Consider the following 56,887-nt stretch of genomic DNA (forward strand, 5'->3'; position numbering starts at 1 on the left):
TCCGACCTGGGCGAGCTGTCCGGCGGACGGCTGCGCGTGCTGGGCCGGGCCGACGACGTGATCAACACGGGCGGCGAGAAGGTCGTGGCGGGCGCGACGCTGGCCACCGGGCTCGGCAGCGGCAACCTGCACGGCCTGCTGTGGGCGCTCGGCGCGTTCGCCGGGGAGATCGCCTTCTCGCTGCTGGCCCTCCCGCTGCTGCCCAAGCTGGGTGCGGTACGGGTGAGCGCGTACTCGACCGCGCTGGCCGTGCCCCTGCTGACCGTGATCGGGGTGGTGCGGGAGGGCACGGGCATGCTCCGGGTGCCGACCGTCGCGGAGGCGGCCGGGTTCGCCTACCTGGCCTTCGTGGTCACCGTGGTGGCGTTCTTCCTGTGGTACACGGCGCTTCCGCAGCTCGGTCCGGGGCGGGCCGGGCTGTTCGCGGGCCTCATCCCGGTGGGGGCCATCGCGACCGGCGCGGTGCTGGGCATCGCGACGCCGTCCGGCTACGACCTGCTGGGCGCGGGGCTGGTGGTGTGCGGCATCCTCGTCGGCCTCACCGCCCGCCGCCCCGCGCCGCCCGCTCCCGGGCCCGTCCCCGTGCCGGATCTCGCCGCCGAGCGCACGTGAGCCCGGGCCGGAGGCCGGGCGGGAGCGGGCCTCGCGTGGGCGTACGCTTTGGGAAATCGAAAGGATGGGCATGGCCGAGTTCGACTACACCGATCTTCTCCCGCTGGGCGCCGACGACACCACGTACCGGCTGATCACCTCGGAGGGGGTGCGGAGAGTCGAGGCGGCCGGCCGCACGTTCCTGGAGGTCGACCCCGAGGCGATGCGGCTGCTCACCGAGACGGCCGTGCACGACATCTCCCACTTCCTGCGCTCGTCCCACCTGGCCCAGCTCCGCAAGATCATCGACGACCCGGAGTCCAGCGGCAACGACCGGTTCGTGGCGCTCGACCTGCTGAAGAACGCCTCGATCTCGGCCGGCGGCGTGCTGCCCATGTGCCAGGACACCGGCACCGCGATCGTCATGGGCAAGCGCGGCCGCCACGTGCTGACCGACGGCCGCGACGCCGAGCACGTCGCGCGCGGCGTGTACGACGCCTACACCCGGCTCAACCTGCGCTACTCCCAGATGGCCCCGCTGACCATGTGGGAGGAGAAGAACACGGGCAACAACCTGCCCGCCCAGATCGAGCTCTACGCCGAGGACCCCCACGGCCACCCCGACGAGTACAAGCTGCTGTTCATGGCCAAGGGCGGCGGCTCGGCCAACAAGTCGTTCCTCTACCAGGAGACCAAGGCGGTGCTCAACGAGAAGCGCATGCTGGCCTTCCTGGAGGAGAAGATCCGCTCACTCGGCACCGCGGCCTGCCCGCCGTACCATCTGGCGATCGTCGTCGGCGGCACGTCCGCCGAGTACGCGCTGAAGACGGCCAAGTACGCCAGCGCCCGCTACCTCGACTCGATCCCCACCGAGGGATCGCCGTCCGGGCACGGCTTCCGCGACCTGGAGCTGGAGGCCAAGGTCTTCGAGCTGACCCAGAAGCTCGGCATCGGCGCCCAGTTCGGCGGCAAGTACTTCTGCCACGACGTGCGGGTCATCCGGCTGCCCCGCCACGGCGCCTCCTGCCCGGTCGCCATCGCCGTCTCCTGCTCGGCCGACCGGCAGGCCCTCGCGAAGATCACGCCGGAGGGCGTCTTCCTGGAGCAGCTGGAGACCGACCCGGCCCGCTTCCTGCCGGAGACCACCGACGAGCACCTGTCGGACGACGTCGTCAAGGTGGACCTCAACCGGCCCATGCCGGAGATCCTCGCCCAGCTCACCAAGTACCCGGTCAAGACGCGCCTTTCGCTGACCGGCCCGCTCGTCGTCGCCCGTGACATCGCGCACGCCAAGATCGCCGAGCTGCTCGACGACGGTGGCGAGATGCCGCAGTACCTGAAGGACCACGCCGTCTACTACGCGGGGCCGGCCAAGACGCCCCAGGGCTACGCGTCGGGCTCGTTCGGGCCGACGACGGCGGGGCGGATGGACTCCTACGTGGAGCGCTTCCAGGCGGCCGGGGGCTCGATGGTCATGCTCGCCAAGGGCAACAGGTCGCGCCAGGTGACCGAGGCGTGCCGGCAGCACGGCGGCTTCTACCTGGGCTCCATCGGCGGGCCGGCGGCGCGGCTGGCGCAGGACTGCATCAGGAAGGTGGAGGTCCTGGAGTATCCGGAGCTGGGCATGGAGGCGGTGTGGAAGATCGAGGTGGAGGACTTCCCCGCGTTCATCGTCGTGGACGACAAGGGCGACGACTTCTTCGACGATCGCACGGGGCCGGTGCTGTCGATCGGCCGCCGCTGACCTGAGCCGCGAGGAGGCCCCGCCGGGCACGTCGACCGGCCGGGGCCTTCGGCGTTTCCGGGGTCACCGAAGGCGGCGCGGGGAGGCGGGTCAGGCCAGGACAGCGGCTCGGTGGGGGGCCACGACGCTGCCGTCGGGCAGCAGCAGGCCGGTGTCCTCGAAGAGCACGACGCCGTTGCAGAGCAGGCTCCAGCCCTGGTCGGGGTGGGCCGAGATCACATGGGCCGCCTCACGGTCGGGCGATACCGCGGCGGGGCAGACGGGGAAGTGACTGCAGCACATCGTGCACCTCTCAGATGACGCTCCTGCGATGGGTTTCAGAAGGGCAGCTTGCGCCCCGACGGAGTGCGAAGGTCGAGGGAGGGGCCGGCCGGCTTCCTCGGCCGGGGGTGAACCTGGGTCTGGCGCATCCTCATCACGTCCTTCGGGTGAAGCCGTCATGATCGCTGACTTGGTCGTGCCTCCGACGCGTGCTCCCCATTCTGCCGATCGTGGCGGTCACTTTCCGGATTCTTGGGGAGTCGCCTCGTTAGTAGCTTCACTCTGCACCCACCCCCTTACGACACCCTTACAACCGGCCTACCGCACCCCAGAGTTCCCGGCGCACCCCTTCCCGTGCTGACTGAGCCCCCTTTATCGGCGTAATGCGCTTTTCTCCGGACTTGGGAAGCCACCTCGGAAAGGGCCTCGGAGCTGGGGAAATGCCATTCCGTATCGGGTGCGGAACGGTCGGGAGTCACGGCGTACGGGACCGGGGTCCGCGGCGGGCACGTACACGCGGCGTCGCGCGCATCCCTTGCGGCGCGGCGGCCGGGCCCTCACCATGTGGACGGGCACGACACTTCGCGCGTCCATGGGCGCGCCGAGCAGGCTCGCTGACGGGGCGAGTCAGACGGGTTGACTTGGATTCGCAACATTTTATCGGCCGGGCCTCTACTGGTCGGTTTACACAAATAGGTAAGCTGCCAGGCATGCGTGCGCCCTCCGGTTACCTTCTCGCCGCGCGCTACCGGCTCCTGGAGCCGGTCGGACGCGGCGGCATGGGCACCGTGTGGCGGGCGCACGACGAGCTGCTCGACCGCTACGTCGCGGTCAAGGAGGTACGCCTGCCGGCGGTCCTCGACGAGGAGCTGCGGGCGGAGCTGTGCGCCCGCACCGAGCGCGAGGGCCGGGCCACGGCGATGGTGGCGCACCCGTCGGTCATCACGGTGTTCGACGTCGTGACCGAGGACGACCGGCCGTGGATCGTCATGGAGCTGCTGCAGGCGAGGTCGCTGGAGCAGCTCATCCAGCAGGAGGGACCGCTCCATCCGCGCCGGGCCGCGGAGATCGGCCGGCAGATCCTCGGCGCGCTGCGGGCCGTGCACGCCAAGGGCATCCTGCACCGCGACGTGAAGCCCAGCAACGTGCTCGTCACCGACGACCGGGCCGTGCTCACCGACTTCGGCCTGGCGGCGCTGGAGGGCGACGTCTCGATCACGCAGGCGGGCATCGTGCTGGGCTCGGCGGGCTACATCGCGCCGGAGCGGGTGCTCGGCGCCAAGGCCAGCCCCGCCGGCGACCTGTGGTCGCTCGGCGCGACGCTCTACACCGCCGTCGAGGGCAGGGGCCTGCACGGCCGCCGTACGGCCGCCGCGGCCCTGGCGGCGCTGACCAGCGGCGAGCCCATCCCGATGACCAAGGCGGGCCCGCTCGCGCCCGTGCTGGACGCGCTGCTCCGCATCGACCCGGAGACCCGCCTCGACTCCGTGCGCGCCTCGCTCATGCTGGCGCGCGTGGCGGCGGGCGGCTCGGCAGAGGAGCCATTGGCCTCCCGCAGGCCCGTACGAGCGGCACAGGCGGCGACCGCGGCCTCTTTCCCACGCCGGCCCTCGCATCGCGGGCTGCACAGAGCCGACGCCATGCAGCGGGCCGACATCCTGGCCGCCCCGGTCACGGTGCCCTCGCCCAGGCAGGAGCGCCGGCCCGGCGAAGGCGTCCATCGCCGGCGGGTGGAGCAGCGGCCCGCGACTCCGTCGATCTATGCCCGCGTCATGACGACGGTGATAAAGTTGTGCCTTCCTCGAAGGTTCTGGCCAAGGGAACTTCGCAAGCGAGGCTAAAGCACTTTCCAAGCGAAATAGATATCTTCTTCTCATGCCGGAACACCAGACACGCCTGCTCGCCGAGCGCTACGAGCTCATCTCTCCGCTCGGGCGAGGGACGATGGGGACGGTGTGGCGCGCCAGGGACCGTGCCCTCGGCCGCGAGGTGGCGGTCAAGGAGATCCGGCAGGACTCCGGACTCACCGAGGAGCAGCGGGCCGAGCTGCGCGAGCGCATGGTCCGCGAGGGCCGCATCGCGGCGCGCATCAGCCACCCGGCCGTCGCCGCCATCCACGACGTGCTCATCGAGGACGGCAGCCCGTGGATCATCATGGAGCTGGTCGAGGCCCGCTCCCTGGAGCAGGTGATCGACGAGGAGGGGCCGCTGCCGCCCCGGCTGGTCGCCGAGCTCGGCGTCGACCTGCTCGGCGCGCTGCGGGCCGCGCACGCCCAGGGCATCACGCACCGCGACGTCAAGCCGGGCAACGTGCTCATCACCGAGACCGGTCGCGTGGTGCTGACCGACTTCGGCATCGCCAAGGCCGAGGGCGACCCCAGGCTCACCAAGACCGGCATGGTGATCGGCTCCCCCGGCTACACCGCTCCGGAGCGCGCCAGGGGCGAGTACACCGGTCCCGAGTCCGACATCTGGTCGCTCGGGGCGACGCTGTACTTCGCCGTCGAGGGGCGTCCCGCGTACGAGCGGGCCTCGATCGCGGAGACGCTCGCGGCGCTGCTGAGCGAGAACGCCGACCCGCCCACCCAGGCGGGCCAGCTCGGGCCCGTGCTGACCGGGCTGCTGAACAAGGACCACAGGAAGCGGCTGAGCGCGGCCAAGGCCGAGACCATGCTGCGGATGGTCGCCGACACCCCCACCCACGAGATGCCGGTCATCACCGCCGAGGCCCTGACCGGCCAGGAGGCCTCCGTGCCCGACGCCACCAACCCCGCCAGCGGCTCCAGGACGCCGGGCTCGCCGGCGTCCGGCCCTCAGCGGGGAGCGGGCGCGCGTCCTCAGGCCGGGGGGACGGCCGGGTCCCAGGGCTCGGGCCGCGAGGGGTCAGGTCGTGACGGCTCCGGCACGGTGCCGCGCCCCAAGGCCGGGGCGGCGCCCGGCGCCCAGCAGACCGGTCCCCAGCAGGCCGGGCCTCAGCAGCCCGCCGCCCAGCAGGCCGGTTCCCAGCAGCCCGGCCCGCAACGGCCCGGCGCCCAGGGGGCGGGCCGTGCGGTGCCCGACTCCGAGCGCACGGTCAGCCTGATGCGCCCCAAGACCCCGCTCCCGGGCCGCCCCCAGCAGGGGCCGCCCGCCGACGAGGGGTCCCTCCAGACCCAGCGGATCCAGACGCCCCGGCCCCACAGCGCTCCCCCCGGCCAGCAGGTCTACCCGCCGGCTCCGGGCCAGCAGCCCGCCCGCCCCGTGCCGCAGGGCCGGCCCGGCCAGTACCCCCAGCAGCCGATCTCCGGTCAGGGCCCCTACCAGGGTCCTCCCCCCGGCCCCCAGCAGCCGGGCCCGGCACCCTACGGGCCGCAGGGGATGGCCACGGAGCGGCCCGACTCCAAGGGGCTCGGCACCGACCTGTTCGCCATCGCGGGGCCCGAGGAGCGGCCCGCCGGCAACCGCACGGGCATGCTCGTCCTCATGGCGGTGGCCGCCGCGGCCGCCGTGATGATCGCGATCCTCATCGTGGCCATCCTGTCGAGCTGATCCGGCACCCCCGCGCCCCCGATTGAGACGTCCGGTGTGGGACAGACTGGGGGCATGAGCGAGTTCCGCATCGAAACAGACTCGATGGGCGAGGTGCGCGTGCCCGCCGGAGCCAGGTGGCGCGCGCAGACCCAGCGGGCGGTCGAGAACTTCCCCATCTCCGGACGGCCCCTGGAGCCGTCGCACATCGCCGCGCTCGGCCTCATCAAGGCCGTGGCCGCCGAGGTCAACGCCGAGCTGGGCGTCCTGGACAAGGACCTGGCCGAGGCCATCGCGCAGGCCGCGGCCGACGTCGCCGAGAACGAGCACGACGACCACTTCCCGATCGACGTCTTCCAGACCGGCTCCGGTACCTCGTCCAACATGAACGCCAACGAGGTCGTCGCCCACCTCGCGCAGGAGCGGCTGGGCCGGCCCGTCCACCCCAACGACCACGTGAACGCCTCGCAGTCGTCCAACGACGTCTTCCCCACCTCCATCCACGTGGCGGCGGCGACCGAGGTGACCTACCACCTGATGCCCTCGCTGGAGCACCTGGCGGCGAGCCTGCGGGCCAAGGCCCTCCAGTTCGACCAGGTGGTGAAGTCCGGGCGGACCCACCTGATGGACGCGACGCCGGTGACGCTCGGGCAGGAGTTCGGCGGCTACGCCTCGCAGATCGAGCACGGGCTGGTGCGGGTGAAGTCGGCGCTCGGGCACGTGCTGGAGCTGCCGCTGGGCGGCACGGCCGTGGGCACCGGCATCAACACCCCGCCGGGCTTCGCCGAGAAGGCCATCGCCAAGCTGCGCGAGGCGACCGGCATCCCGTTCCGCGAGGCGCTGGACCACTTCGAGGCGCAGAGCGCGCAGGACTCGATCGTCGAGCTGTCGGGTCAGCTCAAGGTCGTGGCCGTGTCCCTCAACAAGATCGCCAACGACCTGCGCTGGATGGGCTCCGGGCCGCGCGCCGGGCTCGGCGAGATCAACCTGCCCGACCTCCAGCCGGGCTCGTCCATCATGCCGGGCAAGGTCAACCCGGTGATCCCCGAGGCCACGGCCATGGTGGCGGCGCAGGTCATCGGCAACGACGCCGCCATCACGTTCGCGGGCGCCTCGGGGACGTTCGAGCTCAACGTGCAGCTCCCGGTGCTCGCGCGCAACATCCTGGAGTCGATCCGGCTGCTCGCGAACGTGTCGCGGCTGCTCGCCGACCGCTGCGTGGCGGGCATCACGGCCAACGTGGAGCGGCTGCGCGAGTACGCGGAGTCCTCGCCGTCGATCGTCACCCCGCTCAACCGGTACGTCGGCTACGAGGAGGCGGCGCGCATCGCCAAGCAGGCCCTGGCCGAGCGCAAGACCGTCCGGGAGGTGGTCGTCGAGCGCGGCCACGTAGCGTCCGGAAAGATCACCGAGGAGCAGCTCGACGCGGTCCTCGACGTGCTGGCCATGACGAACTCCGGCAAGGACTGACCGGCGCCGCTCAGCCGGTGGCGTGGGCCCAGCGGGCCAGCAGCGCGGCCGCGGCCCCGGACTCGACGGCGTCGGCCGCGCGCTTGCGGGCGGCTCCCAGGGACGGGACGAGGTCGGCGGCGGGCGGGGCCCCTTCGGCGGCCACGAGCGCGGCGGCGGCGTTGAGCAGCACGATGTCGAGCACCGGTCCCGGCTCGCCCGCCAGGACCGCGCGGGCGACCGCGGCGTTGTGCTCGGCGTCGCCGCCGCGCAGGTCCTCCGGACGGGCCCGCGGGATGCCGAGGTCGGCGGGGTCGAACGGGGTCGCGGTGACCTTGCCCCGGCGTACCACCCAGATCGTGGACGGGCCGGTGGTGGTCAGCTCGTCGAGGCCGTCGTCGCCGCGGAAGACGAGCGAGGAGCAGCCGCGCCGGGCGAGCACGCCCGCGATCACCGGCGCCATGCGCGCGTCCGCGACGCCCACGGCCTGCGCGGCGGGCAGCGCCGGGTTGGTGAGCGGGCCGAGGAAGTTGAAGAACGTGGGCACGCCGAGCTGGCGCCGGACGGGCGAGGCGTGTCTCATCGCCGGGTGGAAGGCCCCGGCGAAGCAGAAGGTGATGCCCACCTCCTCGGCGATCCGCACGACCTCGGCCGGCGGCAGCTCGACGCGCACGCCCAGCGCCTCCAGCACGTCGGCCGCGCCCGTGGTCGAGGAGGAGGCCCGGCCGCCGTGCTTGACCACGCGGGCCCCGGCCGCCGCGGTCACGACGGCGGCCATGGTGGAGATGTTGACCGTGCCCGCCCGGTCGCCGCCGGTGCCGACGAGGTCCACCGTCTCGCCCGGCACCCTGATCGCGTACGAGCGGGCCAGCATGCCGTCGGCCAGGCCCGTCACCTCGTCCACGGTCTCGCCCTTGGCGCGCAGGGCCACGGCGAAGCCGGCGATCTGGGCGTCCGTGGCCGCGCCGGACATGATCTGGTCCATCGCCCACGCGGTCTGGTGTGCCCGGAGGGAGGAGCCGTCGAGGAGCGAGCCGAGCAGGGAGGCCCAGGTGATCGTCATGTGAACGCCCTTTCGCTGGTCGAGGTGCTCGACGGGGGGCGTCCCGGACATGCGGGCGGCCGCCTCGTCGAGGCGGCCGGGATGCGTATGCGCGTGCGGGTCCGCCTAGGAGGCGGGCCACCACTGCTGCGCGTACGCGGTCATGGGGCAAACTGTATCAGCCGGGCCGGCCCACATAGGGCGATGGTGATCTGTGTAGCCGGGCCCCATCATGCGGCTGCGGCGCAGCGCTTAGGGTCGGAGGTATGGCGAACGAACTGACCGGTGCGCTGACGGGGCGGACCGCGCTGGTGACCGGGGCGGGCGGCGGCATCGGGGCCGCCTGCGCGCGGCGGCTGGCCGCCGCGGGAGCGCACGTGCTCGTCGTCGACCGCAGGGCGGAGGCGGCCGGGAAGGTGGCCGCCGAGGTGGGCGGCACGGCCGTGGTGGCGGACCTGGGCGATCCGGGGTTCGCCGAGGGGCTGCCCGCCGACGTGGACATCGTGGTCAACAACGCCGGGTTCCAGCACGTGGCGCCCATCGAGGAGTTCCCGCCGGAGGTCTTCGCCACCATGCTGCGCGTCATGGTGGAGGCGCCGTTCCGCATCGCGCGGCGAGTGCTGCCCGGCATGTACGCCCGGGAGTGGGGCCGGTTCGTCAACATCTCGTCGGTCCACGGGCTGCGCGCCTCGCCGTTCAAGTCGGCGTACACGACGGCCAAGCACGCGCTGGAGGGCCTGTCCAAGACGATCGCGCTGGAGGGTGGCCCGCACGGCGTGACCTCGACCTGCGTCTGCCCCGGGTACGTGCGCACGCAGCTCGTGGAGGACCAGATCGCCGACCAGGCCAGGGCCCACGGCATCGACCCGGGTAAGGTCGTCGAGGACGTCATGCTGAGACCCGCGGCGATCAAGCGCCTCATCGAGCCGGAGGAGGTGGCCGAGCTGGTCGCGTACCTGTGCGGCCCGAGCGGCTCGTTCATCACGGGCGTCTCGCTGCCCGTCGACGGCGGCTGGACGGCGCGGTAGCCCCGACGTCATGAACACGCCCGCCACCCACTTCCTGGAGCTGCTCGCCCGTGAGGCGTCGGCCGTGGAGTTCGAGGGGCCGATCATCCAGGCCCGCGCCGAGGGGGCCGACGCGGCGACGATCGAGGAGCTCGAACGCGCCAAGATCGAGGCGCTCAGGGTGCGGGCGCTGCTGAGAAGGCGGGCCAGGCGCGAGGCCGAGCTGTCCGCCCTGTACGACACGGCCGGCGACCTGGCCGCGCTGCGCGACCTGGACGCGGTGCTGGAGGCGATCGTCCACCGGGCCAGGCAGCTCCTGGCCACGGACACGGCGTACATGACCCTGCACGACCCGGAGCGGGGCGACACGTACATGCGGGTCACCGACGGGTCGATCTCGGCGAAGTTCCGCGCGCTGCGGCTGGCCATGGGGGCCGGGCTCGGCGGGCTGGTGGCGCAGTCGGCCACCCCGTACGCCACGGCCGACTACTTCGCCGACGCCAGGTTCCGTCACAAGGACGACATCGACGAGGCCGTCAAGGAAGAGGGCCTGGTCGCGATCCTCGGCGTTCCGCTGCGGCTGGGACAGCGGGTGATCGGCGTGCTGATGGCCGCCGACCGCAGTGCCCGGCCCTTCCACCAGGAGGAGGTGTCGCTGCTGGCGAGCCTGGCGGCGCACGCGGCGGTCGCCATCGACAACGCCCGGCTGCTCCAGGAGACGCGCAACGCGCTGGAGGAGCTGTCCAGCGCCCATCGCACCGCCCGGGCGCACGCCGAGGCCGTGGAGCGGGCCGCGCTCGCGCACGACCGCATGACCTCGCTGGTCCTGCGGGGCGGCGGCATCGAGGACGTGGCGGCCGTGGTGACCGACGTGCTGGGCGGCTCGCTGGCCGTGCTCGACGACCTGGGCAGGCCGATCGCGGGGCCGCTCGACGGGGCCGTGGGCGAGCTGGACGCGGGCGTGTTCGAGGCCGCGCAGGCGTCGCGGGCGCTGGGCCGTACGGTGCGCAGGGGTGACCTGCGGATCGCGTCGGTGGACGTCGGCGGGGAGCCGCTGTGCACGCTGGTCCTGCGCAGCGACGACGCCGACGAGCGGATCCTGGAGCGGGCGGCGCTGGTGTGCGCGCTGCTGCTGCTGTTCCGCCGCAGCGTGGCCGAGGCCGAGGGGCGGGTGCGGGGCGAGCTGCTGGACGACCTGATCTCCCGGCCCGGCACTCCCGGCCTGACGGACCGGGCGCGGCGGCTGGGCGTGGACCTGGGCGCGCCGCACGTGGTCGTGGCCGCCCGGCACGACGGGCAGCGGGAGCGGGCCGCGTTCTGGGCGTCGTCGCACGCCGCGGTGCGTCACGGGCTGGCCGCGGGCCGGGCCGGCGAGGTCGTGCTGCTCCTGCCCGGCGACGACGCGGGCGCGCTCGCTCAGCGCGTCGCCGCCGAGCTGAGCGCCTCGCTGGGCACGCCGGCGACGGCGGGCGCCGCACGGGTGGGCGACAGGGCGGGAGACGTGGCGGGTGACAGGGCGGGCGACAGGGCCGGTGACAGAGCCGGTGACGTGGCCGGGGCCTACCGGGAGGCGCGGCGGTGCGCGGAGGCGCTGATCGCGCTGGGCCGCGCCGGCGACGGCGCGAGCGCCGCCGAGCTGGGCTTCGTCGGCCTGCTCATCGGTGAGGGCCGCGACGTGCACGGCTTCGTCCGCTCGGCGCTCGGCCCCGTCGTCGACTACGACGCCCGCCGGGGCACCGCGCTGACCGGCACGCTGGCCGCCTACTTCGGCACGGGCTGCTCCCCGTCCCGTACGGCCGAGGTCATGCACATCCACGTCAACACCGTCACCCAGCGGCTCGACCGCATCGGCAAGCTCCTCGGCGACGGCTGGTCGGAGCCGGAGCGGGCGCTGGAGATCCAGCTCGCGCTCCGCCTGCACCGCCTCGGCCACACATCGGCGCCGTAGACTGTGGGCTTCGCCCCCATATAAGTGACTCCCGTCACTCCCTAGCGTGACGGCATGGCCACTTCCATCAAAAGGGTCGTCGGCGCCAGCCTGATCGGCACCACCATCGAGTGGTACGACTTCTTCCTGTACGGCTCGGCAGCCGCCCTCGTGTTCAACAAGCTGTTCTTCCCCGAGGCCGATCCGCTGACCGGCACCCTCCTCGCGTTCCTCACCCTCGCCGTCGGATTCGTCGCCCGCCCCCTCGGCGGCCTGATCTTCGGCCACTACGGTGACCGGTTCGGCCGCAAGACCCTCCTGGTGGTCAGCCTGCTCCTGATGGGCGCCGCCACGTTCCTCATCGGCTGCCTGCCCACGTACGCGACCGTCGGCGCCGCGGCGCCGGTGCTGCTCACGGTGCTGCGGCTGGTGCAGGGCTTCGCGCTCGGCGGCGAGTGGGGCGGCGCGGTCCTGATCGTCTCCGAGCACGGCGAGGCGAGCCGGCGCGGCTTCTGGGCTTCGTGGCCGCAGGCGGGCGCGCCCGGCGGCAACCTGCTCGCCACCGGCGTGCTGGCCATCCTCGCCGCCACGCAGTCGGACGCGGCGTTCCTGAGCTGGGGCTGGCGCGTGCCGTTCCTGCTGTCGGGCGTGCTGGTGCTGATCGGGCTGTGGATCAGGCTGTCGATCACCGAGTCCCCGGTGTTCCAGCAGGCCGAGCCGGAGGAGACGGCGCCGATCATCGGCGTGCTGCGCCACCACTGGCGCGACGTGCTCATCGCCATCGGCGCGCGGCTGGCGGAGAACATCTCGTTCTACCTGATCACGGTCTTCGTCATCACCTACGCCAAGAGCACCGGGATCGCCAACTCGACCGTGCTCAACGCCGTGCTGATCGGCTCGGCGATCCACTTCGTCACGATCCCCATGTGGGGAGCCCTGTCGGACCGGCTCGGCCGCCGGCCGCTCTACATCGCCGGCGCCGCCGGGATCGGGCTGTGGATCTTCGCGTTCTTCCCGCTCATCGACACGGGCAACTTCCTGGCGATCACGCTGGCCGTCACCGTGGGCCTGATCTTCCACGGCATGATGTACGGCCCGCAGGCGGCGTTCTTCTCCGAGCTGTTCGGCACCCGGATGAGGTACACCGGGGTGTCGATCGGCGCGCAGCTCTCGGCGATCGTGGCCGGGGCGCTGGCCCCGCTCATCGCGGTCGCCCTGCTCAAGGACTTCGGCAGCTCCCTGCCGATCTCCGTGTACCTCGGCGCGGCGGCGGTGCTCACGCTGATCGCCGTCTTCGCCGCCCGCGAGACCCAGGGCCGCGACCTGGCCGAGAAGGTCCGCGCGTGAGCGCCTCCCCGGAGTTCACGTCCGTGAAGGTCACGACGCCGAGGCTCACCCAGCACGTCGTGACCGTCGAGGGCCGGGCCGGCGAGCCGGTCCTGTTCGTCCACGGCAACGTCTCCTCCTCCGCGTTCTGGCACACGAGCATGGCCGCGCTGCCGGACGGCTTCCGGCCGCTCGCGGTGGACCTGCGCGGCTTCGGCGACACCGACCCGGAGCCCGTGGACGCCACGCGCGGCCTGCGGGACTACTCCGACGATCTGCTGGAGCTGGTGGACGCGCTGGAGCTGCCCGCCGTCCACCTCGTCGGCTGGAGCCTCGGCGGCGGCGTCGTCCTCCAGGCGCTGCGCGACCGGCCCGCCGCCGTCCGGTCGGTCACGCTGGTCAACCCGATCTCCCCCTACGGGTTCGGCGGCACCGAGGGCCCTGACGGCACGCTGACTCATCCCGACGGCGCCGGGTCGGGGGCGGGGGCGGTCAACCAGGAGTTCGTGGCCCGGCTGCGGCGCGGCGACCTGTCGGACGAGGACCCCGCCTCGCCCCGCTCGGTGTTCCGCTCCGCGTACGTGGCGAGCCCGGTGGAGGACGAGGACCGGTACGTCGCCGCCATGCTCACCACCCGGGTCGGCGACGGCCACTACCCGGGCGACGCGGCCACCTCGCCCGCGTGGCCGGGCGTCGCCCCGGGCACCCAGGGGGTGCTCAACGCCGCGGCGCCCACCCGCTTCCGCCTGGACGACCTCCACGAGATCAGCCCGAAGCCGCCCATCCTGTGGATCCGCGGGGCCGACGACGTCATCGTCTCCGACACCTCGCTGTTCGACCTGGCCCACCTCGGCGCCATCGGCGTGGTGCCCGGCTCCCCCGGCACGCCGGCGCAGCCCATGGTCACCCAGACCCGGGCCGTTCTCGGCCGCTACGGCCCGTACCGCGAGGCGGTGCTGGACAAGTGCGGCCACAGCCCCCACCTGGAACGCCCCGACGACTTCCGGCGCCTGCTGGCCCGGCACCTCCAGGAGTCCTGATGCTCGCCCACTACCAGTTGGCCGCCGGGGCCCTCACCCTCGTCGCGAGCCTGCTCAGCCCGGCGTCACCGGCCGCCCCGGCGGCCGGGCGGGCCGGGACGCTCACCGTGCCGGGCGCCGAGCGGACCGTCACGGCCACGCTCGACGACCTCACCACCGCCGGCACCACCCGCACCGGCCACACCGACCCCGCCGACTGGGCCGGCCTGCACTCGGCAGCCACCGTCAACCCCACCGGCGTCCCCGGCGTCCAGATCGACGGCTACTTCCCCGACACCTCCACCACCAACCCCACCCACGGCTGGAACCACGACGCCCAGTTCGTCATCAGGCTCCCCGAGCACTGGAACGGCGGCCTGGTCGTCACCGGCACCCCCGGCAACCGGGAGCAGTACGCCAACGACTTCACGATCTCCGACTGGGTGCTGTCCAAGGGGTACGCCTTCGCGGCCACCGACAAGGGCAACACCGGCCTGGAGTTCCACACCGACGGCCGCCGCCCCGGCGACGCCATCGCCGAGTGGAACGAGCGCGTCACCCAGCTCACGGTCGCCGCCAAGGCCGTCGCCGCCCAGCGGTACGGCAAGCCGCCGCGGCGCACGTACGTGGCGGGCATCTCCAACGGCGGCTACCTGGTCAGGTGGCAGCTGGAGAACCGCGGGTGGCTCTACGACGGCGGCGTCGACTGGGAGGGCACGCTCTGGCGGGTCAAGGGCGACAACCTGCTGAACTTCCTGCCGGCGGCGCTGAAGGCGTACCCGGACGAGGCCGGGGTGCGGGAGGCGGGCTTCGCGGCCGGCTCGGAGTTCCTGTGGCCGTTCCACCGGCAGTACTACTGGGAGCTCACCCAGCAGCTCTACCAGAAGGAGCTGGACCCGGCCTACGACGGCGCCCCGGCCGACTACGACTACGACGCGCGCCGGCCTTACGCGGCGCTCGCCAAGATCGCGCTCACCGGGCGGATCACCAAGCCGCTGATCACGCTGCACGGCACGCTCGACTCGCTGCTGCCCATCGAGCGCGACTCGGACGTGTACGCCCGGATGGTGGGCCCGCACCGGCCCTTCCGCTACCACCGGGTGGAGGGCGGCAACCACCTCGACAGCCTGGTGGACGTCTACCCGGACCGGCTCAGGCCGATGCTGCCGGTCTTCCGCGACGCCTTCGCCGAGCTGGAGGAGTGGACGGGCCGGTAGGGGCTGTCAGTCCTTGAGGTAGCGGTGCCTGCCCGCGCGTGCCAGCCGTACGAGGTGGCGGGCGAAGGGCAGGCGCCGGCCGATCCGGTGCAGGGCCGTGTCGCGGCCGAGCGGCGACCGGCGGGGCGGCGCCACGGCGGCGGTCGGGCGGACCATGACCGCGCCGCGCCGGATCTCCAGCCCGAACCGGAGCCCGATCTCCTCCTCCGCGCCGCGCAGCGACGGCAGCCACCGGCCCGGCCCGAGCACGTCCGGCGGCGCGAACATCCGCCTGACCGGGAGCCTGGCCACGAGCTGGCCGGCGGTGCGCGTCAAGCCCGGCTCGACGAGGGCGGGCGCGCTCACCTCGCGCGTCCTGCGCCCGGTGCCGCGCAGCACCAGCTCCAGCGGCGGTCCCCCGCTCGGCGGCACGTACGGCACCGGCAGCACCACGTACAGGCTGCCCTCCTGCCGCCGGACGGTGACGCCCGGCGAGACCAGGGCGATCGACTCGGCGAACGAGCGCGGCTCGACGGCCAGGCCCAGCTCGCCCTCGTCGGTCCAGCAGGGCACCACCAGGCGCGTCTTCGGCCGCTCGGCGAGCACGCCGAGGCAGTTGAGCGGCCCCTCCGGGCGGCTTACCCGGGCCCTGGCCTGGTGCGCGCCGCCGTACATGCGGACGTGCACCTCCCACTGGCCGGACCTCAGCGGCCGGCCCATGGCGGCCTCGGTGGCGTCCACGCGGGCCTCGCCGACGATGCGCACGCGGGTGTGGCGGCGCCCCTCCTGGACGCGCTCGACCCGGTACGCGACCGGCAGGAAGTGGATGACGCCCGTCTCGGCGTGCCGGACGTAGACCTCGATGCGGGCCCGCTCGACCGCGGAGGTGACGTCGGTGACGCCGTCCGGGAGCAGCGAGGGGTCGACCGAGCGGGGCGGGATCCAGTGCAGCCGGTCGCCGTCGGCGCGGAAGACGGTGAGCCGCCCGTCGCCGCCCAGCACCTCGACGGTCAGCGCGAGCACGAGCACGTGGCCGTCCCAGCGGACCTCGGTCAGGTCGGCGGCCAGCCCGGCGCGGCGGGTGGAGTTGGCCAGCAGGACGAGCTGGTCGAGCCGGCCGGCGCGCAGGAGCGCCGCCACGACGCGCAGGTGCACGGGCAGGTAGCGGTCGAGCCGCTCGGGGAAGCGCTCCAGCACCAGCTCCCTGAGGATGGTGAAGTGCATGCCCCGGTCGATGGAGGAGCCGGCGAACCTGCTGGTGAGGAACGGGCGCAGCGCGGTGGAGCGGAACCAGTAGGCGTACATGCGGTCGCGGTGGCGGCCCTCGCCGATGCAGGAGTCGATGTCGTCCAGCAGCTCGCGCAGCTCCGTCACGATCGTCCGGGGGTCCTCCTCGGGCTCGGGCCACTCGCCGAGGTGGCAGCAGACCTGCTCGGCGAGGATGGCGACGACCTTGGCGTTGAGGTAGGCCCGCACGGAGAACGCCTGCTCGGCGAGCTGGCCGCCCGGCGCGGCGAAGCCGAGGCCGTGCTGCTCCAGGAACGCCCGGCGGTAGAGCTTGTGCGGGGTGAGGAGGGAGAAGAGCCGGTCACGCAGGATGTCGGCGCGGGCCCGGCTCTGCTGGAAGGCGCTCATGGGCGGCCCCGTGTCGCGGGCCAGCCGGCCGACCAGCACGTCGGCGTCCGTCTCCACGGCCCGCTCGTACATGCGTTCCAGCGCCTCGCGCTCCAGCCGGTCGCACTGGGACATCAGGTAGACGTACTCGCCCCTGGCCGCCGCGATGCCGACGTTGCGGCCCCGCATCGGGGAGCCGCTGTGCGGCAGGTGCAGGACGCGGACGTTGCGGCGCACCGCGGCGACCGTGTCGAGCCGCTCGGCGATACCGTCGGCGGACCCGTCATCCACGAAGATCACTTCGTAGTCGTCGGCCGGCAGCGACTGGCCCAGGACGGAGCGCAGGCACGGGTCGGCCGTATCCCCCGGGTTGTGGACATCGACGATCACACTGACCTTCACAGCCATGCGGTCAGCGTGCGCCCACCCTCATGATCTGACCCACAGGCTTGCCGATTGCTGAGGAAAAGGATGACCTGTCAGTACCAACCCGTGGACTGGGAGTGTCCCCACGCGCCGCACGGCGAGCCGTAGCGGCCCTTGATGTAGCCGAGACCCCACTTGATCTGGGTGGCGGCGTTGGTCTGCCAGTCGCCGCCGGCCGAGGCCATCTTGCTGCCGGGCAGGGACTGAGGGATGCCGTACGCGCCGGAGTAGCGGTTCATCGCCCGCTCGTTCCAGCCGCTCTCCTTCTGCCAGAGCCGTTCGAGGCAGCCCCACTGGTCGGCGCCGTAGCCGAACGAGGCGAGCATGGTCCTGGCGACGGCCTTGTTGGTGCCCGGTGAGGGGGTGCTGCCGGGCGGGAAGTTGGTGGGCGGGAAGCCGCCGCCGCCCGGGGCCTTCTTCTTGACCTCGACCCAGTCGAAGCCGGACGGCTTGCCGGCGCGCCCGTCCTTCAGTTTGTCGGCTCGGTAGGCCTGGACGGCGGCCTCCTTGAGCGCGTCGGTCTTGGGGTCGGACCCGCCGAAGTCGCCACTGGCGATGTTGCCCATGTCGGTCAGCGACAAGGGGGTGCGGGGCGCGTCGGCGTTCTGGACGGCGCGGTAGGCGACGAAGCCGCCGCCGCCGACGACGATCACGACCGCCAGGCCGACGCCGAGCACCCGCTTGGGGGTCAGCCTCGAGGAACGGGCCGGTCGGCGTGCCGAGCGGGGGGTTTCGGGAGCGCGACGCTCACTCAACTGCGGTCCTGGGCTCACGAGCAATGAGCTTGCCCTGTCCTGGGGGGTGGTCCGCAACCGAAACGGGACATTCGGCAGGACAACTCTGGTCCCACCAGCCACTTGGCGTGCCGTTTCCCGCACGGTGTGATTTTCGTCACACGTTACCGTGGCTTTCCGGTGAGCAGAGGCGGCCTATAGGCTGACGGGCGTTTTTTGTGGTCGTGTGCGTGACATGTCACAGTTCTATGACGCACGTCAGATGCATCCCATATCTGGACGAATAATGTGCAGGTGGCCGGCATCCTCCTCATCGAAGACGACGCCTCCGTGCGCACAGCCCTGGAGCTGGCACTGACGCGGCAGGGACACTCCGTCACCTCCTACGCCACCGGCGAGGAGGGCCTGGACCACATCCGGTCGCGCCGGCCCGAGATCGCCATCCTCGACGTCATGCTCCCCGGCATCGACGGGGTCGAGGTGTGCCGCCGCATCCGCCGGCTCGACCAGCTCCCCGTGATCCTGCTCACCGCCCGCGGCGACGACCTCGACATCGTGGTCGGTCTGGAGGCCGGGGCCGACGACTACGTGGTCAAGCCCGTCGAGCCGCGCGTGCTCGACGCCCGCATCCGCGCCATCCTGCGCCGCGCCGAGTCGGCGGCCTCGGACCGCATCACGTTCGGCGACCTCGTGATCGACCGGGGCGCGCTGAAGGTCACGCTGGCCGGCAAGGAGATCCACCTGACCCCGACCGAGCTGCGGCTGCTGCTGGAGCTGGTGCGCCACCCCGGCCAGGTGCTCAACCGGCGCTACCTCCTGCGGGAGGTCTGGGACCACACGCACGTCGCCGACTCCCGCCTGGTGGACGCCTGCGTCCAGCGGGTACGCGCGAAGATCGAGCCGAAGCCGGCCGAGCCGGTGTTCATCCACACCGTGCGCGGGTTCGGCTACCGGTTCAGCCCTCCATGATCAGGAACCGTCTCGGACGGCTGATCAGACTGCCCATCGGCCTGCGCGCGCGGCTCGTCATCACCTTCACCCTGGTCGCCGTCACCGCCTCGGTGCTCGTCGCGACCATCGGCTTCGAGCTGGCCAAGACCGCGCTGGTCGAGCGGGCCGAGGACACCGCCGTGGACGTGGTCAGCCGCGAGCTCGACCGCATCACCTTCCCGATCGGCAGACTGCGGCAGGGCGAGGCGTCGCCCACCGCGCAGAACCTGGAGCAGCTCGGCCAGGCGCTCGACGGCCCCGGACGCAGCGTCGTCGTCGAGTACCGCGACCTGATCTACGCCGACGGCCCGCTGACCATGGACGACGTGCCCAACGAGCTGTACGGCCGGGCCAAGCAGAACGTCGTCACCCAGCTCAGGGTGATCGGCAACGAGCTGTGGCTCGTCGTCGGCTCCGAGGTCTACCGGCGCGCCGGCTCCACCGCCGAGCCGACCGGGCTGCGTACCTTCGTCTTCTTCCCGCTGCGTGACGAGCAGAGCCAGCTCGCGGCGCTGCGCGGCAAGCTCACCCAGGGCGGCGCCAGCATCGTCGCGATCGCCCTCGTCGTGGCCCTGCTGTCGGCCCGGCAGGTGCTGCTCCCGGTCCGGCGGCTGAGCGCGGCGGCCCAGGCGCTCGGACAGGGCCGGCTCGACACCCGCCTGCCGGTCCACGGGCAGGACGAGCTGGCCGAGCTGACCTCCCGCTTCAACGACGCGGCGGCGGCGCTGGAGCTGAGCGTGTCGGAGCTGCGGGCGCTGGAGGCCATGTCGCGCCGGTTCGTCGCGGACGTCTCCCACGAGCTGCGCACGCCGCTGACCGCGATGACGGCCGTGGCGGACGTGCTGAACGACGAGGCGGAGCGGCTCCCGGAGGACACGGCACAGGCCGTCCGGCTCGTGCTCAGGGAGATCGAGCGGCTGCGCGAGCTGATCGAGCACCTCATCGAGATCAGCCGGTTCGACGCGGGCACGGCCACGCTCAACCTGGAGCCGGTCAACGTGTCCGACGCCGTCCAGGGCTGCCTGGAGGTGCGCGGCTGGGACGAGGACGTGCAAGTGAGCGTACCGCCGGGCCTGACGGTCAACCTGGACCCGCGCAGGTTCGACATCATCGTGGCCAACCTGGTCGGCAACGCGCTCAAGCACGGCCGGGCGCCGGTGCTGGTGAGCGCCCGGGGCACGGAGAACGGCCTGGAGGTGAAGGTGCGCGACCACGGCAAGGGCATCCCGCCCGAGGCACTGCCCCATGTCTTCGACCGGTTCTTCAAGGCGGGCGCCGGGCGGACCCGCAGCCAGGGCAGCGGCCTCGGCCTGTCCATCGCGCGGGCCAACGCGCAGCTCCACGGCGGCACGATCTCCGTTCGCCCGCAGTCGCCGGGCACGCTCTTCACGGTCTGGCTGCCGCGCGCATGAGGGGCCGCACGGCACGGACGACCCCCGGCCGGGGCCCGCTGCGCCCACGCGGCGCACGGGGCGCCCTGGCGCTCCTCACGGGCGCCCTGCTGGTGCCCGTGTCCGCCTGCGGCATCTCGCCGACCGACGTGCGGGAGGTGGCCGGGCCGCCGACGGTCGCGGTGCCTCCGCCGTCCAAGACCATCTACCTGATCAAGGGCGGCAAGCTGACGCTGGAGCCGGCCGACGTCGAGTCGGACACCGTCGAGAGCCTCCTGACGGCCCTGTTCGCGGCCTCAACGCAGCCGCTCGGCGGCCGTGACACGGCGCTGCGCGGGTTCACCCTGGAAGGCATCGAGGACTCCCTCAACCCGATCCGGCGCGACGAGGTCAAGCTGCCCCGCACCTCGACGCTCACCGTGATCGTCAAGGGCGAGGGCACCCTGTCGCGGCCCGCCAAGGCCCAGATCGTGTGCACGGCCCAGCAGGACGCCGCGTTCGAGCAGGTCAAGATCGTCCACAGGTACGAGAACCGCCCCTCCAAGGTGGAGGGGCGGTTCATCTGCGGCGACCTGAAGTGACCCGCCTGAGGCGACCTAGAGGTTGATGTCCTCCAGCATCTCCGTCACCAGGGCGGCGATCGGCGAGCGCTCCGACCGCGTCAGCGTCACGTGGGCGAACAGCGGGTGGCCCTTGAGCTTCTCCACCACGGCCACGACACCGTCGTGCCGGCCGACGCGCAGGTTGTCGCGCTGGGCGATGTCGTGGGTGAGCACCACGCGGGAGTTGGCGCCGATGCGGCTGAGCACCGTCAGCAGCACCCCGCGCTCCAGCGACTGGGCCTCGTCCACGATCACGAACGCGTCGTGCAGCGACCGGCCGCGGATGTGGGTGAGCGGCAGCACCTCCAGCATCCCGCGGTCGTGCACCTCCTCGATCACCTCCGGCGAGGTGATCGCGCCCAGGGTGTCGTAGACCGCCTGGCCCCACGGGCCCATCTTCTCGCCCTCGGTGCCGGGCAGGTAGCCGAGCTCCTGGCCGCCCACCGCGTAGATCGGCCGGAAGACGATCACCTTTCGGTGCTGGCGGCGCTCCAGGACGGCCTCAAGGCCCGCGCAGAGCGCCAGCGCGGACTTGCCGGTGCCGGCCCGGCCGCCGAGCGACACGATGCCGATCTCCGGGTCCATCAGCAGGTCGAGCGCGATCCGCTGCTCGGCCGAGCGGCCGTGCAGGCCGAACACCTCGCGGTCGCCGCGCACCAACCGTACCGACTTGTCGGGCAGCACCCGGCCGAGTGCCGAGCCCTTGTTCGACAGCAGCCGCAGGCCCGTGTGGGCGGGCAGTTCCCTGGCCTCCTCCACCTCGGCCGAGCCCTGGTCGAAGAGGGTCTGAACGTCCTCGTCGGTCACCTGGATCTCGGCCATCCCGGTCCAGCCCGACTCGACGACCAGCTCGGCGCGGTACTCCTCCGCGGCCAGGCCGATCGAGGCCGCCTTGACCCGCATGGGCAGATCCTTGGACACCAGCACGACGTCACAGCCCTCGGCGGCCAGCGCGCGGGCCACCGTGAGGATGCGGGTGTCGTTGTCGCCCAGGCGGAAGCCCACGGGCAGGATGGACGGGTCGCTGTGGTTGAGCTCCACCCTGATGGTGCCGTCCCCCGCCGGCATCGGCTCGTCCAACCGGCCGTGTCTGACGCGCAGGTCGTCGAGGTAGCGCAGGGCCTTGCGCGCGAAGTAGCCCAGCTCGGGATGGTGCCGCTTCCCCTCCAGCTCCGTGATGACCACGATCGGGAGGACGACCTCATGCTCGGCGAAGCGGGTCATCGCCGCCGGGTCGGCGAGGAGCACCGAGGTGTCCAGCACGTACGTGCGCTTGCCGGACTGGGTGGACGGGTTGCTCGAGGACACTGCCACACGTTCTCCCCCGGGCGCCCCTGGCGGGGGGCACCCTGCAGACGAGGTGGGAATCGGACCGGACCCGTGTCCTCGGCCGCGACGTGCCGGCGACGCCGAATTCCGGCCCCCTCGGCAAGTCTTGGCGCAAGGATGGGGCCCTCTCCGGAGTGTCCGGTCTGTGACCGGACACTTCCAACGTTACGTCTTGGATACCCAGATGTCGGGTCAGGAACCGTAACGCCGGTGCCTCGCGGCGTAGTCGCGCAGCGCCCGCAGGAAGTCGACCCTGCGGAAGTCAGGCCAGTAAGCCTCGTGGAAGTAGAACTCGGAGTGAGCGCTCTGCCAGAGCATGAAGCCGGACAGCCGCTGCTCGCCCGAGGTCCGGATGAGAAGGTCCGGGTCGGGCTGGCCGCGAGTGTAGAGATGCTCCGCGATGTGCTCCACATCGAGTACCTCGACGAGGTCCTCGATGCTGGCCCCCTTGCTGGCTTGCTCCTGGAGGAGTGAGCGCACCGCATCGGCAATCTCACGTCTTCCTCCATACCCAACTGCAACGTTCACAATCAGGCCAGGACGGTGCGATGTCGCTTCTTTCGCGTTTTTTAGGACATTGGCGGTCCTGTCGGGGAGCAGATCGAGCGCCCCGACCGGGCTGATCCGCCAGCCCTGCTCCACGAGCTCCTGCGTGACGTCCTCGATGATCCGCAGGAGCGGCTCCAGCTCCTCGCTGGGCCGGTTGAGGTTGTCGTTGGACAGCATCCACACCGTGACCACCTCGACGCCGGACTCCCGGCACCAGGTGAGCAGCTCGGAGATCTTGTCCGCACCCTTGCGGTGGCCCCTGGAGACGTCGCGCATGCCCATGGCGCGTGCCCAGCGGCGGTTGCCGTCGATGATGACCCCGACATGCCGGGGACCGCTGTCCTTGGACAGCTTGGCCTCCAACCGGCGTTCGTACAGCCGGTAGACCAGGTCGCGCAGGCCCACGGAGTCCCTCCCCAGCGGTGCTGTGCCTTTGGTCGAATGACCTAACAGGCAATTATCACCGCGTTTCGCCCGTGCCTGCTCCCTCATTGGGATTCCTGTTGAGATCTTCGGCCGAACGGCGGGGCGTCCGCCGTCTCGGCACGGTCGTGGCGAGACAGCCGTCGGCCTCAGCGACGAGCGCGTGCACGAAGCCGGCGAGCTCCGCCGAGGTGAGCACGGCACGCATGCCGACGCCCCCCGTGCCCCACGCCTCGACGAAGGCGCGGCGCGTCAGCCGCCATCGCCCCGGCCGGCCACGCCCGGGCACCCACAGCGGGATCGTGCGGAGCTGGCAGCGCAGCTCGCCTCCTCCCACCACGGCTGACCTCGTACGATACCGGAACACGAACAGCTCGCTGTCCGGGTCCTCGTCGGGGAAGCGATCATCGGGGTCCGGCCACCGCCCGGCCGCCCCGCGCCCCGCGCGGGCCTCGTCCACGCCGTGCGCCAGCCGTCGCAGCAGCCACCCGCACCGCTCCCCCACGACGCCGTACGGCGTGCCGTCGCGCGACAGCTCCAGGGTGACCTCGTAGGGCATGCCGACGCTGTCCGTGCACGCGACGGGCGTGACGGTAAGGAAAGATCCATCGACGCAGCGTAGTCCCCCCACATCCGCAGCTTTTCCACCCCAAAGTTCCCTAAACCCAAGAAAACACCCAGCCATAATGCCGGGGGGAAGATCACTCGAATGCGTAAAAACGCCGCGCTGTTTCCCCCAGCACGAGCTCCCGGTCCGTGCCTCCCAGCAGGGACGACGTCACCTGCCAGACCGTCCCGTAGTCGGCGGCGAGCAGCGCCACCGGCCAGTCACTGCCGGCCATCAGCCGCTCGGGGCCGAAAACCCGCACCGCGTGGTCCACGTACGGCCGCAGGTCCTCCACGGTCCAGCTCTCGTGGTCGGCCTCGGTGACGAGCCCGGACACCTTGGCGTACACGTTGGGCAGCGCCGCCGCCCGCGTGATCTGGGACGCCCACGGCTCCCAGAGGTGCTCCCTGACGCGCGGCTTGGACAGGTGGTCCACGACGACGCGCAGCGTGGGATGGCGCTCGGCCAGCGTGACCACGTGGTCCAGGTGCCGGGGCAGCTGGGAGACCACGTCGAAGGTCAGCCCCGCCTCCGCCAGCAGCCCGAGCGACTCCAGCACGGTCTCCTGAACCACCCAGTCGGGGTCCGGCTCGTCGTGGATGAGGTGCCGAACTCCGCGAAACTTCGGATGTCTGGCATAGCGCTCGATGGCCTCGGCGGTCTCGTCGGGCCGGGTCAGCGGCACCCAGCCGACCACCGCGGCGACGAAGTCGTGGGCGTCGGCCAGCGCCAGCAGGGCGTCGGTCTCCTCGTACGAGTCGGCCGCCTGCACCAGGACGGTGGCGTCCACCCCGGCCGCGGCCAGTTCGGGCGCCAGGTCCGCCGGCCGGTACGTGCGGTACAACACGCCGTGCTCCGGCGTCAGCCACGGGTAGGAGCCGGTCCCGAGGTCCCAGAAGTGCTGGTGCGCGTCCACGATCACGCCCCAAAACCTAGGATGTCTCGCCGCGCCCGGCAAGGGGCCGCACGATCACGCGGCCGGCCCGTCGCCGTTGACGGGCCGGCCGCGAGGCACCTGTGGGCGGCGTTACGACAGGCGGTCCAGCAGCGCGTTGTACTGGTCCCACAGCTCCTTCGGCAGGTGCTCGCCGAAGGTGTCGAAGTGGGCGCGGATCTGGGCGGCCTCGTCCCGCCACACCTCCGGCTCGACCGAGAGGAGCATGCGCAGGTCCTCCTCGGACAGGTCCAGGCCCTCGGTGTCGAGCGTCTCGGGGACCAGGCCGATCGGCGTGGACACGGCCCCGGCCTCGCCGTTGAGGCGCTCCACGATCCACTTGAGCACGCGGCTGTTCTCGCCGAAGCCCGGCCAGACGAACCGGCCGCCGGCGTCCTTGCGGAACCAGTTGACGTAGTAGATGCGCGGCAGCCGCGCGCCCTCGCGCCGGCCGATCTCCAGCCAGTGGCCGAAGTAGTCGCCCATGTTGTAGCCGCAGAACGGCAGCATCGCGAACGGGTCGTAGCGCAGCTCGCCGACCTTGCCCTCGGCCGCGGCGGTCTTCTCGGAGGCGACGTTGGCTCCGAGGAAGACGCCGTGCTCCCAGCTCAGCGACTCGGTCACGAGCGGCACCGCGGTGGCGCGGCGCCCCCCGAACAGGATCGCCGAGATGGGCACGCCCTCGGGGTCCTGCCACTCGCGCGCGATGGTCGGGCACTGGGCGGCGGGCGTGGTGAACCGGGCGTTCGGGTGGGCGGCGGGCTCCTCGCCGTCCGGCGTCCAGGAGCGGCCCTTCCAGTCGGTGAGGTGCGCCGGGGGCTCGTCGGTGAGGCCCTCCCACCACACGTCGCCGTCGTCGGTGAGGGCGACGTTGGTGAAGATGCTGTTCCCCCAGAGCGTCTTGACCGCGTTGGCGTTGGTGACCTCGCCGGTGCCGGGCGCCACGCCGAAGAAGCCGGCCTCCGGGTTGATCGCGCGCAGCGTGCCGTCCTCGCCGAACCGCATCCACGCGATGTCGTCGCCGACGGTCTCCACCTTCCAGCCCGGGATCGTGGGCTGGAGCATGGCGAGGTTGGTCTTGCCGCAGGCGCTCGGGAACGCGGCGGCGATGTAGCGCGCCTCGCCGGCGGGCGGCGTGAGCTTGAGGATGAGCATGTGCTCGGCCATCCAGCCCTCGTCGCGGGCCATGGTGCTGGCGATGCGCAGGGCGTAGCACTTCTTGCCGAGCAGCGCGTTGCCGCCGTAGCCGGAGCCGTACGACCAGATCTCGCGGGTCTCGGGGAAGTGGCTGATGTACTTGGTGGAGTTGCACGGCCAGGGCACGTCCTCCTGGCCCGGCTCCAGCGGCGCGCCGACACTGTGGACGCAGCGCACGAACTCGTCGCGCTCCTCGATGAGCCGGAGCGCCCTCTCGCCCATCCGGGTCATGATCCGCATCGAGACGGCAACGTACGGGGAGTCGGTGATCTCCACGCCGAGCTGCGAGATCTCGCCGCCGAGCGGGCCCATGCAGAAGGGCACCACGTACATGGTCCGGCCGCGCATGCAGCCCTTGAAGAGCTCGCCGAAGGTGGCGCGCATCTCCGCGGGCGCGACCCAGTTGTTCGTCGGCCCGGCGTCCTCCTCGCGCTCCGAGCAGATGAACGTGCGGTCCTCCACCCGCGCGACGTCGCTCGGGTCCGACGTGGCGTGGAAGCTGTTGGGCCGCTTGGCCAGGCGGGTGAACGTGCCCTGCTCGACGAGCAGGTTGGTCAGGCGGGTCCATTCCGCCTCCGAGCCGTCGCACCACTCGATCCGGTCGGGCTGGGTCAGGGCGGCCACCTCGTTCACCCAGGCGGCCAATTCGGCATTGCTCGTCGGGGCGGATACATCGATGGAAAGCGACACGGCTACGGCTCCTCCAGAGTCTTCAGGGCCCAGTCATCATTAACGACGAAGCCACGTGGAAGCCAATTGGCATAGACCTGTTCACGTGAGCGTCGCCGCAGGCAGGGGCCTTGACGATTCGGGGAGCCTACCCAGCGGGAACCGTTTTAAAAGAATGGCCTCCGGCACTTCAACCGGCTTCCGGAGCATGGTCTAAACCAATTTCCGGAGTGGTATAAACCATTTCCCGTCTCTTTTTCGCTGCGTGGTCTCAGGATTCGACGTCGGGGCCGGAGGAGCGGACGCGGTCGACGTGGCGCAGGGCGTCCCTGAGATCGGCCAGCCAGGTGTCGGTGTGCTTGCCGACCAGGCGCACGCACCAGGCGAGCGCGTCGCTGCGGCTGCGCGCCACGCCGGCGGCCACGAGCGTGTCGAGAACCTGGCGCTCCGACTGCCGGAGCCTGGTCATCACCGGCACGGACAGAGTGGTGAACATCACAGTCTCCCCGCCGCAGGAGACGCCCCAGGAGATCTTCTGGCGGAACCTGCGCTCGGCCTCGCGGGCGATCTCGACGCGGCGCTCCCGGGTCTCCTCCCTGAACCGCCGGACGAGCCCGTCGACCAGCGCCGCGCGCTCCTCCTCGGGCACGTCACCGGACGGCTCGGGCAGCGTGCCGATCACCGCGATCTCCTCGCGGTCGCGGAAGACCTCGGGAGCGCCGGCGAACCAGCCCTCCGGCAGGCGGCCGGTGAACCACGCGCGTACCTGTGCTGTGCTTTCTCCGCTTTCCATGTAATCAGAATTACACCATTGCTCGGCAGACGCACGCACCAGAGGGTATGGAGCTGATGACCGTACGGTTACCTGACCCTGCCGGCCAGGACAGGACTGACGCGCACGACCCCGGCGAGGTTGCGGGTGTGCACCGGACTGATCTTCACCACGTCACCCGTGCGCGGGGCCTGGATCATCTTGCCGTTGCCCCAGTAGATGGCCACGTGCGAGATGTAGCCGGGGTTGGTCGGGTCGCTGCGCCAGAAGATGAGGTCGCCCGGCTGCGCCTGCGAGAGCGGCACCTGGGGGCCCGTCACCCACTGCTGGTGCGTCACGCGCGGCATCCTGACGCCCGCCTGCGCGTAGGCCCACTGCACCAGGCCCGAGCAGTCGAACGTGTCGGGACCCTCGGCCCCCCACACGTAAGGCCGGCCGAGCTTGGAGGCCGCCGCCCGCAGCGCCACCGTGATCTGGTCGACCGACATGAACGCGCCGGCCGCCCACACCTTCGCCTGCTTCTTGGCCGGGGGCAGCACCGGGTTGACCATGGCCACCTGCGTGCCCTTCGGCAGCACCTTGAGCAGGGCGTCGCGCAGCTTCGCGGAGTTGGTCCTGGGAGCGCTGACGATCAGCGCGTTGTCGCGGGGCAGGCCGAGCGCCCGTCCCGTCCGCTTGGACACGACGGCGTCCACCGCGCCGAAGCCCGTCGTCGCGTAGGCGCCGATGCGCAGCGGGCCCGCCGGACCGCTCACACGGCTGTGCAGCGACAGGCCGCCGTCGTTGCCGAGCACGAACGAGACCGCCACATCGCCCGACGCCACGTTCTTCCACAGGGCGTCGGAGGCCGCCGTCACCTTCGGCGTGTAGGAGCGGAACGTCGAGGGGTCGACGGCGAGGGTCTGCACGCGCTTGCCGTCGAGCGTGATGGACGCCGCGTCGGCCAACTCCAGCGCCCGCACGCCGGATAACCGCGCCACCTTCTCCAGCAGCTTCGTGGTGAACGGCTTGCGGGTGACGACGAACAGGTTGGGCTTGTGCAGCGTGCCCAGCGGCTTGACCTCGGGAGCCGGGCCGGACTCGGCGACCAGCGTCTCCCCGGGCGAGGGCCGGGCCTGCGCGGGCGCGGTCGCCGCCGCCTGCCCCTGCCGCACGGACTGCCGCCGCCCCCCGGGCTGGACGAGGAGCAGCACGTCGGCGGTCAGCACCGCGACCAGCGCCACCACGATGAACGGCACCAGCCGCGCGTGGTCACGCCGGACACGGGGCGGACGCCCGTACGGGCCGTGCGGCCCGTACGGGTGGTGAGGACCTCCAGGCGCCTCGGAGCGCAGCAGGTAGCTCAGGTCCTGGCGGATGGCCGAGCCGCGGCGCAGCCCCAGGGCAGCAGAAGGCTCCGCCGGGCCGTCGTGGGCCCGGCGGTGCGTCTCTCCGGGAGTCAGTTGCCGATGTACGGCACGGCCTCGAGGATCTCGACCGTGTTCTGACGGCCGTTGGGCATGCTGTAGGTCGCCTTCTCGCCGATCTTCTTGCCGTTGATCGCCGCTCCCAGCGGGGACTTGGGCGAGTACACGTCGATGGGCGCGCCGCTCTCCTCGCGGGAGGCGAGCAGGAAGGTCACCTCGTCGTCGTCGCCGACGAACCGGATCGTCACGGTCATGCCGGGGCCCACGACGCCCTCGGTCTTCGGAGCCTCCCCGACCTGCGCACTGTCCAGGATCTGGCGGAGGTGGAAGATGCGGGCCTCCATCTTGCCCTGCTCGTCCTTGGCGGCGTGGTAACCGCCGTTCTCCTTCAGATCACCCTCTTCGCGGGCGGCCTCGATCTTCTTGGCGATGTCGACGCGCCCTGGGCCCGAGAGATATTCGTACTCCGCCTTCAGGCGGTCGTACGCCTCCTGCGTCAGCCATGTGACGTTCTCATCGCGAGAGTCGGCCACGGGTTCTCCTTGCTTGCCTAGGGGCCCTGGAACTCTGGGGACGCCCGTGCGGTCGAATTGCGAAAGGCTAACAAGCCCGGCCGCACCAACGCTTCCCCAAACGTCTTATTCTATGAGATTGCAGTACTGGATGTGGACCGAAGCGGCCTCAGCGCTGGTCTCCAGCCGCTCCTTGAGCTGCTTAGTACCCTCTCCCGGCCCGATTCTTACGTCCTTGGTGCCCACCTCGCCATGCTTGGCGTCCAGGGCCCTGATCTGGCAGACGGCCGCGCGATCGGCCGGCTTGTCGAGGGTGAAGACGATCTCGGCCTGGCTCGGCTGCACCGTGAACGACACGACCTGCGCCACGGCGCCGGACGAGCTGCCGGTCATCGACCACATCACGTAGCCCCATCCGCCCGCGATGATGGCCACCAGCACGCCGATCACGACGTGCACGACGAGACGGCCCCCTCGTTGGGGACGGTCCGGGTAGTCGTCGGGTGTGCCGAGAACAGGCCCGTTCCCGACATCTCTGGTGGCCATGGCGGAATCTCCCTGCACTCCTTCAGCGTTATCCGAGACAATTGTCGCCCGCGGGGGCCACGCCCTCGCGACCGCCCAGCAGAAACTAACCTGTCTGGACGCCTGTTCGGTCCGACTGAGGAGACATCGAGCCCGTGAGTGCACCGCTGAGGCTGATGGCCGTCCACGCCCACCCTGACGACGAGTCCAGCAAGGGCGCGGCGACGATGGCCCGTTACGTCCGCGAAGGCGTGGAGGTGCTGGTCTGTACGCTCACGGGAGGCGAGCGCGGATCGGTGCTCAACCCGAAGATGGACCGCCCCGAGATCGTGGCCAACATCGGCGAGGTGCGCCGCGCCGAGATGGAGCGGGCCCGTGAGATCCTCGGCGTCGAGCAGCGGTTCCTCGGTTTCGTCGACTCGGGGCTGCCCGAGAGCGAGGAGGAGGAGCTGCCCGAGGGCTGCTTCGCCCTGCAGAAGCTGGAGGACGCCGCCGCGCCGCTGGTGGCGGCCGTGCGCGAGTTCAGGCCGCATGTGATCATCACCTACGACGACGACGGCGGCTACCCGCACCCCGACCACATCATGACCAACCGGGTGTCGGTGGAGGCGTTCGACGCCGCCGGCGACCCCGACCGCTATCCCGGCGCCGGCGAGCCGTGGCAGCCGCTCAAGCTCTACTACCAGATGGGCTTCACCAAGGAGCGGTTCGAGGCGCTGCACGAGGTCATGACCCAGCGCGGCCTGGGCTCCCCCTACAGCGACTGGATCGCCCGCTGGGAGGACCGCCCCGCCAAGTGGCCGGTGACCACGCGCGTGCCGTGCGCCGACTACTTCGAGATCCGTGACCAGGCGCTGCTCGCGCACGCCACCCAGGTGGACCCCGACGGCTTCTGGTTCGTCTGCCCGCGCGAGCTCCAGCAGGAGATCTGGCCCACCGAGGACTACCACCTGGCCCGCTCGCTGGTCGACACCGAGCTGCCCGAGGACGACCTGTTCGCCGGCATCCACGCCGACGAGGCCGTCTCGCCCGCGCACTCCTGACCCGGCCCGCGGCTCCGGCCCCAGCCGCGGTCAGGACCGGGGGCCGGACCACGGCCCCCCGGTGGCAGACTGGAAGGGTGACTGTTCTCGCAGCTGGCGATGTCAGCCCCGGCCTGCTCGGCTTCACCGTCGTGGCCCTCATCGGGGTCGCCCTCTACATCCTGATCAAGTCGATGAACAAGCAGATGTCGAAGATCAAGGTGCCACACGAGGGCGACACCACCGACGAGGGAAAGAAGGCCGAGTAGATGGCGATCGACGTGGTCGACAACCCGGCGCGGAGCCGGTTCGAGATCCTTGTGGACGGTGAGGTCGCCGGGTTCGCCGACTACCGGCTGCTGCCCGAGAAGATCGTGCTCACCCACACCGAGGTGCGGCCGGAGCACGAGGGGCAGGGCCTCGCGGGCCGGCTGGTCGGCCACGCCCTCGACCTGAGCCGCGACACGGGCCTGCGGGTCGTGCCGCTCTGCCCGTACGTCGTCAAGTACATCGAGCGCCACCCCGAGTACCAGGATCTGGTGGACGCCAAGGTGTCCTAGCGCGCCGCCCGCCACGGCAGGGCTCACCATTCCTTGCGCGACCAGGCGCGTTCGAGCGCCAGCGGGAGCCCCCACCAGCCGAGCGGCGTCAGCACGTCGTCGGCGTCCACGATGCCGAGATGCCCCCACAGCGTGACCACCGGCGTGAAGAGCCGCTCGCCGGCGCGCAGCTCGTCGGGGTCGCTCATGTCGATCTCGCCGGTGTCGATGTCCGGCGACTCGGCGATGAGCCGCGCGATCCGCTCGGGCGAGGCCAGCACGCCCGGACCGAGCCGGGTCAGCGCGGTCACCGCCCCGAGCCAGTCGGCTAGCTGGATGGCGCACAGCTCGGCCAGCACGGTGTCCTCGTGCCGCAGCTCGCCCTCCAGGTCGGTGAACTCCTCGACGGTGTCGTCGTCCTCCGAGAGGTCGGAGACGGGCCCGGCGATGCCCGCGACCACCGACAGCCACAGCTCCGTGTCGTCGTCGGGCATCGGCAGGCTCTCGAACCCGGCGCAGGCCCGCAGCACGTTGGCCGGGTAGCCCGGCTGGCCGAGCAGCACCCGGAGCCGTGTCGCGGCCGCCTCCAGGTCGGCGGCCGGCAGCTCCGGACGCCTCGGCATGCCGCCCAGGACGCGCCGCAGCTCGCTCAGCGCGTTGACCTGCTGCTCGTCGCAGAAGGCCATCAGCTCCTCGTCCTGCTCGTCGTTGACCTCGAACCCCGGCACCCGGCCGTCGGGCAGCGGCGTGTTCAGCCACCGCTCCTGCATCTCCTCGTAGGCGCGCCGGGCCCGCGGGTCGCCCCTGAGCAGCGCGTCGGAGTCGATGTCCCCGGCCTCCACGCGCTCCTCCAGGTGGCGTACGAGCCGGGAGTACATCTCCTGGCTGACCGGCCCCCGCTCGTCCTCCTCCGGCCAGATGAAGTAGTCGGGCGTCTGGAGCGTCGGCATCAGGAGGATCGGCTCGGTGCCGGTGGACTCGACCCAGCGCTGCACCTCACCCACCGTGGCCTGGCCGGACTCGATGAGCATGAGCGTCCGCCGGGCCGATTCCCAGAAGACCGGCGACAGGGCGTTGCCCGCGGCGAGCATCGCGCGCCGCAGGTCCGGCAGCGCCACCAGGGCCAGGCCGGAGGGCACGGACAGCAGCGCCCGCGCGACGTCCCTGCGGGTCAGGGCCGTGGCACGGCGCCCCGCGTGGGCGCAGACGAACTCCAAGTCCACTCTCCGTAACCTACGCCTCCACGCCGCCGGGCGCGTACCCATCCGGTTATGCGCGCGGGCACCGGGGGCAGGTGGGCCCCGTAGGGTGATCCGGGGAGGTCTTGATGAACCGCTTGAAGGACTCGACGAGCCCGTACCTGCTGCAACACGCGGACAACCCCGTCGACTGGCACCCGTGGGGCGAGGATGCCTTCGCCGAGGCGCGGCGGCGTGACGTCCCGCTGCTGGTGAGCGTCGGCTACTCGGCGTGCCACTGGTGCCACGTCATGGCGCACGAGAGCTTCGAGGACGTCGAGACGGCCCGGCTGATGAACGAGCGCTTCGTCAACGTCAAGGTGGACCGCGAGGAGCGCCCCGACGTGGACGCCGTCTACATGGGCGCCACGCAGGCCATGACGGGCCAGGGCGGCTGGCCCATGACGGTGTTCGCCACGCCGGACGGCCATCCGTTCTACTGCGGCACCTACTTCCCGCGCCACGAGTTCCAGCGGCTGCTGGCGGCCGTCGACCAGGCGTGGACGGGCAACCGCGAAGGGGTGCTGCGGCAGGGCTCCCAGGTGGTCTCCGCGCTGACCCAGGGGACGACGCTGCCCACCGGGCCGCTGCCCGGGGCGGACGCGCTGGACCGGGCCATGGACAACCTGCGGGCCTCCTTCGACGCCGGGCACGGCGGGTTCGGCGGGGCGCCCAAGTTCCCGCCGTCGATGGTGCTGGAGTTCCTGCTGCGCTCGGGCGAGCGCGGGATGAGCGGGAAGACGCTGGACGCGATGTCCCGGGGCGGCATCTACGACCAGCTCGGCGGCGGGTTCGCCCGCTACAGCGTGGACGCGCGGTGGGTCGTGCCGCACTTCGAGAAGATGCTCTACGACAACGCGCTGCTCATGCGCGTCTACACGCACTGGTGGAAGGCGGGCGGCGGCGAGCGGGCCCGGCGGATCGCGCTGGAGACCGCCGACTGGCTGCTGCGCGAGATGCGCACCCCGGAGGGCGGCTTCGCCTCGGCGCTCGACGCCGACAGTGAGGGCGAGGAGGGCAGGTTCTACGTCTGGACCCCCGAGCAGCTGCGCGAGGTGCTCGGCGAGGACGACGGCGCCTGGGCGGCCCGGGTGTTCGAGGTCACCGGCACGTTCGAGCACGGCACGTCGGTGCTCCAGCTCCTGGAGGACCCGGACGACGTCGCCCGCCTCGACTCGGTGCGCGCCCGGCTGCTGGCCGCCCGGGAGTCGCGGGTGCGGCCGGGCCGCGACGACAAGATCGTGGCCTCGTGGAACGGCCTGGCCGTCGCGGCGCTGGCCGAGACCGGCGCGGTGTTCGACCGGCCCGACCTCGTCGAGGCGGCCACGGCGGCGGCCGGCCTGCTCGACCGCGTCCACGTCCGCGACGGCAGGCTGCTGCGCACCTCGCGCGACGGCCGGGCGGGCGCGAACGCGGGCGTGCTGGAGGACTACGCCAACGTGGCCGAGGGGCTGCTCGCGCTCTACGGGGCGACCGGGGAGACCCGGTGGTTCCGGCTGGCCGGGACGCTGCTCGACGCCGTGCTCGACCGCTTCGGCGACGGGACGGGCGGCTTCTACGACACCGCCGACGACGCCGAGCGGCTCTTCCAGCGGCCCCAGGACCCGACGGACAACGCCACGCCGTCGGGGCAGTACGCCGCCGCGGGCGCGCTGCTGTCGTACGCGGCGCTGACCGGCTCGACGCGGCACCGGGAGGCGGCGCACGCCGCGCTGGGCACGGTGTCGGTGCTGGCCGGCGGGCACGCGCGGTTCGCCGGGTGGGGGCTCGCGGTGGCGCGGGCCGCCCTGGACGGGCCGGTGGAGGTGGCGGTCGTGGGCGCGCCGGCCGACCCGCGCACGCGGGCGCTGCACCGCGAGGCGATGCTGGCGGACGTGCCGGGCCTGGTCGTCGCCCTGGGCACGCCCCCGGAGGGGGACGGGGCCGCGCCGGTGGCGGGCGGCCCGGCGCTGCTGGAGGGGCGCGGGCTCGTCGGAGGGGCGCCGGCCGCGTACGTGTGCCGGGGCTTCACCTGCCGCATGCCGGTCACGACGCCCGAGGAGCTGCGCCGCGAGCTAGCCGGCGGGTGAGCGCACGGGGCCCTGTCCGTCGGGCTCCGTGGTGGGGACCAGGGTGCCCTGGTCGGTGGACCGGCCGCCGTCGTGGCCGAGGTCGGGCGGGCCCTGCGTGGCGTCCGGGACCTGGGTCTGCGGCGGCTCGGTGAACCGGGGCCCCGTGGTCTCGTCCGGCCCGGTCGACTGCCGGGGGTCGGGCTGGTTCCAGCCGTCGTAGGGGCTCTGCGGGTCGCGGGGGGCGTACGGGTTGTCGTACGGATTGTCGTACCGGTTGTCGTACGGGGAGGTGTAGCCGTAGTCGGACGGCTCGGGGAACTCCTCGACGGGCTTGCCGCGCATGGCCTCGGTCATGAACGCCCGCCATACCTGCGCGGGGAGCTGCCCGCCGAACTGCACGCCGTAGCCCGGGACCGTGACGGTCTTGTTGTCCGAGCGGAACATGTCGACGGCGACCGCGAGCTGCGGCGTGAACCCGTTGAACCAGACCGACTTGGACTCGTCCGTGGTGCCGGTCTTGCCGGCCACCGGGCGGTCGTAGAGCCGGGCGGCGGTGCCGGTGCCGTACTTGACGACCTGCTGGAGCGCGTACGTGGTGTCGGCGGCGGCCTGCTCGGCGACGGCCCGCGCGGAGGCCGGCTTGATCACGTCCTTGGCGCCCTTGGCGTCGGTGACGGACTTGACCACGTGCGCCTCCACGTGGACGCCCTTGTTGGCGAAGGTGGAGAAGCCGGAGGCGTTCTGCACGGCGCTCACCGAGGCGACGCCGAGCGGGAAGGTCGCGGCGGCCTGGTGCGGCTGGAGCTGCGCCGAGGGGATGCCGGCCGCCTCGGCGGTGGCGGCCACCTTGTCGAGGCCGACCTTCTGGCCGAGGTCCACGAACGCGGTGTTGACGGAGTTCTGGGTGGCGCGGACCAGGTTGATCGTTCCGTACGAGCGGCCGCTGTCGTTGGGGATCGGGTGCGTGGGGTCGGAGGCAACGCGCATCGGCGAGTTGCCGTTGACCTGGGTGGACAGCTCCAGGCCGTTGTTGAGCGCGGCGGCCAGCGTGTACGCCTTGAACGTGGAGCCGGCCGGCACCTTGGCGGAGAAGGCGTTGTCGTACCCGGTGAGCTTGGGGTTGCCGCCGTAGAAGGCGACGACCTCGCCGTTGGACGGGTCGACGGCCGCCAGGCCGGTGCGGACCTGCTTCGGGGTGGCGGCGGGCACCGTGTTCTCGACGGCCTTCTCGGCCGCCTGCATGAGCTTCTTGTCGAAGGTGGTGACGACCCGCAGGCCGCCGCTGCTGATGTCCTCGTCGCTGTAGCCGCGCCGGTTGAGCTCGGCGGTGACCTGGTCCAGCATGTACTGCGCCTGGCCCCGGAGCACGAACGGCTTCTTCGGCGCCTCCAGCGCCGGGAACGTCTGGGCCGCGGCCTCCTGCGCGCCGAGCGTGCCGCTCTGGCGCATCGCCTCGACGACCGACCGCCAGCGGGCCTGGGCGGCCGCCAGGTCGGCGCCCTTGGGGTCGGCGAAGCGGCTGGGCTGCTGGATCACCGAAGCCAGGTAGGCGCCCTCGGCCACGCTGAGCTTGCCGACGTCCTTGCCGAAGTACGCCTGTGCGGCGGCCTGGACGCCGTTGGCGCCGCGGCCGAAGTAGATGGTGTTGAGGTACTGCTCCAGCACCCAGTCCTTGGACTTGGACTGGTCCACCTTGATCGAGATCATGATCTCTTTGATCTTGCGGGTGACGGAGCGCTCCTGGCTGAGACCGCTGTAGTAGTTGCGGACGAGCTGCTGGGTGATCGTGGAGCCGCCCTGGAGCTGCTGGCCGGTGAGCGTGGACCACAGGGCGCGGCCGGTGCCCTTGACCGAGACGCCGGCGTCCTCGTAGAAGGAGCGGTTCTCGGCCGCGATGACGGCGTCGCGCACGTGCTGCGGCACCTTGGCCAGCTCGACGTTGCGGCGGTCGACGCCCTGCCGGGCGATGACGCTCTTGCCGTCGCGGTAGTAGATGACGGAGCCCTGCGCCGTGGCCTGCTTCTGCGTGCTGTCCGGGATGGGGGTCATGGCCCACGCCACGCCGAACGCGGCGACCGCGAGGATGATCCCCACGCCGCCGGCGATCAGCAGCCGACGCAGGATCCGTCGTTTCCGCATGCCGTTCCCACCACCGCTCCGCACCTCGCAAACCCCCGTATGCTGGGCGAACGTAAAGGGTAGACGACCGGTGACGGTGCCTCGTCCCTACCGTGATCGTACGTACTGGTCCCCCGCCCGGCGCGGAACGTCCGCCACGAGCGGCAGCACCCGGTACGGAACGGGCGTGTCCAGGGCGATGACGGACGAGGTGCGACGCACGCCACGCACGTCCACGATCTCGTCGATGACCCGCTGGAGATCGGCGTTGGTACGCGCCACGACCCGGCAGAGCAGGTCGCTGCCGCCGGTGATCGTGTGGACCTCCAGCACCTCGGGGATGCGCGCCAGACCGTGCGACACCGGGTCGTGCCCGGCCTCCTGCCTGATCTCCAGCGTGACGAACGCGGTGACGGTGTAGCCGAGCGCCACGGGCGACACGTCCGGCCCGAACCCGGTGATCACTCCCCTGGCCATCAGCCGGTCGAGCCGGGCCTGGACGGTGCCGCGGGCCACGCCGAGGCGGCGCGAGCTCTCCAGCACGCCGAGGCGCGGCTCGGCGGCCAGCAGCGCGATGAGACGGGCGTCGAGATCGTCGATCGTCATGGTGTACAGGAACTCCGGACGTTTCGCGGCTGCGCTGGACAGATTGTCCAGTGTTTCAGGTAACTCTTGCACAACCAGATCAGGTAAGTCGAGATTTAGTGGCATGACTGATGCTTTTCCGGTTAACGGGATGGACGCCGTGGTGTTCGCCGTGGGCAACGCCAAGCAGGCGGCGCACTACTACTCGACCGCCTTCGGCATGCGGCTGGTGGCCTACCGCGGGCCGGAGAACGGCAGCCGCGACGAGGTCGGCTACGTCCTGACCTCGGGCTCCGCCCGGTTCGAGCTCCGCTCCTCGATCAGGCCCGGCACCGACATGGCCCGGCACGTGGCCGAGCACGGCGACGGGGTGATCGACCTCGCGCTCGACGTGCCGGACGTGGAGTCGGCCTACGCCCACGCCGTACGGCAGGGCGCCCGGGGGCTCGTCGAGCCGTACACGCTGGAGGACGAGCGCGGCAAGGTGGTGCTCGCCGCGATCGCCACCTACGGCGAGACCCGTCACACGCTCGTGGACAGGTCCAACTACGGCGGCGTCTACCTGCCGGGCTATCAGGCCGCCGAGCCGCTCGTGGCCGCGCCCGCGGTGAAGAACGGGCGGCTGTTCCAGGCCGTCGACCACTGCGTCGGCAACGTCGAGCTCGGCAGGATGGACGAGTGGGTGGAGTTCTACCGCCGCGTCATGGGCTTCACCAACATGGCGGAGTTCGTCGGCGACGACATCGCCACCGAGTACTCCGCGCTCATGTCGAAGGTCGTGGCCGACGGCACCCGCAAGGTCAAGTTCCCGCTGAACGAGCCGGCCGTCAGCCGCAAGAAGTCGCAGATCGACGAGTACCTGGAGTTCTACGGCGGCCCCGGCGTGCAGCACATCGCGCTGGCCACCAACGACATCCTCACCACGGTCGACCATATGCGGGCGGCCGGCGTGCAGTTCCTCGACACGCCCGACTCGTACTACGACGATCCCGAGTTGCGTGAGCGCATCGGGCAGGTGCGGGCGCCGATCGAGGAGCTCAAGAAGCGCCGGATCCTGGTGGACCGGGACGAGGACGGCTACCTGCTGCAGATCTTCACCAAGCCGGTGCAGGACCGGCCCACCGTCTTCTTCGAGCTGATCGAGCGGCACGGCTCGCTGGGATTCGGCAAGGGCAACTTCAAGGCCCTCTTCGAAGCCATCGAGCGGGAGCAGGAGCGCCGGGGTAACCTCTGAGGCGTCCGAGCGCGACCGCGCCGAGGTCCGGCGAGCTCCCCGCGCGCTCGTGACACCGCGTAAGCTACGTGTCACGCTACGAAGGGGGAGCGCGACGTCATGAGGTTCACCCGCCAGGCGAGCGCCGCGCTGGTCGCGCTCCTGACGCTGCCCGCCTGCTCACAGAGCGGCGACGCCGCGGCCGGCCCGGCCCACCCCGACACCTCGGGCAAGGGCACGCCCGTCGCGGCGAGCGGCGCCGACGCCGGCGCGCCGGGCATCGGCGACAGCGACTTCCCGCTCGACGGCAACGGCGGCTACGACGTCGGCCACTACGGCGTCACGATCGGCTACACCCCGTCCACCAAGCACCTCGACGGGGTCACCACGATCGACGCCACGGCCACCCAGCGGCTGTCGCGCTTCAACCTGGACCTGTCGGGGCTGGAGGTGAGCGAGGCCACCGTCGACGGCGCCAAGGCCGGCTTCTCGCGCGAGGGCGACGAGCTGACCGTCACCCCGCCGACCCCGCTGGCCGACGGCGCCCGCTTCACGGTCAAGATCACCTACGCGGGCCAGCCCAAGCCGGTCAAGGACCCGTCCAACCTCGGCACCTACGGGTTCATCCCCACCACCGACGGCGCGTTCGTGGCCTCCGAGCCCGCCGGCTCCAAGACCTGGTTCCCCAACAACGACCACCCCGCCGACAAGGCCACCTTCGACTTCCAGATCACCGTGCCGCAGGGCCTGACCGCCCTGGCCAACGGCGAGCTGACCGGCAAGAAGGCGGCCCCGGGCGGGCGCACCACGTTCACCTGGCGCGAGACCCACCCGATGGCCACCTACCTGGCCACGGCGACACTCGGCAAGTTCGACCTGCGTCAGGGCAAGACCGCCGGCGGCATCCCGAACCTCGCCGCCGTCGACCCCGCCTACCGCAACGCGCTCGGCAAGCTCTACCGCGTCTCCGGCGAGGTCACCGACTACTGGAGCAAGCTCTTCGGCCCCTATCCGTTCTCCTCGACCGGCGGCGTCGTCGACAACTACTCCGCGGGCTACGCCCTGGAGAACCAGACCAAGCCGATGTACGGCGGCTTCGACCCGGACACGAGCATCATCGCCCACGAGCTGGCCCACCAGTGGTTCGGCGACAGCGTCAGCATCAAGCGCTGGAAGGACCTCTGGCTCAACGAGGGCTTCGCCACCTACGCCGAGTGGCTGTGGTCCGAGCACACCGGCGGGGCCACGGCCGACACGATGTTCCGCCGGCAGTACGCCGTCAAGAACGACCCGGTCTGGAAGTACCCTCCGGGCCGGGCCAAGCCGGACGACCTGTTCAACCAGTCGGTCTACCGGCGGGGCGCCATGACGCTCCAGGCGGTGCGCCGGGCCGTGGGCGACCAGACGTTCTTCACGCTGCTGCGGACGTGGGTGGCCGACCACAAGTACGGCAACGCCACCACTCCCGAGTTCATCGCGCTGGCCGAGAAGCTGTCGGGCAAGCAGCTCGACTCGCTGTTCGACTCCTGGCTCTTCCAGCCCAGCCGCCCCGAGTCCTGAGCGACCCGCGGCCCGGCCCGGCCCGCCCGCCGCCGGCCGCGGGGTCAGCTACCGGCGGGCGGCCGTCCCTCGGGGCCGCCGATGTCGTTCCAGCTCGGGTCCTGCACCACGACGCACGGCTTGACCGGGCCGTCGATCACCCGTCCCGAGAACTGCCACAGGACCTGTGGCTTCACCGGGCCGGAGGTCTGCTCCTCGTTCATGGTGAACTCCAGCAGCAGCGTCTGGCCTTTCGCGATGTACCGGGGCTCGATGTCCACCCCTCCAGCCCGCACATGGGCGGCCTTGTCCCCCGGCACGACGCGGCCCCTGTCGCGCCTGCACCAGGTGCCGGGCTTGACGTACGTCACGTCGGCCGTGACGCCCAGCCGTGCCAGGTCCTTCTCCAGCTTGTCCGCGTCTCTGAACTCCTTGATCTCGATGCCGATCGTGCCGTCGGTGTTCTTCGTCACCGCGTACGCCGGGGATTCGGTGCCGGTCAGCAGCGGCACGGCCACGGCGGCCGCGGCGGCCAGCCCGGCCACCGCCGCCCCCGCGAACAGACGGCGGACGGTCACCCGGCGGCGGTGCTCCACCCCGCGGGCGGCGACTTCGGCTTTCAGCTCCATCAGCAGGCGCTCCTCGAAACTCATCCTGTGGTTCCTTCCATGACGAGGGGAACGTCGCGCAGCGCGCGGCGCGCGCGGTGCAGCCGGACCCGGGCGGTCCCCTGCCGGATGCCGAGGGCCTGCGCGGCCTCCGTGACGGTGAGCTGGTCGATGACGATCAACTCCATCACGGCCCGCTCCCCCTCGGGCAGCCCGGCCATGGCCTCGAAGGCCCGCCTGGCCCTGCTCTCCGCGTCGATCCGCTCCTCCAGGCGCGCGACGTCGTCGGCGTCCAGCAGTCGCCGGCCGCCCACGCGGTCGGCCAGCCTCGACTCCCTGAACGCGCGGCGCCGCTCGGCCGAGAGCGTGTTCCTCGCCACGCCGTACAGCCACGCGATCTCGCTGCCCAGGCCCGCCCGGTAGGTGTGGGCGGAGTCGAGCACTGCCACGAACACCTCGGCCACCAGGTCGGCGACGGTGTGAGGGTCCTCGACCCGGCGGGCGAGGAAGCGGGTGACCGCGTCGACGTGCCGCCGGTAGAAGGCTTCGAAGGCCACGGGATCCGTGGCGATCTCCGCCTGTTTGCGACGCACCGGCCAAGCTCCCTTCGTCGATCTACACCCCTGCTTGGAAGGAGCCCACCGAAGCGTTACAAGCCTGACAGTTGTGATCTATGACACGAATCACCGCCTGTCGGCCGCTGACGGGTGCGGACCGTGCCGGGGCCGGGCGCGGGAGCCCCTACCCTGGCCGTCATGCGCAAGATCGTGGCCCTCCTGGGCGTCGCCGCCATGGCGACCGGTTGCGGCCTCGTGCCCGCGCCGCCTCCGGCCCCGGGCGTGCTGGGGCGGCAGCAGCAGGTCATGGCCGCGTGCATGAAGGGGCGAGGCTTCGCGTACGCGCCGGCCGCACCGGGGACTCCCGCGCCACCGGCCGCCGACGAGCAGCGGCGCCGCGGGGGCGACCAGGCGGCGATGCGCGCGTACCGCTCGCGGTACGGCTACGGGGTCTTCGCCGCGCTCGCCCGCCCGAACGACCCGCTCGCCCACGTCCCGGAGACCCTTCCCCCGCAGGCCGATCTCCCGGCCGCCGAGACGCCGGTGACACCCCCCTCCGCGCCGGCCGCCACCGCGGACCCCACGCCCACGCGGACGCACGCGCCCGAGCCGCCGGCCGTCGGCACGCCCCTCGCCGTGGAGCCACCGGCCGTCGGCACACCCCTCGCCGTGGAGCCGCCGCCCGAGACTCCCGGGCCGGCCCGCACCAGGGCGCACAGCGCGGCGGGCACGGACGCCTACGCCGCCGCCGGCGCCGAGTGCTACGTCATCACCGTCAAGCAGGTCCTCGGCCGGGACGTCACCGACGCGGCCCACCTGCGCCGGCAGTACGTCCGGGCGCTCGGACGGGCCTGGAGGAACGAGCTGGACGCCGACCCGGGACTGATCGCCCTGGCGGGCTCCTACGCCTACTGCCTCACCGCCAAGGGGTACGAGGTCACCGCCACGGCACCCACCGAGGTGGCCACCTCGGAGCGCGACCGGTTCGCCGCGCTCCTGGAGCGGCTGGAGAAGTCCGCCGCCCGGCACCGCGAGGGGAAGCGGGTGCAGAGGCGCTCCCCCGCCGACGTGTCGGACGAGTCGCGCCAGGTCCTGCCGGCCCGCGAGGCCGAGCGGTACCTGCGCCGGGAGATCGCCTCCGCGCTGGACGACCTGGAGTGCGGCGCGCGGTTCTTCGCCGTCTACCGCCCCCGGCAGGAGGCCGTGGCGGAGCGGCTGGCCACCACCTGGGGGCTGGTGCCGTAACGGTCGCCCGCCAGGATCAGCGCCGCCGCGCCGGCCGGCCCGGCGTCCTGGCCCCGCGCGGTCCGGTGCCGCCGACGTCGATCGTCGGGATCACGCCCCGTCTGCCGTACCCGGGGAGAAGACCAGCACCGACGCCGTGAAGGCGTGCACGTGGTTGTGGCCGCCGACCGGCCCCACCTCCCCTGCCGCGAAGAACCCGGCCATGCCGATCGGGCCCAGCGTGTCGCGCAGCGCCACCGGGTCGTGGTCGGCGCTGCCGAACATGGCCGACCCGCGCCCGTTGCAGGAGAACAGCAGCGCACCGTCCGCCTGCCCGAACTCGGCCCGGTGGGCTTCCAGCAGGTCGTACAGGTCCTCGTCGGCCGTGGCGGCGTCGCGCACCTGGAAGCGGACGGTACGCCCGATCTCCACGATGTCGCCGATGGCCACGGCCTCCCGCTCCGGGTCGATGCCGATCACGCCCCGGATGAGGAAGTCGCCGCGTTCGTGGCGCTCGGCGTACTCGTCGATGGCCAGCCCGATCTGCAGGCCGGCGGCGACCAGCTCGCGGTCGTCCTCGTCGAGCTCGCTGACGATGTCCTCCAGGCGCGCCAGCGCGGGCTGCCCGGCCAGCTCCAGCAGGAGGTTGTCCTCGGCGCGGGTGACGACCATGGACGGGCCGATGGGGCGGCACCCCTGGCTGACGACGGTGCTGATCCGCACGGGGCCGCTGAGCAGCACGCCGATCGCGCCCTCGGTGTAGATCTCGCCGTCGGCGAACAGCCGCACGGAACCGCGCCCGTGTGAGCCGTTGGCCAGGCCGCCGATCAGCGGGAGGTCGCCGAGCACGTCCGCCGACCGCTCGACGAACGCGTCCGTCGGGAACGAGTAGGGATCGGCCAGCAGGATCGCCACGTGGTCGTCGGGGCCCCGGTCGGGCAGCCCGACCACCACGAACCGGTCCTCCGCGTTCAGCGTCTCCAGGGCGAACGGCGTCAGCCGCGCCTCCCCCAGCGTGGCCGCCCACGCGCTCACGGACGGCTTCAGCTCCACTCCCTGCCCGTCTCCGATCACTCCTGTGGCACTGCAGCCGATCACGTGCGCGTCGGGCGCGAGCGCCATCGCCCGCTGCCCGGCCCGCGCGACGTCGTCGGGGTCGTCACCGCAGATGAAGAAACAGACCAGGTCCGCCTGGTCGCCGAGCCGGGACAGCGCCTGTCCCACCGCACGCTCGGCGAGCTTCTCCAGGTCCGCCTCCTCCAGGTCCGCACCCACGGCGAGGCCGTCCGCGAAGCGGCTCGTCATCAGGGCCACGCTTCCCGCCTCCCTCGGCAGCTCCAAGTTCCCTAGGCTCCGATTCTCCCCACTAAAGGAACAAGCACGCACACGACGCGTCACTCAATCAGCAAGATCCGTCATCTGCGCCGGACGCGAAACCTCTGCCGCATTCGTCGCGGGGGACGTAGTCTCGATCCCGTGCATCAGCCTCTAAATCTCCGCGAGTTGCGAGAAAGCGGTCACGTTCATCGCACCGTGAAAGCAGAGGTCCGCGAGAACCTGCTGGCCAGACTGCGCGCGGGCGAGCCCCGCTTTCCCGGCATCGTGGGCTTCGACGACACCGTCCTGCCGCACCTTGAGCGGGCTCTGCTCGCCGGGCACGACCTGGTCCTGCTCGGTGAGCGCGGCCAGGGCAAGACCCGGCTGATCCGCACGGTGACGGGCCTGCTCGACGAGTGGACGCCGGTCGTCGAGGGCTGCGAGATCAACGACCACCCGTACGCGCCGGTCTGCACGCGCTGCCGGGCCCTCGCCGAGGAGCTGGGCGACGAGCTGCCCGTCGCGTGGAAGCACCGTGACGAGCGCTACGGCGAGAAGCTCGCCACGCCCGACACGTCGGTGGGCGACCTGATCGGCGACGTCGACCCCATCAAGATCGCTGAGGGGAGGCGGCTGGGCGACCCGGAGACCGTCCACTACGGACTGGTCCCGCGCACCAACCGCGGCGTCTTCTCCGTCAACGAGCTGCCCGACCTGGCCGAGCGCATCCAGGTGGCGCTGCTCAACGTGCTGGAGGAGCGCGACATCCAGGTCCGCGGCTACAACCTGCGGCTCCCGCTGGACGTCCTGCTCATCGCCAGCGCCAACCCCGAGGACTACACCAACCGGGGCCGGATCATCACGCCGCTCAAGGACCGGTTCGGCGCGGAGGTCCGCACCCACTACCCGATGACGGTCGAGGACGAGCTGGCGCTGATCCGGCAGGAGTCGGTGCCCGACATCGGTGCCGACGTGCCGGAGCACCTCGTCGAGACCATCGCCCGGTTCACCCGGCTGGTCCGCGAGTCCACCTCCGTCGACGCCCGCTCGGGCGTCTCGGCGCGCTTCTCCATCGCCGCCGCCGAGACCGCCGCCGCCTCCGCCGTGCGCAGGGCCGCCATCACCGGCGAGGACCGGGCCGTCACCCGGGTGTGCGACCTGTCCTGCGTCGTCCACAGCCTGCGCGGCAAGGTGGAGTTCGAGGTCAGCGAGGAGGGCCGGGAGACCGAGATCCTCGCCCACCTGCTGCGCCGGGCCACGGCGGAGACGTTCCGCAGCCGGCTGGGCGGCATGGACCTGTCCGCGCTGATCGAGAAGTTCTCCCAGGGCAACCAGGTGGAGTCGGGCGAGCTGGTGCCGGCCGGCGAGCTGCTGCACCGGATCGGCCCGGTCGACGGCCTGGCCAAGATCATGTCCCGGCTCGGCATGGGCACGGGCGAGGAGTCGCCGGGGCACGCCGCCGCGGCGCTGGAGTTCGCCCTGGAGGGCCTGTACCTCATGCGGCGGCTGTCGAAGGACGACCTCGACGGGGTGACCGTCTACCGGACGTGAACATCTGACGTCCCTCCCGCGTCAGAGTGGGTGTCCATCACTCTGACCGGGGGGAACCGTCCCATGCGCCCGTTCGTCCATGTCGCCGTCCTGGCCCTGTGCGGTCTGCTCTGCGCGCCCGCGGCACCGGCCGCCGCCACCGCGGCCACCCGCGCCGCACAGGCCGAGGCGAAGACCGAGGCGGTGTTCGGCTACGCGTGGGCCGACGGCGCCGGCAGGCTGCGCGTCACGCCCCGCGCGGCCACCTACCGCAAGCCGCTGCACCGCTTCACCGCCATCGCCGGGGCCCGGCGGCTCACGCTCGACTACACCGGGGCCGCCTACCGCCGCGTCACCGTGGCCTGCGACCTCAAGGAGACCGAGGGCCAGATCGCGATCGACGGCAGGGGACGCGGCACCACCCGGTGCGCTCCGGGCGACCTGACCGAGAGCCTGCGCGGCGGCCCGGTGCCGGTCCACGTCGAGCACCGCGACGGCCGGGCCGTCACGGTCAGCGAGGTCCTGGTCCAGCCGTCGCCCTCCCGGGTGGTGCGGGGCACGCTCCGGCCGGCCGGGGACTCGGCCGTGCTGTTCACCCGCGCCGGCCGTACGGTGCGGCTCGGCTACACCCGGGCGGCGGCCTTCAGCCGCGTGACCCGGGGGTGCCGCGACGGCTGGCTGACCGGCGAGCCCGTCAACGCGGACGCGAACGGCCTCGGCCGGAAGGCGTGCACGGGGGCCGACCTGGCCAGGGCGCTGAGAGGCGTACGGCACCCGGTGGCGGTCCGGGTCGACTACGTGCCCCTCTCCGAGGAGGTCCAGCAGGTCTGGGAGGTCTACCGGGACGCGTGAACGGGCTCGTGGGGTTAGCGTGGGTCCGTGATGGCCTACCGCTATGGCGAGTACCACGACGGCCCCGACCCCCTGGCCCCGCCGTACGACGTGCGGGCGGCGCTGGACGAGATGGGCGACGCCATCCTGTCCGGCTCCACCCCCGTCCATGCCCTGCGTGACCTGCTCAAGCGGGGCCTGCCGGGCGCGAACGACCGCAGGGGCCTCGACGACATGCTGCGCGAGGTGCGCCGCCGCCGCCGCGAGCTGCGCGACAGCGGCCGCCTCGACGGCACCCTCGAACACGCCCGCGCCCTGCTCGACAAGGCCATCGGCCAGGAGCGGGCCGAGCTGTTCCCCGACCCGTCCGACGACGCCCGGCTGCGCGAGAGCGAGCTCGACGGGCTGCCCGACGACACGGCGAGCGCCATCCAGGAGCTGAGCTCGTACGAGTGGCGCTCCACCGCCGCGCGGCAGACGTTCGAGGAGCTGCGCGACCTGCTGCGGCGCGAGGTGCTCGACACCCAGTTCCGTGGGATGCGCGACGCGCTGGCCGACCCCGACCCGGCGGCCATGGAGCGGGTCCGGCAGATGATGGCCGGCCTCAACGACATGCTCGACAAGGACGCCCGGGGCGAGCACACGCAGGCCGACTTCGACGCGTTCATGGAGGAGTACGGCGACCTGTTCCCCGAGCGCCCGCGCGACCTGGAGGAGCTGGTCGACATCCTGGCCCGCCGCGCCGCCGCCACGCAGCGGATGCTGGCCTCGATGACGCCCGGCCAGCGCGAGGAGCTCAACAACCTGATCAACCAGACGCTCGACCAGGCCGGGCTGTCGGACCAGATGCGCCGCCTCGGCGAGTCCCTCTACGCCCGCCGCCCCGACCTGGCCTGGGACACCCCCGAGCGGCTGGGCGGCGAGGAGCCGCTGGCGATGGGCGACGCCGTGACGGCGCTGGAGGAGCTGGCCGACCTGACGCGGCTGGAGTCGGCGCTGCGGCAGGACTACCCGGGCGCCCGGCTCGACGACATCGACGAGGCCGCGGTCCGGCGCGCGCTCGGACGCTCGGCGGTGGACGACCTGGAGGCGCTGCGGCGGATCGAGCGGGAGCTGGAGGAGCAGGGCTACCTGCTGCGCCGCCGCGGCAAGCTGGAGCTCACCCCCAAGGCGGTGCGGCGGCTCGGCGAGACGGCGCTGCGCCGGGTGTTCTCCTCGCTCGACGCCGGCCGGCGCGGCGACCACGACCTGCACGACGCGGGCTCGGCGGGCGAGCTGACCGGCTCGTCACGGCCGTGGCGCTTCGGCGACGAGCAGCCCATCGACGTGGTCCGCACGCTGGTCAACGGCGTGCGCAACGGCGGCCTGCGGCGGGCCGAGGGGTCGCCGGGGAGCGCGGTGCGCCTGTCGGTGGACGACTTCGAGGTGGCCGAGACCGAGCGGCGCAGCGCGGCGGCCGTCTGCCTGCTGGTGGACCTGTCCTACTCGATGGCGCTGCGCGGCACCTGGGCCGCGGCCAAGCAGACCGCGCTGGCCCTGCAGGCGCTGGTGGCCTCGAAGTTCCCGCAGGACGCGGTGCAGATCATCGGGTTCTCCAACTACGCGCGCGTGCTCCAGCCGGACGAGCTGGCGGGCCTCGACTGGGACATGGTGCAGGGCACCAACCTGCACCACGCGCTGCTCATCGCGGGCCGCCACCTCGACCGGCACCCCGACTTCGAGCCGGTGGTGCTGGTGGTGACGGACGGCGAGCCGACGGCGCACCTGATGCGCAACGGGCAGTCGGCGTTCGAGTGGCCGCCCTCCGCCGAGACGCTGGAGCTGACGCTGGCCGAGGTCGACAAGATGACCAGGCGGCGGGCCACGCTCAACGTCTTCATGCTGGCGGCCGACGAGCGGCTGAAGGAGTTCGTGGAGGAGGTGGCCCGCAGGAACGGCGGGCGGGTCTTCTCCCCCGACGCCGAGCGGCTCGGCGAGTACGTGGTCAGCGACTTCCTGCGGCTGCGCCGCGCCCGCTGACCCGGCCGCTCCCGCGAGGGAGGTCAGGCGTCGATGAGCCGGGTGTAGAAGTCGAGGGCGACGTCGAAGCCGTCGCGGCAGTTGCGGTGGGAGCGGTAGCAGGGGCGCCAGGCGGTGCTGGAGCCCACGCCCTCGCGGGCGTCGGCGAGCGCCGCCGGCACCCGCTCCGGCCGGGGCAGCAGCCCGCCGCCGAGGTAGCGGACGCCGGTGAGCTCGGTGTGCCGGCCGGGTTCGCCGGCGACGTAGCGGCCGAGCCGCCAGCCGCTCTCCTCGTCCCACACCAGTGCCGTGCCGTCGGCGAGCCGGACGGTGACGGCGCGGGGGTCGCAGGGACCCTCCCACCAGTCGGAGACCTCGGCGCCGAGCTGCTCGACGACGAGGCGCGCGTAGCAGACCGGCTGCTTCAGCCACTCATCGGTATACGGCTCGACGTGCCTGATGGTCACGGAAGACACCCCCATGTGTCCAAAGGGTGAGAAAAGTGGGACGGTCCCCAACCATACCCGCGCCGAACTTATTCCGTTGCCACACCGTCTAGTCATTACGGACGATATTTACGTCCACGACGGGGAAGGAGGGGAGTCAGATGTTGCCCATGATTGTGTTGATCACGCTCATGGTGGTGGCCGTGGCCGTCACCGAGCTCGTCATGCACTGCTCCCCGGACGGCAAAGACGGCGTCGAGGCACCGCTGGGTGTCGAGCCCACGGTCGAGATCGCCGGGGACTAGTCTCAGCGGCATGTCGTTGCTTCTCTGGCTGCACATCGGCTTCGCCATCTTCACCGTGGGCCCGCTCACCGCGGTGACCATGGCCGCGCCCCGCGCCATCCGCACCAAGAACGTGCCCGTCCTGCAGAGCATCCAGCGCACGACCCGTGTCTACGGCATCGGCGCGCTGGGCGTGCTGGTGTTCGGGATAGCGCTCGGCGCGGTCATGGGCGGGGGCGTGCTCGGCAAGTGGTACATGACGGCGTCGATGACGCTGTTCATCGTCGCCATCGTGCTGATCGTCATCATCGACCGGGATCTGCGCTCGGCCGTCCGGATGCTCGCGAGCACCGAGACGGACGACGACGCCAAGGTCCAGAACGGCCGGATCGCCGCCATCAGCGGGCTGCTGGCGGTGATCTGGCTGGTCATCCTCTTCCTGATGGTGGTGCCGACCTAGACGGCCTGATGGTGGTGCCGACCTGGACGGCCTGATGGTGGTGCCGACCTGGACGGCCTGATGGTGGTGCCGACCTGGACGGCTCCGCCAGGCCGGGCGGTCAGCCCAGCGCGCGGCTCAGGTCGGCGAGCAGGTCGTCGATCGTCTCGATGCCGACCGACAGCCGCACGAGGTCGCCGGGCACCTCCAGCGGCGAGCCGGCCGCGGAGGCGTGCGTCATGCGGCCGGGGTGCTCGATCAGCGACTCGACGCCGCCCAGCGACTCGCCCAGCGTGAACAGCTCGGCCCGGTTGCACACCGCGACGGCCTCCTCCTCGCCGCCCGCGACCCGGAACGACACCATGCCGCCGAACCTCTTCATCTGCTTGGCGGCGGCCTCGTGCCCCGGGTGCTCCTCCAGCCCCGGGTAGAGGACCTGGGTGACGCGCGGGTGGGCGCGCAGGAGGTCGACGACGCGCTCGGCGTTGTCGCAGTGGCGGTCCATCCGCACGCCGAGCGTCTTCAGGCCGCGCAGCGTGAGCCAGGCGTCGAACGGCCCCGCGACCGAGCCCATGGCGTTCTGGTGGTAGGCCAGCTCGTCGCCGAGCCCGCGGTCGGCCGCGACGAGCGCCCCGCCCACCACGTCGGAGTGGCCGCCGATGTACTTGGTGGTGGAGTGGACGACCACGTCGGCGCCCAGCGCGAGCGGCTGCTGCAGGTACGGCGAGGCGAAGGTGTTGTCCACGACCAGCAGGGACCCGTTGTCGTGGGCGAGCTGGGCCAGGGCCGCGATGTCGGCGATGCCGAGCAGCGGGTTGGTCGGCGTCTCCAGCCACACGATCCGCGTCTTCTGCGTCATCGCCGCGGCCACGGCGTCGAGGTCGCCGAGCGACACCGGGTCGAAGTGCAGGTCCCAGCGGGCGTTGACCTTGGCGAACAGCCGGTACGTGCCGCCGTAGGCGTCGTTCGGGATGATGACGTGGTCCTGGGGCCGGCAGACCGTGCGCAGCAGCGTGTCCTCGGCCGCCAGGCCCGAGGCGAAGGCCAGCCCGCGCGCCCCGCCCTCGACCGCCGCCAGGGCCTCCTCCAGCGCCGTGCGCGTGGGGTTGGCCGAGCGGCTGTATTCATATCCGGAACGCAGGCCGCCGACGCCGTCCTGCTTGTAGGTGGACGTCGCGTAGATGGGCGGCACGACCGCGCCGGTCAGCGGGTCGGGCTCCTGACCTGCGTGGATCGCCAGGGTTTCGAAACCGTTCGTCATAGGCCCCACGGTAACGGACGCGCCCCGCGACCGGCTCAGGCGGCGGCGGGCTCGTGCCGGTCGTCGCGCGCCGGGTCCGTCAGCCGGACGACCTCCGCCTCCACGCGCGGCTCGCGGCGCGGCACCGGGATGTACCGGCCGCTGCCCGTCTCCGCGTCGTCCTGGCCGGTGTGCTCCCCGTTGATGCGCGAGAGCAGCACCGGGTCGGCCACCGCGAGCAGCAGCCCGACGACCAGTCCCAGCCCCAGCAGCGTGAATCCGATGACCACCATGGCCTCGTCCCCCTTCCGACGTGTCCAGCATGCGCCGGGGGCGCCGGCCGCCGCCTCCGCTGAAGGGCCGGTCCTGGCCGCCGCCGCTCGGCCGAACGGCCGATACGGGCACTCCGACTTCCGGCTTAGGCTCCATGGCGTGGGGGACGGCAGGCGCATCGTGTACTGGATCAGGCGGCTGAGCGAGATCGCCGTGGTCGGCTGGCTCGGCATGATGCTGCTGGTGGACATGGCCGTGGCGGCCAAGGACGGCGGCCCGCAATGGCTCGTCCCCATCACCGGGGCCGCGGGCATCGTCGCGGTGGCGCTGCGGCGCCGGTGGCGGCTGGAGGGGTTCGCGGCGCTGGCGGGCATGTCGGTGGCCGTCACGGTGGTCCTCGCGGTCACCGCGACGCCGGGTGCGCCCGGGTCGGCGGAGACCGGCGCGTTGCTGGTCCTCACGATCGGCGTGCTGCGCCACGTGGATCCGGTGCGGCGTGCGGCGGTGATGTGCGTCGTCGCGCTGGTCGTGCTGATGGCCGAGGGCGGCTGGCGCCTGTCCGACGGGAGCGGACTGGCGTTCTCCTTCCTGCTGTTCGCGGGCTGGTCCACGGCCACCGGCATCGGCGGCTACCTCCGTTTCCAGCAGGAGCGCCGCGACGAGGCCGTCCACGCCGTACGGCGGGCCGAGCGCCTGGAGCTGGCCCGGGAGCTGCACGACCTCGTCGCCCACCACATCACCGGCATCGTGGTCCAGGCCCAGGCGGCCCGCACGGTCGCGGAGACGAAGCCGGAGGCCGTGGTGCCAGCCCTGGACGCCATCGCCGGGGCCGGCGGCGACGCGCTCGGCGCGATGCGGCGCCTGGTCACGGTCCTGCGGGCGCAGGAGGAGGCGGCCCGCACGCCCGGCACGTCACTGGCCGACCTGCGTCACCTGACCGAGCGGTTCTCCGTGAACGGGCAGCGGGTGGCGTTCGAGATCGGGCAGGGCATCGACGACCACACGCTGCCGCCTGAGGTGATGACCACGCTGCACCGGGTGCTGCGCGAGGCGCTCACCAACATCCGCAAGCACGCGCCGGGGGCGTCGTGGATCGAGGCGGCCCTGCGGCTGGCGGACCGGGTCGCGGTGCTGCGGGTCAGCAACTTCGGGTCGGCGTCCGACCCGCGGCTCTCCCGGCTGGGCGGCGGGTTCGGGCTGGTCGGGATGGCCGAGCGGGTGGAGGCGCTCGGCGGCAGGCTGTACGCGGGCCCGACCCCCGAGGGCGCCTGGGAAGTGGTGGCCGAGTTCCCCCTGCCCTGAGAAGGCCGTCCGCTAGGCGTGGGCGTGCTCCCACGCGGTCTCACCGAGGGCCTCGTGGACCCGGGCGGCGATCCGGTCCACGTCGAGCCGCTCGGCGGCGGGCCGCGGAGTGCCCGCCTCCCGTCTCATGGCCGACGCCGCGTCCAGCAGGCGGGCCGCCTCGGCGTGGTCCCCCGCGAGCGACACCGCGCCCGCCAGCCCCTCCAGGGCCAGGGCCACCGCCCGCGGGTCGCCGCTGGCCAGGGCCGCCTCGTGACCGGCCCGATGCCTGGCCAGCGCCGTCGCGGCGTCGCCGCGCTGCTCGGCGGCGAAGCCCAGCTCGGCCAGGACGAACGCCACGCCGGCCGTCCCGCGCACCTCCCGGAGCCAGTCGAGCCACGGCGTCAGCAGCGCCTCCGCCTCCGTGTACCGGCCCTGCCGCCTGGCGCTCATGGCCAGGCCGAGCACCGCGGACTCCTCGGCCGACTTGTACGACTGCGCCACGGCCAGCCGCCTGGCCCGCTCGTGGAGGTCGTCGGCGGTGGCGTAGTCGCCGGCCAGCAGCGCGATCCGGCCCAGCGCGGACAGCTTGAACGGCACCTCGAAGCCGAGCCGCTCGGCCAGGCGCAGCTCCTCCTCCCGCAGCCGTGCCGCCTCCGCGTAGTCGCCGCGTGTCTCGGCGCGCCGGTCGAGCGCGTCCATGGCCTCCATCCGGCCCCAGTCGTCGCCCAGCTCCGTGAACAGCGCGAGGCTGCGCTCCCCGTCGCACCGCATCGCCTCCAGGTCGCACCGGACCTGGGCCAGCTTGGCGCGCAGGGAGAGCGCGGCGGCGACGCCCCACCGGTCGCCCAGCTCCTCGTACGCGGCCAGCGCCCGGTCGGCGGCGGCCCGGCGCTCCTCGTGGTCGCCGTACGCCCACTGGACGTGGGTGAGGAACCAGGAGGCGAGCGCCCGGCCGGAGGCGTCGAGGCCGGCCTGGCGGACGGCGGGCGGCGTCTCGCCGCTGAGCAGCGTCATCCCGGCCAGCCACACGGACGCCACGGCCGCCTCACCGGACGTGCCTCCGGACCGACCGTCGTGGCGGGCGAGCGCGGCGGTCAGCGACCTGCGGGCCTCGCCCAGCCGGCCACGCAGGTACCAGTACCAGGCCAGCGCGTTGACCAGGCGCAACGGCTCGGGCCCGGCCAGGGCGAGCCGGAGGTTGGCGGTTTCGAGGTCGAGCCGGTCCAGCCAGGCGAGCTGGCGCGGGCCGCGCAGCTCCGCCCGTACGGCCAGCTCCGTGTAGTGGCGCGCGTGCCGCTCCCTGATCGCGTCCAGCTCGCCGGCCTCGGCGAGCCGCTCGGCGCAGTAGGCGGAGACCGACTCCAGCAGCCGGTAGCGCGGCCCCGGCGTCACCACGACCAGCGACCGGTCCACGAGCCGCGCGACGGCGTCGAGCACGTCGACGCCGGGCTCGGCGCAGACCTCCTCGGCGGCCTCCAGCGTGCAGCCGTCGGCGTGGACGGCCAGCCGGCGCAGGACGACCCGCTCCGGGGCGGTCAGCAGCTCCCAGCTCCAGTCGATCGCGGCCCGCAGCGTCCGCTGGCGGGCGGGTGCGTCGCGCATGCCCGCGCTGAGCAGCCTGAACCGGTCGTCGAGCCGCTCGGCCACGCCCTCGACGCCCAGCGCGCGCACCCGCGTCGCCGCCAGCTCCAGCGCGAGGGGGATGCCGTCGAGCCGGCGGCAGATGGTCGCGACGGCGGCGTCCGGCTCGACCCCGGCGCGGGCCGCGAACAGCCGCACGGCCTCGGGCTCGGGCAGCGGCGGCACGGGCAGCAGCCGCTCCCCCGTGACGTCCAGGGGCTCCTGGCTGGTGGCGAGGACGCGCAGACCGGGCGCGGCCTTCAGCAGCCGCGCCGCCAGTCCGGCGGCGTCCGCCACGACGTGCTCGCAGTTGTCGAGCACGAGCAGGGCCCGCTTTCCGGACAGTGCCCGCGCCAGCCTCGGGGCCAGCGGCTCCGCGCCGTCGTCGCGCACGCCCAGCACGGCCGCCACCGCCTCCGCCACGTCCGCGGCCCCCGCCAGCTCGACCAGCCACACGCCGTCCGGGAGATCCGTTCCGGCGAGGGCGCGGGCGGCTTCCAGGGCGAGGCGGGTCTTGCCCACGCCGCCCGGCCCGGTGAGCGTCACCAGGCGGCCCGCGGCGAGCAGGTCGCGTACGGCGGCCAGCTCGCCGTCCCGGCCCACGAGGTCGGTGAGAGGGGCGGGCAGGTTGGTCACAGGCTCCTTCGGGGTGGCCCGCCCTGGGCCCGCGATGGAGGCGGAAACGGGGGCGGACAGGGCGGGGTCGTGGCGGAGGATGGCCTGGTGCAGCGCCGACAGCTCCGGCGACGGGTCCAGCCCCAGCTCCTCGGCCAGCAGCTCCCGCAGCTCCCCGTAGCTGGCCAGGGCCTCGCTCTGCCGGCCGCGCCGGTAGAGGGCGAGGATGTGGAGCCCGCGCAGCCGTTCGCGCAGCGGGTGGAGCCTCACCAGGCCCGCCAGGTCGGCGTCGCCGCCGAGCGCCAGGCGGACCTCCGCCTGCTCTTCGAGCGCCGACAGCCGCGCCTCCTCCAGGCGCGCGATCTCCGGCCGCGCGAAGCCCGCGTCGGCGAACTCGGCGTAGGCCGGCCCGCGCCACAGCCCCAGCGCCTCGTCCAGCCGCGCCAGCCGTTCCCGCAACCAGGCGGTCCCCTCGTCCCCGCGCGGCCCGTCGGCGAGCCGCGGAAGCCCGGGACGGGCGGGAGGGCCGGCGAGGAGGGCGAGGAAGCGGGACGCGTCCGTGTCCGCCGGTGCGAGGCGGTAGCCGGCCGGCCCGTGCGTGATCAGCCCCGGGTCGCCGAGCGCCCGCCGGAGCTGGGAGACCCGGGCCTGGAGCGTCCCGGCCGGATTGCGCGGCGGCCGCTCGCCCCACAGGTCGTCGATGAGCCGGTCGGGCGGCACCGGGCCGCCTCCGTGCGCCAGGAGGTCGGCCAGCAGGGCGCGCACCTTCGGCTCGGCCACCCGGACCGGGCCGCCGTCCTGCGCCCACACCGCGAGCGGGCCGAGCACTCCGAAACGCACCACGACACTCCCAACCCGTAGTCGCCCCGAAGGAATTCCGTGGCGGCCCGGCGCAGGGTGGGCCGCATGACTGATGTGACAGTGATCGGCCTCGGGCCGATGGGTTCGACCATGGCGTCGACGTTCCTCGACGCCGGCCACGACGTGACGGTGTGGAACCGCACGGCGAGCAAGGCCGAGCCGCTGGTGGCGAAGGGGGCCAGGCTCGCCGCCTCCCCCGGTGACTCGGGCGAGCTGCTGGTGATCAGCCAGCTCGACTACCAGGCGATGTACGACAGCCTCGGCGACCTGAGGCTCGACGGGAAGGTGCTGGTGAACCTCAGCTCCGGCACCCCGGAGGAGTTGCGCGCCGCGGCGCGGTGGGTGACCGGGCGGGGCGGCGTCCTGGTGACGGCCGGGATCATGGTGCCGCCGCCCGGCATCGGCAAGCCCGGCTCGTACGTCTTCTACAGCGGCCCCCAGGAGGCCGTGGACCGGCACGCCGAGACGCTGGGAGCGCTCGGGGACGTCCACTACATGGGCGCCGACGAGGGCCTGGCGATGATGTTCTACCAGGCGCAGCTCCTGGTCTTCTGGTCCAGCCTGACCAGCTACATGCACGCCGTCGCGCTGCTCGGCACGGCCGGGGTGGAGCCGGCGCGCTTCCTGCCGTACGCCCGGGAGATGTTCACGCTGCTGGGCGGCGAGGGCCCGATGGGGTTCGCCAAGATCCTGGCCGAGGAGATCACGGCCGGGGTGTACCCGGGCGAGCTCAACAGCCTCCTCATGCAGGCCGTCGGCTTGGACCACGCCGTGCACGCGCTGCGTGACGCGGGGCTGGAGACCACGGTGCCCGGCGCGCTCAAGGAGCTCTTCGAGCGCGCCGTCGCCGAGGGGCGCGGCCACGAGGGCCTGGGCACCGTGTTCGAGTCGATCAGGAAGCCGTGACGGCCGTGCCTGATCGGTCGGTGACCTGATCGGTCGGTGACCTGGTGGGTCGGTGACCGATCAGGTCAGTGACCGCTCGGTCAGTGGTCGGCTCGGTCAGTGGTCGGCTCGGTCAGTGGTCGGCTCGGTCAGTGGTCGGCTCGGTCAGTGGTCGGCTCGGTCAGTGGTTGGCGAGGAAGGCGAGCAGGTCCTGGCGGGTGATGAGCCCGGCCGGCTTGCCGTCTTCCAGCACCACCGCGGCGTCGGCCTTCTCCAGCGCCTCGACCGCCCGCGCCACCGGCTCGCCGCTGCCGAGCGTCGGCAGCGGCGCCGACATGTGCTCGGAGATCGAGTCGTCGGACGACAGCTTGCCGCGGTAGAGGGCGTCCAGCAGGTCACGCTCGACGATCGAGCCGACGACCTCGGCCGCCATGACCGGCGGCTCCTCCTTCATGACCGGGAGCTGCGAGACGGAGTACTCGCGCATGATCGAGATGGCCGTGCCGACCGACTCGTGCGGGTGCGCGTGCACGAACTCCGGCAGCCCGGCGCCCTTGCGGGCGAGCACGTCGCCCACCAGGCCCTCGTCGGAGGACTCGGTCAGGAACCCGTAGTCGGCCATCCAGTCGTCGTTGAAAATCTTGGACAGGTAGCCGCGGCCGCCGTCGGGCAGCAGCACGACCACCACGTCGTCGGGCCCCGCCTTGGCCGCCACCTGGAGCGCCGCGACCACGGCCATGCCGCACGAGCCGCCCACGAGCAGCCCCTCCTCGCGGGCGAGGCGGCGGGTCATGGTGAAGGAGTCCTTGTCGGAGACCGCG

Annotated in this window: 51 protein-coding genes (1 of these 51 cut by a window edge); 27 read left to right on the forward strand and 24 right to left on the reverse strand. The window is 72.4% G+C overall.

Annotated elements, in window-relative coordinates; all coding sequences use genetic code 11:
- The coding region (locus ABZS51_RS13600; protein WP_355439742.1) for an EamA family transporter at positions 1-612 on the forward strand (612 nt) is incomplete at its 5' end.
- Between the two features lie 70 nt (positions 613-682).
- Positions 683-2,335 carry a fumarate hydratase gene (locus tag ABZS51_RS13605; RefSeq protein WP_355439745.1) on the forward strand — a complete coding sequence of 551 codons (1,653 nt, stop codon included), beginning with the start codon at positions 683-685 and terminating at the stop codon, positions 2,333-2,335.
- A gap of 90 nt (positions 2,336-2,425) precedes the next feature.
- On the opposite strand, the gene ABZS51_RS13610 is transcribed toward ABZS51_RS13605, so the two are convergent.
- Complete coding sequence (locus ABZS51_RS13610; protein ID WP_310709737.1) at positions 2,426-2,617, reverse strand: DUF5999 family protein; 192 nt, start codon at positions 2,615-2,617, stop codon at positions 2,426-2,428.
- 689 nt (positions 2,618-3,306) lie between these two features.
- Here ABZS51_RS13610 and ABZS51_RS13615 point away from each other — a divergent pair.
- From ABZS51_RS13615 to ABZS51_RS13625, 3 genes are read left to right on the forward strand one after another with little or no spacing between them, the layout of a single operon-like run.
- Positions 3,307-4,437 (forward strand): serine/threonine-protein kinase, encoded by a 1,131-nt coding sequence (locus tag ABZS51_RS13615; protein WP_355439749.1) that lies wholly within the window; start codon positions 3,307-3,309, stop codon positions 4,435-4,437.
- 34 nt (positions 4,438-4,471) lie between these two features.
- Positions 4,472-6,124 (forward strand): protein kinase, encoded by a 1,653-nt coding sequence (locus ABZS51_RS13620; protein ID WP_355439752.1) that lies wholly within the window; start codon positions 4,472-4,474, stop codon positions 6,122-6,124.
- A gap of 54 nt (positions 6,125-6,178) precedes the next feature.
- Positions 6,179-7,573, forward strand: coding sequence for a class II fumarate hydratase (locus ABZS51_RS13625; protein WP_355439755.1), 1,395 nt, complete (start codon positions 6,179-6,181; stop codon positions 7,571-7,573).
- Positions 7,574-7,583: 10 nt separating this feature from the next.
- Here ABZS51_RS13625 and trpD read toward each other — a convergent pair whose 3' ends face one another.
- A complete protein-coding gene (trpD, locus tag ABZS51_RS13630; RefSeq protein ID WP_355439758.1) occupies positions 7,584-8,615 on the reverse strand; it encodes an anthranilate phosphoribosyltransferase in 1,032 nt (343 codons plus the stop codon).
- A gap of 245 nt (positions 8,616-8,860) precedes the next feature.
- On the opposite strand from trpD, the gene ABZS51_RS13635 reads away from it, so the two are divergent.
- The 5 genes from ABZS51_RS13635 to ABZS51_RS13655 are packed head-to-tail and all read left to right on the forward strand — an operon-like array spanning position 8,861 to position 15,090.
- Entirely contained in the window at positions 8,861-9,622 is a 762-nt protein-coding gene (locus tag ABZS51_RS13635; protein ID WP_355439761.1) for a 3-hydroxybutyrate dehydrogenase, read from the forward strand.
- Between the two features lie 10 nt (positions 9,623-9,632).
- Complete coding sequence (locus ABZS51_RS13640; protein ID WP_355439764.1) at positions 9,633-11,549, forward strand: helix-turn-helix domain-containing protein; 1,917 nt, start codon at positions 9,633-9,635, stop codon at positions 11,547-11,549.
- Positions 11,550-11,603: 54 nt separating this feature from the next.
- Positions 11,604-12,875 carry an MFS transporter gene (locus tag ABZS51_RS13645; protein ID WP_355439767.1) on the forward strand — a complete coding sequence of 424 codons (1,272 nt, stop codon included), beginning with the start codon at positions 11,604-11,606 and terminating at the stop codon, positions 12,873-12,875.
- Positions 12,872-13,894, forward strand: coding sequence for an alpha/beta hydrolase (locus ABZS51_RS13650; protein WP_355439770.1), 1,023 nt, complete (start codon positions 12,872-12,874; stop codon positions 13,892-13,894). Before ABZS51_RS13645 ends, ABZS51_RS13650 begins: the two co-directional genes overlap by 4 nt.
- A complete protein-coding gene (locus ABZS51_RS13655) occupies positions 13,894-15,090 on the forward strand; it encodes a tannase/feruloyl esterase family alpha/beta hydrolase (protein WP_355439773.1) in 1,197 nt (398 codons plus the stop codon). Before ABZS51_RS13650 ends, ABZS51_RS13655 begins: the two co-directional genes overlap by 1 nt.
- 6 nt (positions 15,091-15,096) lie before the next feature.
- Here the strand turns inward: ABZS51_RS13655 and ABZS51_RS13660 are convergent, their stop codons facing one another.
- Both ABZS51_RS13660 and ABZS51_RS13665 read right to left on the reverse strand, forming a co-directional pair.
- Positions 15,097-17,091, reverse strand: coding sequence for a glycosyltransferase family 2 protein (locus tag ABZS51_RS13660; RefSeq protein WP_355439776.1), 1,995 nt, complete (start codon positions 17,089-17,091; stop codon positions 15,097-15,099).
- Between the two features lie 71 nt (positions 17,092-17,162).
- Complete coding sequence (locus ABZS51_RS13665) at positions 17,163-17,864, reverse strand: lytic transglycosylase domain-containing protein (RefSeq protein WP_355439778.1); 702 nt, start codon at positions 17,862-17,864, stop codon at positions 17,163-17,165.
- A gap of 273 nt (positions 17,865-18,137) precedes the next feature.
- Here ABZS51_RS13665 and ABZS51_RS13670 point away from each other — a divergent pair, with 273 nt between their 5' ends.
- From ABZS51_RS13670 to ABZS51_RS13680, 3 genes are read left to right on the forward strand one after another with little or no spacing between them, the layout of a single operon-like run.
- A complete protein-coding gene (locus tag ABZS51_RS13670; protein WP_175603042.1) occupies positions 18,138-18,812 on the forward strand; it encodes a response regulator transcription factor in 675 nt (224 codons plus the stop codon).
- Complete coding sequence (locus tag ABZS51_RS13675) at positions 18,809-20,245, forward strand: HAMP domain-containing sensor histidine kinase (protein ID WP_355439781.1); 1,437 nt, start codon at positions 18,809-18,811, stop codon at positions 20,243-20,245. Before ABZS51_RS13670 ends, ABZS51_RS13675 begins: the two co-directional genes overlap by 4 nt.
- On the forward strand, positions 20,242-20,805 hold the full coding sequence (locus tag ABZS51_RS13680; RefSeq protein WP_355439784.1) for a hypothetical protein: 564 nt from the start codon (positions 20,242-20,244) through the stop codon (positions 20,803-20,805). The genes ABZS51_RS13675 and ABZS51_RS13680 overlap by 4 nt, the downstream gene beginning before the upstream one ends.
- Before the next feature lie 15 nt (positions 20,806-20,820).
- Here the strand turns inward: ABZS51_RS13680 and ABZS51_RS13685 are convergent, their stop codons facing one another.
- From ABZS51_RS13685 to ABZS51_RS13725, 9 genes are all read right to left on the reverse strand, one after another.
- On the reverse strand, positions 20,821-22,140 hold the full coding sequence (locus ABZS51_RS13685) for a PhoH family protein (protein ID WP_310709723.1): 1,320 nt from the start codon (positions 22,138-22,140) through the stop codon (positions 20,821-20,823).
- Positions 22,141-22,347: 207 nt separating this feature from the next.
- On the reverse strand, positions 22,348-23,109 hold the full coding sequence (locus tag ABZS51_RS13690) for an isoprenyl transferase (protein ID WP_310709722.1): 762 nt from the start codon (positions 23,107-23,109) through the stop codon (positions 22,348-22,350).
- Between the two features lie 55 nt (positions 23,110-23,164).
- The gene (locus ABZS51_RS13695; protein ID WP_310709721.1) at positions 23,165-23,686 is read right to left on the reverse strand and encodes a hypothetical protein; all 522 of its coding nucleotides are present in this window, start codon (positions 23,684-23,686) and stop codon (positions 23,165-23,167) included.
- A 142-nt stretch (positions 23,687-23,828) separates the two neighbouring features.
- Complete coding sequence (locus ABZS51_RS13700) at positions 23,829-24,656, reverse strand: amidohydrolase family protein (RefSeq protein ID WP_355439789.1); 828 nt, start codon at positions 24,654-24,656, stop codon at positions 23,829-23,831.
- 105 nt (positions 24,657-24,761) lie between these two features.
- Complete coding sequence (locus tag ABZS51_RS13705) at positions 24,762-26,555, reverse strand: phosphoenolpyruvate carboxykinase (GTP) (protein ID WP_355439792.1); 1,794 nt, start codon at positions 26,553-26,555, stop codon at positions 24,762-24,764.
- A 250-nt stretch (positions 26,556-26,805) separates the two neighbouring features.
- On the reverse strand, positions 26,806-27,327 hold the full coding sequence (locus ABZS51_RS13710) for a hypothetical protein (RefSeq protein ID WP_310709718.1): 522 nt from the start codon (positions 27,325-27,327) through the stop codon (positions 26,806-26,808).
- 68 nt (positions 27,328-27,395) lie between these two features.
- Positions 27,396-28,544 (reverse strand): C40 family peptidase, encoded by a 1,149-nt coding sequence (locus ABZS51_RS13715; RefSeq protein WP_355439795.1) that lies wholly within the window; start codon positions 28,542-28,544, stop codon positions 27,396-27,398.
- A gap of 200 nt (positions 28,545-28,744) precedes the next feature.
- A complete protein-coding gene (gene greA / locus ABZS51_RS13720) occupies positions 28,745-29,245 on the reverse strand; it encodes a transcription elongation factor GreA (protein WP_049557273.1) in 501 nt (166 codons plus the stop codon).
- 105 nt (positions 29,246-29,350) lie between these two features.
- Positions 29,351-29,770, reverse strand: a complete 420-nt coding sequence (locus ABZS51_RS13725; protein WP_355439799.1) for a DUF4307 domain-containing protein — start codon at positions 29,768-29,770, stop codon at positions 29,351-29,353.
- 134 nt (positions 29,771-29,904) lie between these two features.
- Between ABZS51_RS13725 and mca the strand changes: the two genes are divergently transcribed.
- The 3 genes from mca to ABZS51_RS13740 all read left to right on the forward strand — a co-directional run bounded on the left by mca (position 29,905) and on the right by ABZS51_RS13740 (position 31,331).
- Positions 29,905-30,792 carry a mycothiol conjugate amidase Mca gene (mca, locus tag ABZS51_RS13730; RefSeq protein WP_310709715.1) on the forward strand — a complete coding sequence of 296 codons (888 nt, stop codon included), beginning with the start codon at positions 29,905-29,907 and terminating at the stop codon, positions 30,790-30,792.
- Positions 30,793-30,869: 77 nt separating this feature from the next.
- On the forward strand, positions 30,870-31,040 hold the full coding sequence (locus ABZS51_RS13735) for a hypothetical protein (protein WP_310709714.1): 171 nt from the start codon (positions 30,870-30,872) through the stop codon (positions 31,038-31,040).
- Positions 31,041-31,331, forward strand: coding sequence for a GNAT family N-acetyltransferase (locus ABZS51_RS13740; protein ID WP_355439802.1), 291 nt, complete (start codon positions 31,041-31,043; stop codon positions 31,329-31,331).
- A 23-nt stretch (positions 31,332-31,354) separates the two neighbouring features.
- Here ABZS51_RS13740 and ABZS51_RS13745 read toward each other — a convergent pair whose 3' ends face one another.
- Positions 31,355-32,533, reverse strand: a complete 1,179-nt coding sequence (locus tag ABZS51_RS13745) for a hypothetical protein (RefSeq protein WP_310709712.1) — start codon at positions 32,531-32,533, stop codon at positions 31,355-31,357.
- 104 nt (positions 32,534-32,637) lie between these two features.
- On the opposite strand from ABZS51_RS13745, the gene ABZS51_RS13750 reads away from it, so the two are divergent.
- Positions 32,638-34,617 (forward strand): thioredoxin domain-containing protein, encoded by a 1,980-nt coding sequence (locus ABZS51_RS13750; protein WP_355439806.1) that lies wholly within the window; start codon positions 32,638-32,640, stop codon positions 34,615-34,617.
- Here the strand turns inward: ABZS51_RS13750 and ABZS51_RS13755 are convergent.
- Together ABZS51_RS13755 and ABZS51_RS13760 are read right to left on the reverse strand one after the other, a co-directional pair.
- Entirely contained in the window at positions 34,603-36,738 is a 2,136-nt protein-coding gene (locus ABZS51_RS13755) for a transglycosylase domain-containing protein (RefSeq protein ID WP_355439809.1), read from the reverse strand. The two genes, ABZS51_RS13750 and ABZS51_RS13755, sit on opposite strands and share 15 nt — an antisense overlap.
- Before the next feature lie 87 nt (positions 36,739-36,825).
- Positions 36,826-37,323: an Lrp/AsnC family transcriptional regulator gene (locus tag ABZS51_RS13760; RefSeq protein WP_310709709.1), complete on the reverse strand. Its 498-nt coding sequence runs from the start codon at positions 37,321-37,323 to the stop codon at positions 36,826-36,828.
- Positions 37,324-37,453: 130 nt separating this feature from the next.
- Here ABZS51_RS13760 and hppD point away from each other — a divergent pair, with 130 nt between their 5' ends.
- Entirely contained in the window at positions 37,454-38,536 is a 1,083-nt protein-coding gene (gene hppD / locus ABZS51_RS13765; protein WP_355439812.1) for a 4-hydroxyphenylpyruvate dioxygenase, read from the forward strand.
- Between the two features lie 99 nt (positions 38,537-38,635).
- Complete coding sequence (locus ABZS51_RS13770; RefSeq protein WP_355439815.1) at positions 38,636-40,075, forward strand: M1 family metallopeptidase; 1,440 nt, start codon at positions 38,636-38,638, stop codon at positions 40,073-40,075.
- A gap of 44 nt (positions 40,076-40,119) precedes the next feature.
- On the opposite strand, the gene ABZS51_RS13775 is transcribed toward ABZS51_RS13770, so the two are convergent.
- Positions 40,120-40,707 carry a hypothetical protein gene (locus ABZS51_RS13775; protein WP_355439818.1) on the reverse strand — a complete coding sequence of 196 codons (588 nt, stop codon included), beginning with the start codon at positions 40,705-40,707 and terminating at the stop codon, positions 40,120-40,122.
- A complete protein-coding gene (locus ABZS51_RS13780) occupies positions 40,704-41,255 on the reverse strand; it encodes a sigma-70 family RNA polymerase sigma factor (protein ID WP_355439821.1) in 552 nt (183 codons plus the stop codon). The genes ABZS51_RS13775 and ABZS51_RS13780 overlap by 4 nt, the downstream gene beginning before the upstream one ends.
- A 162-nt stretch (positions 41,256-41,417) precedes the next feature.
- Between ABZS51_RS13780 and ABZS51_RS13785 the strand changes: the two genes are divergently transcribed.
- A complete protein-coding gene (locus ABZS51_RS13785) occupies positions 41,418-42,464 on the forward strand; it encodes a hypothetical protein (protein ID WP_355439824.1) in 1,047 nt (348 codons plus the stop codon).
- A gap of 90 nt (positions 42,465-42,554) precedes the next feature.
- Here ABZS51_RS13785 and ABZS51_RS13790 read toward each other — a convergent pair whose 3' ends face one another.
- A complete protein-coding gene (locus tag ABZS51_RS13790; protein WP_355439915.1) occupies positions 42,555-43,748 on the reverse strand; it encodes an FIST N-terminal domain-containing protein in 1,194 nt (397 codons plus the stop codon).
- Positions 43,749-43,919: 171 nt separating this feature from the next.
- Here ABZS51_RS13790 and ABZS51_RS13795 point away from each other — a divergent pair, with 171 nt between their 5' ends.
- The 3 genes from ABZS51_RS13795 (at position 43,920) to ABZS51_RS13805 (ending at position 48,140) form a co-directional block, all read left to right on the forward strand.
- The gene (locus ABZS51_RS13795; protein ID WP_310709703.1) at positions 43,920-45,311 is read left to right on the forward strand and encodes a sigma 54-interacting transcriptional regulator; all 1,392 of its coding nucleotides are present in this window, start codon (positions 43,920-43,922) and stop codon (positions 45,309-45,311) included.
- Between the two features lie 63 nt (positions 45,312-45,374).
- The gene (locus ABZS51_RS13800) at positions 45,375-46,142 is read left to right on the forward strand and encodes a hypothetical protein (RefSeq protein WP_355439828.1); all 768 of its coding nucleotides are present in this window, start codon (positions 45,375-45,377) and stop codon (positions 46,140-46,142) included.
- 30 nt (positions 46,143-46,172) lie between these two features.
- Positions 46,173-48,140, forward strand: coding sequence for a hypothetical protein (locus ABZS51_RS13805; protein ID WP_355439831.1), 1,968 nt, complete (start codon positions 46,173-46,175; stop codon positions 48,138-48,140).
- 23 nt (positions 48,141-48,163) lie between these two features.
- Here ABZS51_RS13805 and ABZS51_RS13810 read toward each other — a convergent pair whose 3' ends face one another.
- Positions 48,164-48,586: a DUF6292 family protein gene (locus tag ABZS51_RS13810; protein WP_310709701.1), complete on the reverse strand. Its 423-nt coding sequence runs from the start codon at positions 48,584-48,586 to the stop codon at positions 48,164-48,166.
- A gap of 149 nt (positions 48,587-48,735) precedes the next feature.
- Here ABZS51_RS13810 and ABZS51_RS13815 point away from each other — a divergent pair, with 149 nt between their 5' ends.
- Together ABZS51_RS13815 and ABZS51_RS13820 are read left to right on the forward strand one after the other, a co-directional pair.
- The gene (locus ABZS51_RS13815; protein WP_310709700.1) at positions 48,736-48,870 is read left to right on the forward strand and encodes a hypothetical protein; all 135 of its coding nucleotides are present in this window, start codon (positions 48,736-48,738) and stop codon (positions 48,868-48,870) included.
- Between the two features lie 10 nt (positions 48,871-48,880).
- Positions 48,881-49,309: a DUF2269 family protein gene (locus ABZS51_RS13820; RefSeq protein ID WP_310709699.1), complete on the forward strand. Its 429-nt coding sequence runs from the start codon at positions 48,881-48,883 to the stop codon at positions 49,307-49,309.
- 100 nt (positions 49,310-49,409) lie between these two features.
- Here the strand turns inward: ABZS51_RS13820 and ABZS51_RS13825 are convergent, their stop codons facing one another.
- On the reverse strand, positions 49,410-50,549 hold the full coding sequence (locus ABZS51_RS13825) for a cystathionine gamma-synthase (RefSeq protein ID WP_355439835.1): 1,140 nt from the start codon (positions 50,547-50,549) through the stop codon (positions 49,410-49,412).
- 35 nt (positions 50,550-50,584) lie between these two features.
- Positions 50,585-50,821, reverse strand: coding sequence for a hypothetical protein (locus ABZS51_RS13830; protein ID WP_355439838.1), 237 nt, complete (start codon positions 50,819-50,821; stop codon positions 50,585-50,587).
- A 139-nt stretch (positions 50,822-50,960) separates the two neighbouring features.
- Here ABZS51_RS13830 and ABZS51_RS13835 point away from each other — a divergent pair, with 139 nt between their 5' ends.
- Positions 50,961-52,103: a histidine kinase gene (locus ABZS51_RS13835; protein ID WP_355439842.1), complete on the forward strand. Its 1,143-nt coding sequence runs from the start codon at positions 50,961-50,963 to the stop codon at positions 52,101-52,103.
- A 12-nt stretch (positions 52,104-52,115) separates the two neighbouring features.
- Here ABZS51_RS13835 and ABZS51_RS13840 read toward each other — a convergent pair whose 3' ends face one another.
- Positions 52,116-55,163 carry a BTAD domain-containing putative transcriptional regulator gene (locus tag ABZS51_RS13840; RefSeq protein WP_355439845.1) on the reverse strand — a complete coding sequence of 1,016 codons (3,048 nt, stop codon included), beginning with the start codon at positions 55,161-55,163 and terminating at the stop codon, positions 52,116-52,118.
- 63 nt (positions 55,164-55,226) lie between these two features.
- Here ABZS51_RS13840 and ABZS51_RS13845 point away from each other — a divergent pair, with 63 nt between their 5' ends.
- Positions 55,227-56,087 carry an NAD(P)-binding domain-containing protein gene (locus ABZS51_RS13845; protein ID WP_355439848.1) on the forward strand — a complete coding sequence of 287 codons (861 nt, stop codon included), beginning with the start codon at positions 55,227-55,229 and terminating at the stop codon, positions 56,085-56,087.
- Positions 56,088-56,247: 160 nt separating this feature from the next.
- On the opposite strand, the gene ABZS51_RS13850 is transcribed toward ABZS51_RS13845, so the two are convergent.
- On the reverse strand, positions 56,248-56,887 hold the final stretch of the coding sequence (locus ABZS51_RS13850) for a cystathionine beta-synthase (RefSeq protein WP_310709693.1). Its footprint extends 731 nt past the window's final position; 640 of the gene's 1,371 nt are visible here — the last part of the coding sequence; its start codon lies beyond the right edge, outside the window; it ends in the stop codon at positions 56,248-56,250.

Origin of the sequence: Nonomuraea sp. NPDC005501, assembly GCF_040605905.1 — a bacterium.
Lineage (GTDB): Bacteria > Actinomycetota > Actinomycetes > Streptosporangiales > Streptosporangiaceae > Nonomuraea.

Bases quoted from the DNA above. Each gene is read 5' to 3' on its own strand.
- ABZS51_RS13605 (WP_355439745.1), top strand. From the start codon at position 683: ATGGCCGAGTTCGACTACACCGATCTTCTCCCGCTGGGCGCCGACGAC.
- ABZS51_RS13610 (WP_310709737.1), bottom strand. From the start codon at position 2,617: ATGTGCTGCAGTCACTTCCCCGTCTGCCCCGCCGCGGTATCGCCCGAC.
- ABZS51_RS13615 (WP_355439749.1), top strand. From the start codon at position 3,307: ATGCGTGCGCCCTCCGGTTACCTTCTCGCCGCGCGCTACCGGCTCCTG.
- ABZS51_RS13620 (WP_355439752.1), top strand. From the start codon at position 4,472: ATGCCGGAACACCAGACACGCCTGCTCGCCGAGCGCTACGAGCTCATC.
- ABZS51_RS13625 (WP_355439755.1), top strand. From the start codon at position 6,179: ATGAGCGAGTTCCGCATCGAAACAGACTCGATGGGCGAGGTGCGCGTG.
- trpD (WP_355439758.1), bottom strand. From the start codon at position 8,615: ATGACGATCACCTGGGCCTCCCTGCTCGGCTCGCTCCTCGACGGCTCC.
- ABZS51_RS13635 (WP_355439761.1), top strand. From the start codon at position 8,861: ATGGCGAACGAACTGACCGGTGCGCTGACGGGGCGGACCGCGCTGGTG.
- ABZS51_RS13640 (WP_355439764.1), top strand. From the start codon at position 9,633: ATGAACACGCCCGCCACCCACTTCCTGGAGCTGCTCGCCCGTGAGGCG.
- ABZS51_RS13645 (WP_355439767.1), top strand. From the start codon at position 11,604: ATGGCCACTTCCATCAAAAGGGTCGTCGGCGCCAGCCTGATCGGCACC.
- ABZS51_RS13655 (WP_355439773.1), top strand. From the start codon at position 13,894: ATGCTCGCCCACTACCAGTTGGCCGCCGGGGCCCTCACCCTCGTCGCG.
- ABZS51_RS13660 (WP_355439776.1), bottom strand. From the start codon at position 17,091: ATGGCTGTGAAGGTCAGTGTGATCGTCGATGTCCACAACCCGGGGGAT.
- ABZS51_RS13675 (WP_355439781.1), top strand. From the start codon at position 18,809: ATGATCAGGAACCGTCTCGGACGGCTGATCAGACTGCCCATCGGCCTG.
- ABZS51_RS13680 (WP_355439784.1), top strand. From the start codon at position 20,242: ATGAGGGGCCGCACGGCACGGACGACCCCCGGCCGGGGCCCGCTGCGC.
- ABZS51_RS13695 (WP_310709721.1), bottom strand. From the start codon at position 23,686: ATGCCCTACGAGGTCACCCTGGAGCTGTCGCGCGACGGCACGCCGTAC.
- ABZS51_RS13710 (WP_310709718.1), bottom strand. From the start codon at position 27,327: ATGGAAAGCGGAGAAAGCACAGCACAGGTACGCGCGTGGTTCACCGGC.
- ABZS51_RS13725 (WP_355439799.1), bottom strand. From the start codon at position 29,770: ATGGCCACCAGAGATGTCGGGAACGGGCCTGTTCTCGGCACACCCGAC.
- ABZS51_RS13740 (WP_355439802.1), top strand. From the start codon at position 31,041: ATGGCGATCGACGTGGTCGACAACCCGGCGCGGAGCCGGTTCGAGATC.
- ABZS51_RS13750 (WP_355439806.1), top strand. From the start codon at position 32,638: ATGAACCGCTTGAAGGACTCGACGAGCCCGTACCTGCTGCAACACGCG.
- ABZS51_RS13755 (WP_355439809.1), bottom strand. From the start codon at position 36,738: ATGCGGAAACGACGGATCCTGCGTCGGCTGCTGATCGCCGGCGGCGTG.
- ABZS51_RS13760 (WP_310709709.1), bottom strand. From the start codon at position 37,323: ATGACGATCGACGATCTCGACGCCCGTCTCATCGCGCTGCTGGCCGCC.
- hppD (WP_355439812.1), top strand. From the start codon at position 37,454: ATGGACGCCGTGGTGTTCGCCGTGGGCAACGCCAAGCAGGCGGCGCAC.
- ABZS51_RS13770 (WP_355439815.1), top strand. From the start codon at position 38,636: ATGAGGTTCACCCGCCAGGCGAGCGCCGCGCTGGTCGCGCTCCTGACG.
- ABZS51_RS13775 (WP_355439818.1), bottom strand. From the start codon at position 40,707: ATGAGTTTCGAGGAGCGCCTGCTGATGGAGCTGAAAGCCGAAGTCGCC.
- ABZS51_RS13785 (WP_355439824.1), top strand. From the start codon at position 41,418: ATGCGCAAGATCGTGGCCCTCCTGGGCGTCGCCGCCATGGCGACCGGT.
- ABZS51_RS13790 (WP_355439915.1), bottom strand. From the start codon at position 43,748: ATGACGAGCCGCTTCGCGGACGGCCTCGCCGTGGGTGCGGACCTGGAG.
- ABZS51_RS13800 (WP_355439828.1), top strand. From the start codon at position 45,375: ATGCGCCCGTTCGTCCATGTCGCCGTCCTGGCCCTGTGCGGTCTGCTC.
- ABZS51_RS13805 (WP_355439831.1), top strand. From the start codon at position 46,173: ATGGCCTACCGCTATGGCGAGTACCACGACGGCCCCGACCCCCTGGCC.
- ABZS51_RS13815 (WP_310709700.1), top strand. From the start codon at position 48,736: ATGATTGTGTTGATCACGCTCATGGTGGTGGCCGTGGCCGTCACCGAG.
- ABZS51_RS13820 (WP_310709699.1), top strand. From the start codon at position 48,881: ATGTCGTTGCTTCTCTGGCTGCACATCGGCTTCGCCATCTTCACCGTG.
- ABZS51_RS13825 (WP_355439835.1), bottom strand. From the start codon at position 50,549: ATGACGAACGGTTTCGAAACCCTGGCGATCCACGCAGGTCAGGAGCCC.
- ABZS51_RS13830 (WP_355439838.1), bottom strand. From the start codon at position 50,821: ATGGTGGTCATCGGATTCACGCTGCTGGGGCTGGGACTGGTCGTCGGG.
- ABZS51_RS13845 (WP_355439848.1), top strand. From the start codon at position 55,227: ATGACTGATGTGACAGTGATCGGCCTCGGGCCGATGGGTTCGACCATG.